Raw genomic sequence first — 57,671 nt, forward strand, 5'->3', positions numbered from 1 at the left:
TTGTAGTAACCAGTCATCTCAATACTGCATGTAAGCCTGCTGCGACTCCAGGTATTCCAGCAGCTAATGTATGGAATAGAGGAGTGGGTACAACTGTTAGTTGGCCAAGTACTTTCATTGGTGCTACTGGTGGTGGTGGTGTAGCCAGTGCGATCGCAACTACTCCTGGTGCAATTGGTTATGTGGATAGTGCTACCCGTTTAGCTAATAACCTACCTGCCGCACTTTTACGTAACAAGGCAGGTAATTACACTGCTCCTTCAACAGACGCAATTACAGACGCTCTTCTAGGTGGAACTGTCGTCAAATACGGTACTAATCCCACTAACAGGCTGATTAGAATCGATAATTTGAACGATCCAACCCGTCCAAATGCTTATCCTATTTCCACAGCAACTTATTTCCTGTTTTATGACATATACTCAGATGCTACCATAATAAATGGTATTAAAACCTTGAACACCTTGGCTTTGGGATCAGCTGCGGATACTTTCCTTACATCTCTAGGATATGCCCCTCTTCCCGCTCCCATTAAAACTGTGTCTACAGGTGTTGTGAATACTTGCGTAAATACTGTTTTAGGCCCTTCTCCTTGCAATTAGGTTATAAATTGACCTAGCAGCCTGTCGGACAATAGCTGTTAATTCTGCTTGCAGACTTTAACAGCTATCGACGGCATTGCTGAATTTAAGTATGATTTACCCACTCAAGCCTGAAAACCTGATCCCTCCTAATAAAAAGGAAGGAACTCTAAAGCCCCATTTTGGCGCTCGTATTACTGTTTTTACTAATATGCCTTCTGTCCAGGTTCGTTGGGGAAGTCCCTGTCGTCCAAAGGTGACTCGGATAAAACTTGATCCCCCGAAAAACCCGTGATTTTATAGATAAACATAAAATTAAAGTCTCCTCAAGCAAGACGGTAAGTAGCAATGATAGTATATTTTCATGGCTGCTCTAATCCTTGCTATTGATGAACAAACTATTGGATGAAACGCTGTCAATCAAAATTGCTGAAAGTATAAACAGCAGAGCTAGCACTCCGTTTGATAATGCTTACAAAGCAGCATTATCCACTGAGGGAGCAAGATATATTCAGGGATTTTTAGCTTTTGCAGGGAAACCATACAGACCGATTGAACACGGTTGGATTGAGATTGGCGACGCTTCCGATGTCCGTATTGTCGATCCCACATTACCGCACCTAAACAAAAATCCCCAAGAACTCTGGTATTTTGCAGCACAAAGGCTGACCGTTAAAAAACTGAAAGCCATCATTGAAGAATCGAAAGAAGATTATCCAGAAGATGATCCATTGCCAATCTATGGCGATCCACCTTATGAATATTACGGTGATGTCATGTTAGGTGGCCAAGACTACTTGGCAGCATATCAAGCCGCAGAGGCTAAATGCAGAGAAATCAGCGAACTCAACCCTGAGAGTAACTAAGAAGAGTGTATCAAATAATTCGTAATTCGTAATTACGAATTACGAATTACGAATTATTTAATACGATTTACCATCGCTGCCAAAGTATTCCCTATAGCCACAAATTTTGTCTCCACGTACATCAAAAGAAACTGCTACCCGATTTTTGTAAGGCTGTCCAAACAAAAGCCCCTCATCCCGAAACTCAAAGACAGCTGTCGTTTCACTGCTAGTAACACGGTCTAGACTAGTCAGGTTCAAACCAGGACTGAATGATTCAGAAACGTACTGGAAAAATTCTCTAGCTCGCTCTTTTCCCACATTCAAACCGTGGAATTTTCCCATTGGAAACCAAAGGGTAAAATCTTCTGTGAGCATATCTAACAACGGTTCCCACTCTCCTGTTGCCATCCCATGCGTCAGATTATCAAATGCCTGTTGAGCAACTTTTAAAGTATTTTCTGAATCTTGCGTCATTTTCACCCCCGACTGGATATAAACTAATACCGTGTTACTTAAAATCTCACAACTACTTTGCCACAATTCTGGCCACTGAGGAGATGTTCTACAGCGTCGGGTACAGATTCTATGCCTTGAAACTGTCTTGGATCAATGGCAACTTTGAGTTTGTCTGTGTAGAACAGGTAAAAAATGCGATCGCGTGCCTCTACCATATATTCTTTATAATGAGGCATGAGAAAGCCTCTTACAGAAGCAGCTTTCCAAAATAACTGGTGATAAATGCGTGATTGTGTAATTTGCTCTACATGATTTGCGTATTCGGAAATAAAACCAACCACTACTAAACGTCCGCGCACTGCCAAGTTTTCAACGCAAGTATCAAATACTGCTTTGCCTACACACTCAAAAATTAGATTAATCCCATTGGGGTATTCTTGTTTGAGGACTTGATTGAGGTTTTCTGTGCGATAGTTGATGATGCGATCGCACCCTAATTCCTTTAGTAAATCTGCCTTAGCCTCAGAACTACAAGTACCAATGACATGATTACCAGCTAATTTAGCCAATTGCACCGCAATATGACCGGTTCCTCCTGCTGCTGCTGTCACTAAAACCACTTCATTACTTTTCATCTCTCCTACTTGTTCCAATGCAACCAAAGCTGATACACCTGTAGGTATTAGTGTTAGCACCTCTGGCGTTGCTTCCCGCACCTTCAGGGCTAAGTTTGCATCGATAAGCTGATATTCTCGATAACCGCCACCACGCGCCGTAGTTATTACAGCATCACCTATTTGAAAATCTTTAACATTTTCACCCACAGCAACAACTTTTCCTACTGCTTCTACACCTAAATCAAAAGGAGGAATCAAGTTAACATAGGGAACATCACCACGACAAAGTAAGGTGTCAAAGCCACCGTTAACGCCAGCAAATTTGTTTTGAATTAAAAGTTCACTAGACGCAGGTTTAGGAATAGGAATTTCGACAATTTCAATGGCAGATTTAAAATCTTGATTAAGTTGCTTTGCTATTAACTTTTTGTAAGTTTTTGCGTTCATTTACCTAGATTAATTTAAGAAATATAAATGTAGTGTGCGTTCTGCTTTCAGCTAACGCACCATCAACAATCTAAAGTGCATTACACTAAGCTTATAAAGCTTTATCCCACTCTAATTGATGAGCTAAACCATACTTAATAAAATCTTCTACTTTAGCTTTATCGCTTTTACCAAAAACACCTAAGCTGTAGGGATTATCTTGCATCCGTTGTGTAACTTGCTCTTTCTCAAATCGGATAACTTCATCTCTAGGTTTATCCGGTTTAAAAAAGTCTACAACCAAGACAGTTCTATCATAATTAGTATAATTATGCGGACAGTGTGGATAACTATGATCTAAAACCAGGAATTTTCCTTCATGCCAATAAAGTTGCTCATGGCATATTTTCATAGCCACATCTCCCTCTGGCACGATTAATCCTAGATAGCCACGATTCATGTGAGGGTTGTAGTTTACATGCAGCTTGATATCCAAGCCGGGATGGAATGTACCAAAATACACATTTCTGATGATTCCATCATTGCTAAAATTAACTTTTTCTATTACTTTAGCCAAATTGGGGAAGTATTTCTCTCTTAATATAAGTGCTTTTTTTGATGCATCATCTGGCCCATAATCAGGATATTGTATTTGATGCGTCTGAATATATTTTTCAATAAACATACCTTGAAATAAAATCCCAAAAGCACTGTATTTTGCATCACCCTTGGTTTTAATCGTTTGACTTTTAGGGCCAAAAATATCATAAGTTAACTTTAACTCGTCATCAGATGCATTCTTAATAAAGCGTGTAAACTCATCTCTAATCACTTGCCAGTTATCTTCAAAACTTTTGAGAAAAGTAAAATTTTTTGGGTCTATATGATACTCATTAAAACTTTCCATTGTCTTTTCTCCTGAAGATGATTTCATAAAAAACCGTTATATAATGATGGGATTTGGTCTTCGTCCCGATTCGATGTTGGAATTCCTGACTAAACTCATTTTAGTGTGAGGTCTACTGTGTCTGAAACTGCCGTATTAGATAAAATTATCAAAAATGTGCGGGTAGTTCGTCCCCATCAGGATGTAATCGAACTACTCGATTTAGGCATTAAGGATGGAAAATTTGCTCAGATTGCCCCTAATATTAGCGCAGACACAGGTAAAGAGGTATTTGATGGCAAAAATCTGCTAGGCTTTCCTGGGGTCGTGGATGCCCACATGCACATCGGTATCTATCAACCTCTGGACAAAGATGCTGTAACTGAAACCAAAGCAGCCGCAATGGGAGGCGTGACTACCAGCTTAAATTACATCCGTACAGGGCAGTATTATCTTAACAAAGGCGGCTCCTACCGCGATTTTTTTCCAGAGGTGTTGGCGTTATCCGCAGGTAATTTTTTTGTAGATTACAGCTATCACATCGCACCTATAGCTAGCCAGCATATCGACGAAATACCTTTATTGTTTGAAGAACACGGTGTCTCTTCGTTTAAAATCTTCATGTTTTATGGCGGTTATGGGTTGCATGGTTTGTCAGACCAGCAAAACCTCTTTTTAATGATTAATAAAGAGGAACGGTACGATTTCGCCCATTTTGAATTTATTATGCGTGGTCTAACTCGCTTGATGGAAAAGCATCCAGAAGCGCGAGATACTATCAGCTTGAGTTTGCATTGCGAAGTTGCAGAAATTCTCAACGCTTATACCAAAATAGTTGAAAACGATTATACTCTTAGCGGATTACACGCTTACAGTGCAGCACGTCCACCTCATTCCGAAGGTTTAGCAATTTGCATTGCTTCTTATTTGGCGCATGAGACTAACTGTGCAAATATCAATTTGTTGCACCTGAGTTCGCGTAAAGCAATGGAAGCAGCTTTGACTATGCAAACTGCTTTTCCTCATATCAACTTTCGGCGAGAAGTTACTATCGGACATTTGTTATTAGATGTCGATACTCCCAATACAATTTGGGCAAAAGTCAACCCTCCTATTCGTCCCCGTGCCGATGTGGAATACTTATGGCAAGCAGTACTCAACAATCAAGTAGATTGGATAGTTAGCGACCACGCTTGCTGTTCTGCTGAACAGAAAAGAAGTGCTAAAGACTCGGATAATATTTGGTTAGCAAAGTCTGGTTTTGGTGGTACAGAATATTTACTTTCTGGTGTATTTAGTGAAGGTAGCAAGCGGGGTATGTTTTACAATCACATGGCTAAGTTACTATCTTGGAACCCATCGCGGCGTTTTGGTTTGTTAGAAAAAGGTGATATTGCTATTGGTTATGATGCTGACTTGGTGCTGTTAGACCCTAATGAAACCTTTGTGGTACGTGCGGCTGAGTCGGAGTCACAACAAGGTTACACACCTTTTGAAGGAGTTGAGTTAACCGGGCGGGTTAAGAGTACTTTTTTACGGGGAAATTTGATTTACAATAACGGACAGGTTTTGGGTTCTCCAACTGGGCGCTATTTAAAAAGAGCATAGAGTTTTAAACATTTGTATTGTCCAGAAACTCTATAATTACCTTTGATATTTCTTCAGGTATTTGGTTCATCATGCAAATGGTTCCATCTGGAAACTCCACAACCTTAGCATGGGGAATTGCTTGTGATAAGAAATATCGGTCTTTTGCTAGTGCTAAACCTAATTTTTGGAATTCTTCTACATCGTCAATTCCCCAGACTATCAGTGTAGGACACTTAATTGAAGTAAACCTTTGGGCGGCATCTATACAGTAATTTCCTACTGCCCAAACTGCGTACAAAGGATAGCCAAAGCATTTCAAATCATCTAAAACCCAACGATGATTTAAATCAGCAGAACCTACATATCTGGAACGGGCTAACCATCTTTCCATCAAGTGAGAACCATCCTCTTTAATGACGAAACCTTCTTGAAACCGCTTCATTAAATCTGCTTTTCCAGCTTCACCAAAACCAGCAACGTTACACAAAATTAAATTATTGACCCGTTCCGGATAAGCTGAGGCTACTTCTCCAGAAACGAAAGCGCCCGTGTGGTTACCCAGAATATTTGTTTGTTCAATACTCAACTCATCCAACAGGGCAATAACAGTTTTAGCGTAGTCCGCCACTGAATACAATTTTGGTGGTTTATCAGATTCACCAAAACCCATAAGATCCATTGCTATCACGCGGTACTTTGTTACCAAAATGGACATTAATTCACGATATTCGTCACTACTGCGGGGGTTCATATGCAGCAGTAACAAAGGCTCTCCTTCACCGCCAATCCGATAAAGAATCTGTCCATCTTCAGTGTCTAAAAAAGCTCGCTTGATTGGTTTATTCATACTACCCTGATAAATTTAGGATTTATATCAGCCTTTATTTAACTTCTTCAGCAAATTACCTTTTCTGTGCTATGTTCTGTAACCATTCAATTAGGGGTCTTAAGGTTCCTGGCAATGCTGCTTCACTCACAGTCACTATATGCTGCTTACCATTATTTTCTACTGTCAACTTATACTGAAAGCGATCGCTCTGGGGATTTGGCGAGGTAATGTGTTCAGGTAGCCTAAATAAACCAGCAGCTTCCACCAGTAGGGGAAGTGTGCTGGCTTCGTTTGGCGGGAGAGTGTCTGTATCAACGGTTGTTTTCTTGGTAATCCCAGCAAAGCCGCCTGTGCGTTCAAAGGATATCCGCATTTTTTTGCTCTTTGTTGCGCTACTTAGTTCGGAGAAATACAAACACTGGGAGATGATAGTTTTCAACTCGTAGTTTAGCAATAACAAGTAATACATCTAGTACTAATTCGTAATTCGTAATTAAGATACCTAGACAAAGGCTTGATACAGGCTATTTCTAATACTTTACTCTGTGCCTTAAACAATACATACTTGGACGATTTGATATAAAACTTAGGTGTTATTAGGAGTTAGAAACTGTGATTTTCTTAACTCCTAACTTCTAACTCCTAACTCTAAATAACTCCTACCTTTTGCCAAGCGTTTTGCACAGCTTTTTGCTCATGACTGTCATTACCGTAGAGTTCGCCAGCAACTTGAATCGTGACGTTGGCAGCTTTTTTAAAATCTGCTTTGGCACGCAAGCGATCGCGTAAACTTATGTACCATATTTTACCAACTGTTTCCCAGGCATAACCACCAATCTCAACAGCCGCTAGATAAAAGGCATGGTTAGGAATTCCTGAGTTGATATGAACCCCAGCGTTATCTTCAACACCAGTATATTTATCTTTCATGTGACCTGGTTGGGGATCTTTACCCAATACTGGGTCATTGTATGCTGTTCCCGGTGCTTTGAGCGATCGCAGGGCAACACCTTTGACAGTCGCTACTAAAAGACCTTCGCCAATGAGCCAATCTGCCTCTTGTGCAGTCTGATTTTTGCTCTTTTGTTTCACTAAGGAACCGAAGACATCAGAAAACGATTCATTCAGTGCCCCAGGTTCACCATAATACTGTAAACCTGCTTCATGCTGGGTTATACCATGAACTAGCTCATGTCCAATAACATCAATTGACTTCGTGAAGCATTGAAACATTTCTCCGTCGCCATCACCATAAACCATTTGGTCACCGTTCCAAAAGGCATTGTCATATTTAACGCCATAATGCACGGTGGAGTCTAAACGTAGTCCTTTGTCGTCAATGGAATTGCGATCGAATATCTCATAAAACAATTCATAAGTAGCACCAGCAGCATCGTAGGCTTCATTAACTGCTTCATCACTGCTGGGAGGATCTCCCTCACCACGCACTAGTGTACCAGGAAGTTGCTGGCCATATTTTGCATCGTAGATAGTGCGTCGCTTTTCACCCGGAGAAGGTGCAAATGAGACATTACCTACAACATCTCTCCGTCCACGAAGCTGTGCCGAAATATTTAATGTATGAAAAGCCCAACTACGCTGCTGGGGGTTGCCATTTACAACGACATTTTCCAGGATATGGGGCGGGATAATACAACAAATAGGGCATCTAGAGTTAAGTGGATGCTCAGACTTGAACCCGGCCGATTTCTTTTTATTTCGAGCCATCCAAGATAGTCTCCTTTTAAAATTAAATATTGGCAAACAAAGGAGCAGAAAAACGAATCCGAATCGCCTATTCCTGGTTTGTTTTCTGAAAATATTTTTCTACTCTGTATTTTCGGATAGGTCTGTGGAGGATGGATAGTACCGTCACGGGTACTTCTGATGTGGAAATATTGCATAAAAACACAAGGCAAGCTTAATGACCGCAAGTTTCAGCCAAAATCCTTGCGTGATATCATGTCCGCTTGATTCCTTATTAAACCTGAAGAACCCCACCCCGCCAAAGCTACGCTTTGTCTCCCCTCCTGCTTGCGGGGAGGGGATTAAGGGGAGCCAGTGCGGTCTTGGGGTTCACCTGCGTGGAGCATCTGGCGTGTGGGGTGCAATGACTATGGGAATCATAACTAATTATGCGAACATGATATGAGTTAGCAAAACCTCCTTTACAGACCTAATGCGTTTATATATTAATTCTGATCAAGGGAAATAATGTTATTTATTGCTGTTTTGTTACTATCAAGCTGTTAATATTATAAATACCCATTGGAGACAGGCAAATCCCAAATTCAGGCATCCAAAATCTAAAATTTTCACAGCCAGCCACCAAACACCGCCAGACCATAATACTTCCAAGGTACCGCAACTGTCTTAAATCTAGCTTTGCTCAACATTTGTAAATGAGCATCTAAGCTAGCTAGCTGGTCTTGACTAGAGTAACCTTGGGTAGTGCTGGTGCCACGTTTAGCGCGAATCTCTGTCAAACTAATTCCCTGTTGAAGTGACCATTCTTCTCGTGCCACCTTGTAAACTTCTGCTAAGGCTGGTGATTCTGGTAAAGTAGGGTCTGCATTCCAAAAACAGCCGTCTTGAGTGAGGCTAGCAGCAATTCGCCCAAATAACTTCAATTTCATCTCGTCCTGGAGATGGTGAATTGCCAAGGATGAGACACAAGCATCAAATTCGCTACCAATATCAAACTTCTCTGGATTATCTGCCCAGTCGCCAAAATCTGCTTGTGTACCAGTCCAGTGTTGTTGATATCCTGCTGCTGTGATTTTATTTTGGGCAAATTGCAGCATTCGCGGTGAGTAATCTAAGGCAATTACTTGGGCATCTGGAAAGCGGTTGAGTATCTTGAGACTGAGTTCGCCCGTACCGCAACCTAATTCTAAAATACGCCGACTTGTGGAAGGCACACAACGGGTAATTACCTCCAACATTTCATCGTATCTTGGTAACAGTTGGCGAATACCAGTGTCAAAATCAGCAGTGTTGGCAAATACCTCTCCGGGAAATACCTGTTGCATGGTGATTGGAACAAATAGACATACTAATCAATATTAATCATCCATCACTACTGAGGTACACGCTACATCAGCAGGAGCAACTTTTATTATTAAAAAATATTCACTTAATATACTTTTGACAGAATACATATATCACATTTTATGTTAGTTACCAACAAGTGATCTATTAATTTAGGCTGAAATCTCATAATCTTAAACGAAAAAGCCAACTTAACTCTTTTTTAAGATTTTTAAATATAAAATTGCTCATGTCTTGAGTTAAACTGATGTGTGTAATTAGTAACTCTAATAAATGAAAATTTTGGGTTTTCAAAAGTTACTGACGTTGGTATATTAAATACTGAACAGAAAGTTAACTAAAACAAACTAAAAGTCCACTGGCATTCTGAGTAAAACAGAGTGTAGCAAGTTTAGCGATAAAAGGTTCGAGACTAATGCTAAAAAACAGCGAACTGAAGGTTAATCAGGGCTGTAATCTTAAATGGAAGCCCGGAGATAAACTATTTATCCAGTTTTATCTGTTAGAAATTTTGCGAATTAAAACAGTTGTAACTCTATATCCATAGCATAGATATAGCAGATTCATAGTGAAGTTAATCTGCATTCAGGTTCATTTCCTATAAGTCTATACTGGAGTTAATCTAAATTAAGGTTAACTTGTTGAATTCAGGTCAACAATCCCAAAATAACGCAAGGGTTATGATGATAAATTTTTAATGGGACTAGTTGATTAGTCTTGAGGCTAGCTAAAATTAGAAGTTAGCCTATAACAGAATTTATCTAAGTACATGGACTTGTTGAGTAACATTGCAAGCCATCAATATAAATGAGCTTTTATAGTGAAAGCTTGCTTTAGAGTGCCTTTAATTTCCGGCGACTAAAAGCATCATTTGTTATTGCCATGCACTAGTGGAAATCGAAAATATTGCCTGAATTCTCACAAATTTTTCAGTTCTATCAAGGTCAACAATAATGAGTAATGTTCAAGCATCGTTTAAAGCAACAGAAGCTGAATTTCGCGTGGAAGGATACGAAAAAATTGAGTTTAGTCTTGTATACGTAAACGGCGCATTTGATATCAATAACAGAGAAATTGCAGACAGCTATGAGAAATTTGGCCGCTGTTTGACGGTGATTGATGCCAATGTCAATAGGCTATACGGTAAGCAAATAAAGTCATATTTTAAACACTATGACATTGATCTAACTGTAGTTCCCATTGTCATTACCGAGCCGACTAAAACCCTTGCAACTTTTGAAAAAATTGTTGACGCTTTTTCTGACTTTGGTTTAATTCGCAAAGAACCGGTGTTAGTAGTGGGTGGTGGTTTAATCACTGATGTAGCTGGGTTTGCGTGCGCTGCTTACCGCCGCAAGAGCAACTACATTCGCGTTCCGACAACACTGATTGGTTTGATTGATGCAGGTGTGGCGATTAAGGTTGCAGTCAACCATCGCAAGTTGAAAAATCGCTTGGGTGCATATCATGCTCCTTTGAAAGTTATCCTCGATTTCTCCTTTTTGCAAACATTACCAACGGCTCAAGTTCGTAATGGCATGGCAGAATTAGTCAAAATTGCTGTTGTTGCGAACTCTGAAGTTTTTGAAATGCTGGATGAGTATGGCGAAGAACTGCTGCATACTCACTTTGGATATGTGAATGGCACAAGTGAACTCAAAGCGATCGCTCACAAACTCAATTACAAGGCAATTAAAACTATGCTGGAGTTAGAAACTCCTAATTTGCATGAGTTAGACCTCGATCGCGTCATTGCCTACGGCCACACTTGGAGTCCTACCTTAGAATTAGCTCCGATGATACCGTTGTTTCATGGTCATGCCGTCAATATAGACATGGCTTTGTCTGCAACCATTGCTGCTAGACGTGGCTACATTACATCAGGAGAACGCGATCGCATTTTGGGCTTGATGAGTCGTGTGGGTTTATCAATCGATCATCCTTTACTAGATAGCGATTTGCTCTGGTATGCTACCCAATCTATCAGCTTAACGCGAGACGGCAAACAACGCGCAGCTATGCCCAAACCTATTGGTGAGTGCTTCTTTGTCAACGATTTCACCCGTGAAGAATTAGATGCAGCTTTAGCTGAACACAAACGTTTGTGTGCTACATACCCTCGTGGCGGAGATGGGATTGACGCTTACATAGAAACTCAAGAAGAATCCAAACTATTGGGAGTGTGAAAACATGACCAGTATTTTAGGACGAGATACCGCTAGACCGATAACCCCACACAGCATTCTGGTAGCGCAGTTACAAAAAACCCTCAGAATGGCAGAACACGCTCCTACAAAAAACCGCATTCCACGCAAAGGAAAAACTTTTATGCCATTGAATGTAATCCCCGCACCCATTCGGCGATTACAATGTTCTATAATCACCCAGGTGTTGCAGAAGCCTATTTTGGGAAAACTCCCCTAGCTGCACCTCTGGAACCTCTTGCAGATAGCAAGCCTACTTACTGGATATACAGCGTATTTCAGGTAAATGAAGTACACGGGTAGGGGCACAACATGTTGTGCCCCTACGATTATCTGTACCTCACGCCTGTTGCAATCTGCTGTATCACTAAATATGGCGATTGACTGGGATTCGCTCTGGGCAACAATTACAAACTTGGTTTGGGAGGTTAGTACGAGGTACAGATGCCATTTATCGTCTGGATGATCCTTTACCATTTTTAACTTTGCATCATTGGCAGATTACTTTACTTTTGCTACAAAATCTGGTTTTTAAAGTTATCCATATTTAGCATTTCTTGTCAATGCGTAAGTACTATATTATATTGCTCAAATCTTTTGCCCAATAATATCTAATGAATAAAAATCAAAGTTGTTTTGGGATGTCCGTAAAAACTAAGAGACGCGATTAATCACGTCTCTGCAAAAGATATCTATATAAATACATTCACAATTTTAATGGTGTTGAGTTGTCCTAATATATCTGTAACCACAATCTACTTGGTTAAGCGATCGCTCTTGCATTTATGGTGAAATAAGCTAAGGTGATTAGTTCAGCAATCAGCTGTCTTTTCACTAACCTGCATCTTCCGTAAGTTGCCAACTTGACATCAAATGCACTAAGCTAGCTCTAGCGCAAGGGGCTTCGCGCTGACTCTGTTTGGTTGGGCAAAAAATGGATTTTAGTCAGACTTTAATTGCAAAAAGTGATGCCATTCTTGATCAATGGGTAGAAGCGGTTTACCAAGATGAACAAATTGAAGCTACTAATGAACTTACTTTCAAAGCTGTACGGAATAGCTTACCCCGCGTTTTGAAAGCATTAGCAACAGTACTTTCTGAATCTGAAACCAGCGATTTGCAGACAGTAGTAGATGCAAGTTTAGAACATGGGACACTTCGCGCCGAACAGGGATTTGAACCAGCGGAAATTGCGCGAGAGTATCGTTTACTCCGGTTTGTGATTTTTTCCTTTTTAGAAGAAGATTTATTACAAGGATCTGCACAAGAGGTACTAAGGGCTGTTCGCCTGATTGATACAGTAATTGATGAAGCGATCGCCCGTTGCTTTGACAGTTATACTCAAGGAAGATTACAAGAACTTAAACAACTCCAAAGTCAGTTGCGGTTGACTAACCAAGAGCTAACTCGTTTGGTTAGCACTAATAAAGATAACCTCTCTCATTTGGCTCATGAGCTGAAGACGCCCCTGACTTCAATCATCGGTTACGCAGACTTATTTCTGCGCCAGCATCGTCAACAATCGGAACTCAAGGACACCTATGCAAATCTTGAAAGTATCGAGCGAGTTCTCAAGAATGGTAGACTTCTTGTCCGGTTAATTAACGATACTCTGGAAATTTCGCGCTATGATGCCGGACAGATGAAATTGCAGCCTACTTTAACCGATGTGCGTAGTTTAATCAACTTTGTTTTAGAGATGGTTGAGCCATTAGCGCGTGCTAAAGAATTATCCTTGGTTGTTGAATGCGAACGCGCTCCAAGTCAAGTTAACACAGATCCTCTTCGGCTTCAACAAATTCTGACAAATCTGCTGAGTAACGCAATTCGCTACACAGAATCTGGTTCAATTCATTTGAAGTGCTGCACGGTATCTCAACAGCAGTGGGCTATCTCCGTTACTGATAGTGGTATTGGTATTTCTCCAGATGCTCAAGCACAAATCTTCAATCCCTATTTTCGGGAAGTAACTGCTCCCCAAGTGCAAAGTTCTGATGGTACAGGATTAGGTTTAGCAATAGTCTCTCGATTGGTTCAGTTAATGGATGGTGAAATTAAAGTAGATTCACAGCTAGGAAAAGGATCTACATTTACTGTAATTTTGCCATTAGAAGGGATGTCTACGACGGATAATTAGTTACGATTCCTACAGTCATTGCACCCCACACGCTATCCGGCTCCACTTGGGGAGACCCCAAGACCGCACTGGCTCCCCAAAATCTCCCCTCCCCGCAAGCAGGAGGGGAGACAAAGTGTAGCTTTGGCGGGGTGGGGTTCTTGGGGTTTAGTATAAGCAACCGGACATAATATTACACTGCGTTAACGCACCCAACTGGCCCATCTACTCGTCAATTTGACCAACGCGGCGGATATTCAAAATGTCGCTCATTTTCTTAATTTGGACAAACACTTGCTCTAATTGAGAGCGATCGCGTATATCTATTCCTAAGTCCATCAATGCAGGTTGACCAGCACAGGTTTTCACCTGAGCATGGCGGACATTGATCCCTTGGTCACTCAACCGTGACAAAATATCCTTTAGCACCCCTACGCGGTCAAGAGCTTCAATTTGAACATCCACAGGATACGTGTGTGGACGACCACTATTTTCGGCGGCTGGGTTCCATCTAACTGGTACTAAGCGCTCATACTCCACAGTCTCCAGATTATTGCAGCCTTGGCGATGAATCGAAATCCCCCTACCTCGCGTCACCACACCAATAATTGGTTCGCCAGGAATCGGGGTACAACACCCAGCTAAATAATACACCAACCCCTCTACCCCAATAATTGGCGAATCACTGGCGCGGGAGATAGTTGCAGGTGCATCCCGCAAAGCTTTGGATGTAGTTGGTTCTTTGGGAATAAATGGCGACACGGTAGAAACTGGTTGTTGTCCCTTCGCCACTTCTCGCCAACGATTTAGCACTAGGTTCAACGTTACTTCTCCGTAACCCAAACCAGCAAGTAAATCGTCCACACTGTGGTAGTTACACTTTTGGGCGACAGTCTCCATCGCATCCGACTTCAGCAGGCTATCAAAACCAGTTTTACCGAGTTCCTTTTCTAACAATTCCCGTCCACGGGCGACATTTTCTTCCCGGCGCGATCGCTTGTACCATTGTTTTATCCGATATTTCGCCGCCGAACTTCTCACAAAGTTCAACCAATCCAAACTCGGATGGCAGTTCTTTTGAGTGAGAACTTCTACAATATCGCCATTGTGTAGCCGCGTTGACAAAGATACCATTCGCCCATTCACCCGCGCCCCTGAACAATGGTTTCCTACTTCCGTATGAATGCGATAAGCAAAATCTACAGTGGTGGAACCTGGGCTTAAAGGAACAACATCCCCCTTAGGGGTGAAGACATAGACATCATCTTCAAATAGATTATCTTTGACGCTATCAAGATATTCTTGTGCATCCTTGAGATCAGTTTGCCATTCGAGCAGTTGTCGCAGCCAAGTAAACTTGTCATCTGTCCCTGTCAAATGGCTAATACTAGAACCTCCAGTTTCTTTGTACTTCCAATGGGCGGCAATCCCGTACTCGGCGATATGATGCATTTCGATTGTCCGAATTTGCACCTCTAAAGGACGGCCAGTTAGTCCAATCACCCCAGTATGTAACGACTGGTAACGGTTAGGTTTTGGCAGCCCAATGTAGTCTTTAAATCTCCCAGGAATTGGGCGAAAAGCATCATGAACCACCGCCAACGCCCGATAGCATTCCTCATTGCTTTGAACAATAATCCGCAGCGCCGCCAAATCGTAAATTTCATGAAATTCCTTTTGCTGGCGGTGCATTTTTTGGTAAATGCTATAAAGGTGCTTGGGACGACCGCTAATATCCTGAAAGCGGATTCCGGCTTGCTGCAAACGCTCTTGCAACATGTTCGTAGCTTTAGCCAATTTCTCTTCTCGCGCCGTCCGTTTTTCGGAAACAAGCTCCTGCATTTGCCGAAAAGCTTCCGGTTCCAAATACTTAAAAGCCAAATCTTCAAGTTCCCATTTAATTCGCCAAATTCCCAAGCGATTGGCTAAGGGTGCAAAGATATCTCGCGTTTCCTGGGCACTGCGGCGACGGCTGGCCTCTGACATGTATTGTAAAGTTCGCATATTATGCAAACGATCTGCCAATTTCACCACAATTACCCGAATATCTTGCGCCATTGCCAAAAACATCCGCCGGAAGTTTTCGGCTTGGCTTTCGGTTTTGCTGGTGAAATTGATTTTAGAAAGCTTGGTGACACCTTCAACCAATTGCCGCACTTCTGGGCCAAAGCGTTCTTCTATTTCTTGACTTGTGACTTCTGTATCTTCAACGACATCATGAAGAAATCCAGCTGCTATCATAGCAGCACTGCCTCCCAAGTCATGCAGCAAGTCGGCTACAGCAATGGGATGAGCAATGTATGGTTCTCCCGATTTGCGGTATTGACCTTGATGCAATTGGTAAGCAAATTCAAATGCGCGACCAATTAAGACTGCATCACTATGCCTTCGGTCATCTTCCGGTGCGCCGCTACTTGTGGATGACTCCTTCAAACATTTCTTTAGCCATTCTGGAATAGCAAGATCAACTGATGAATTTATAGCTAGGCTGCTCATACAATTGGGTTTGGATAAGATTGGTAGATAAGTGAATGATAAATAAAACTGGCAGCATCAACCTAAGAAGATGCTGTCGCCCAGAGACGGGTAGAAAAAACACTGTAAGGATGATTTTCCAATTGCCGATAGCGCAGCGTCTCGTAGACAGGTACGAGCGTCCGCAGGAGCGTCCGGTAGTCATCCAGTTTGAGTTTCAAGGATCATAAAGAAAGAAAATCCATTGATGGCAAACAAAGCCTCAAATCCTGATTTGAGGCTTTTAGTGCTGATAAGTCTTTAAGAAAGTTTATTGTAGAAGAAAAATTACTTGACATTAATACTATCTTAACTAGCACTGGATGTCTTTAAACCGTGAGAAATATTTGGCACTCGTAACCTTACTAGAGCAATTACGCTCCGATGCCACAACTACCCCAATCATTGCGTCCGAATTGCGGCAGCGTGTAGCCTCGTTGCAGCAATTCTTTGGGCAGGAGATTGTACCTTTGGCTGATGAGAACTGGCGAGTGCAGTCTTATCAAACAGAAATGAGCAAACAATTGCGCTTGTTGGCAATAGATGTGATGTTTTTGCAAGGAGCGCGGCAAGCATCTACTGCACAAACGAGACTTCAAACGATTAGCGATCGCTTGACAACCCTCATTCAATACTGTGATGCCATCCTGCAACCAGAAGCGGAAGGAGAAAAATAACAATTGTTCACCTTTTTCTCTAATTTCTCCATCATCTCATTTATGACCTATGATGGAAAGTTATTTTGGCAACAAGTTGGGAATGGGGAATGGGCATGGGAGCGGCAAAAGAGCAGAGGGCAGGGAGAAGGAAAAGAGGCAGAAGGGCAGGGTGCGGGGGGCATGGGAGAAAGTTTCCCCTTTTCCCCCTGCTCCCTGCTCCCCTGCCTCTTTTCAATGCCCAATACCTTTGACGAGAAGATTCATTGTGCGGCGCATGTACGCTTCTACTGGCTCGGTTGTGGATTTGAAGATCAGTGCATAATATTTACGGCAACGCAGACAGGGCTATTGTTAGCACCTGGTGCATTAGCATCTGCGATCGTCATGGTTCTATTAGGTAAATTATCGACCAAAATCGATGCCAGAGTTTTAATAGCAATGGGCGCTGTGGGAACATCTGGAGTCATATTTCAACTAGCAGCAATTACCCCACAAACCCGCACAGATGATTTATTTTGGCCATTGGTATGGCGTGGGGCTTTTACTGTGTTGATGTTTCTCCCCTTAAGTCTGGCAACTTTAGGAGGGCTACCGAAGTAAGATATTTCTGTCGGCTCTGGTTTCTACAACCTCACCCGACAACTAGGTAATAGCGTCGGCATTGCCCTACTCACTACTCTACTTGCTCGACGAGAGGCTTTTCATCGAGCCATCCTGTTAACAAAACTTAGTCCTTATGATCCAGAAACTAATCAGCGCCTTGATGCACTCAACGGGGCACTCCCAAGTCAAGGCATGGATGCGACAACCGCTCAACAACAAGCACTAGCTTTATTAAGTCAAACTGTAGATACCCAAGCTGCTGTTTTATCTTACGCAGATTGCTTTCGAGTTGTAGGCGTGGCGTTCCTTTGCTCATTACCCTTGTTACTATTCTTAGGTAAAGGTGGTGCAGGAGCGAAAGCACCAGTCGGACACTAGTGGCGTGGCAAGACTAAATTGTTGCAAAAAAATTTGTAGGTTGGGTTGAGGAACGAAACCCAACACTCCGATCAATGTTGGGTTTCGCGTCGCTCAACCCAACCTACATCTAATGCACTATTTTAGCCTTGACACGCCACTAGGGGTAAATAGCGATCGCATCCCAATTTTAAATTCTCTGATTGCAAAACTACGTAAAAACACGGCTGACAAATTATTTTCTGCCGAAAGTCATAGAAGAAAGTTAATATAGACGGATTTATCTGGATAATAAAAGTCCCACTCAGTTTTGAGCAGGACTATGTGAAGTCTTATTGCTAAAATTAGAAATCTTTATCTTAGAAAAAGTTCATTATTGTAATAACGCTAACGCTAGTCAACATCATTAAAACGCCCATGATTATAGATTCGCCTAAGCGATTGGGGGATTTTGAAGTGTTCATTTAAGTAAAAATCCTTTTTATTAATTGTTTCTTAACCATATCAAAATCAGTGTAAATATCTATAAAAGCATTGTAAAACTTAAATTCCCTTAAAGTTTCTTAGTAATTACCGCAGTTTGTACTTACGTATTCATTTTTACTGATTATCAGTTATTCTCCTAGACTCCCCATTCCTCAGTAGTAATTCCCGAATAGAATAATTACCTGAACTCCGAGCGGAATACGCGCCTTTGTGAGTTAAAATAAATCTTAATCAAGGTAAAAATATTTGAACAGAAGATTATCATGACAGTCTCCACGGCATCTAGAAACCAAGCGATCGCTTTTGACTTAGAAAAATTAAATGAGCAATTTGAAACTGCCACTCCCAAAGAAATACTGGCATGGTCTATAGAGAATATCCCAACGGGACTGGTGCAAACAAGCGCCTTTAACGTGGATGACATGATAATTACCCATATTCTTTACAGTGAACTGAAGCATCCCGTTCCTGTGATCTTTCTCGACACTTTGCACCACTTCCCTGAAAGCCTAGAATTAGTAGCCAAAGCCATACAAATCTACAACCTGGATTTGCAAACTTTCAAAACTCCAGACGTAGACACCCGCGAAGCCTTTGAAGCCAAATATGGCGACAAACTCTGGGACAAAGATATTGCCCAATTCCACCACATTACAAAAATTGAACCACTGCTACGGGGTCTAGACGAACTCAACAGCGTCGCTTGGATTACTGGACGCCGCCGTGACCAAGCAGTAACCCGTGCGAATATGCCAATATTTGAATTAGACGGTAAAGGTCGGCTGAAAGTAAATCCTATAGCTACCTGGACACGCAAAGACAGCTGGGTTTACGTAGCTGAACACGGAGTCATCTACAACCCTCTACACGATAAAGGTTATCCCAGCATCGGCGACCAACCCATCACCACCAAAGTAGGCGAAGGCGAAGACGAACGCGCCGGACGTTGGCGGGGAAGTGATAAAACAGAATGTGGAATTCATATTTAGTCATTAGTCATTAGTCATTAGTCATTAGTCATTAGTATTAAACAAAGGACAAATGACTAAAGACTAAGGACAAATATGATTAAAATCCTCCATCTCTCCGACATCCACATGGGAAGCGGCTTCTCGCACGGACGAATTAATCCCACAACTGGATTAAATACACGATTGGAGGATTTTGTCAATACCTTATCTATATGTATTGACCGAGCGCTGACAGATACTGTTGATATGGTGATATTTGGTGGCGATGCTTTCCCGGATGCTACACCACCGCCTTATGTACAGCAAGCTTTTGCCAGCCAGTTTCGCCGTCTCATGGATGCCAATATTCCAACAGTGCTGTTGGTAGGCAACCACGACCAACATTCCCAAGGACAGGGAGGCGCAAGTTTAAATATTTACCGCACTTTGGGAGTGCCAGGATTTGTTGTCGGTGATACATTAACTACTCACTGCATCGAAACCCGCAATGGTAAAGTGCAAGTAATCACCCTCCCTTGGCTCACCCGTTCAACTCTGATGACTCGCCAAGAGACTGAAGGTTCATCTTTGGCGGAAGTCAACCAACTGTTAACGGAACGCCTGCGAGTTGTTCTAGAAGGGGAAATTCGCCGTCTTGACTCTGATGTGCCAACTATCCTTTTGGCTCACTTGATGTCTGACAATGCTACCTTGGGCGCAGAACGCTTTTTGGCGGTGGGTAAAGGCTTTACTCTACCCCTATCTTTGCTGACGCGACCTTGTTTTGATTATGTAGCCTTGGGACACGTCCACCGCCACCAAAATCTGAATAAATCCAACAACCCGCCGGTGATTTATCCAGGGAGCATTGAGCGGGTAGATTTTAGTGAAGAAAAAGAAGACAAAGGCTATGTGATGATAGAACTGGAGCGGGGGAGGGTTGAGTGGGAATTTTGTCCCTTAACAGTTCGGACTTTCCGCACCATTGAAGTGGATGTCTCGAAAGCAGATGATCCGCAAGTGTTGTTAATGAAAGCGATCGCTAAATATAATATTCAAGATGCTGTAGTGCGGCTAATTTACAAACTCCGCTCCGAACAGATGGATTTAATTGACAGTTCCTCTTTACATACTGCTTTAAGTCCCGCTCACACCTACACCATTCAAGCAGAATTATTGAGTCAATTAGCTCGCCCCCGCATTCCAGAATTGAGTGCAAGTAGCAGCATCGACCCAATGGAAGCCTTGAAAACTTACTTAAACAACCGCGAAGACCTCAAAGATATAGCAGCATCAATGCTGGATGCAGCACAGAAGTTGCTAACAGATGATGTAGAAGTTTGGCTGGAAGCAGCAACTAATGAATAGGATAGATGCCAATTATATTTTCATGTTTAACTGAGCGATCGCGATAAAATAAAGTAAAAATTTAAAGTGCCACAGCATATCTCACTTTTTCCACTTTGTGAAAAGTATGACGCAAACACTCCAAGCAAAAGAGATCAATTTACGTTACTTAATCGATAATTTTGGTATTCAGTTAGTTTTGGATGACCAATTTTTCCGCGAATGGCAAGAAGATTTATTAGAAATTACTGATTTAGATAAACAACTTTTAGATAAAGTAAAAACAGGTTATTTTAATCTTCTTAATTACCCACCTTTACTAGAAGATGTTGTGAGAATGGCAATTATAGACCCAATACTTTTTATTGGGGATTTTTATTTAGTACCCTTATATATCAAAGCTGAAAAACCAATAGAGATTACTGATGAAGATGAAGAAATTATCATCAAAGGCAAAATAGATACATTAGTTCTGAAAGACCAATTTTGGGTGATGGTTATTGAGTCAAAACAAGCAGAATATTCCATTGAAAAAGGACTTGCACAAATTTTAGCTTATATGTTAGGTAATCCTCATGCAAATCAGCCTAGTTTTGGGATGATTAGCAGCGGTGGAGAATTTATTTTTGTCAAATTAGTTAAAGGAAATCCAACTTATTATGCTTTATCAAAGGGGTTTTTAATCCGAAACCCTGGAAATGAATTGTACGACGTACTACGAATCCTGAAACGCTTGGCTCAGTTGGTGAGTGCTTAAATCTTATCGTTTCATCAGTTAGCATTACGTAATGAGAAAATGTTTGATATTTGAATAGTAGTAATTACAAAAGTAACCATAAAATGAAAAGTTGATTATTGATCTAAGGTTTTTTCAAACTTTTTTGTGACTTCTTCCCCAATATTTTCTACTTTTTTACTGATTCCTTCCCCACTGTTTTTGTACTTCTTCCTTGATTTCTTCTCCGGTCTCTTCTACTTTTTTATCAATTTTTTCTGCGGTCTCTTCTACTTTTTTATCGATTTTTTCTGCGGTTTTTTCTGCGGTTTCTTCTACTTTTTTATCGGTTTTTTCTGCGGTCTCTTCTAGTTTTTTACCGATTTCTTGTGATGATAAAGTTCTTTCTGCTTTCCTGACAATATCATTAGCTAGTCGTTCACTAAAGCCCACTAAAAAAGCAAGTGTAAAAAAGAAAAAATATTTAGCATCACTATTTTGATCACTTCCTTTGACTTGAAAAACTGGAAAGCTGATAATATTTGAGTTAATTATTGCAAAAATTAAAATACCAAATGCAGTTCCAATTAACGGTTTTGCAAAACCAACAATAATAGGAGCTGCTGAACCTCTGTAGTCTGCAATAGGAGCTGCTGAACCTCTGTAGTCTGCAATAGGAGCTGCTGAATCTCCAGAGTCTGGATCTTTGTATTGATCAAGTCTAATAAAGATACTAACTATGCTACCAAATGCTCCGGCAAATGCTACCATAATTATCAATGATGAGTTATCAAACAAAGATAATAACTTTGCTGTTATTTTGTCTTCGGTTTTTTTTAAAACCTCCTTGCTAGGAGCTTCCCCTGTAGCTATTCGCATTATTCGATATACAGAAAATGTTATAATATCAGGAGTAATAGTTAATGCAGTAGCACCCGTTAATACTAATGGTATTCCGATACTATAAACTGGAATTACCATTGCCAGACCAACAAGAACTTTTGTTGGTGTAACAAAATCACGGATAGAACGTTTAAAAAAATTTTTAATACTTCCTAAGCCAAGAAAAAATTGTCTAGTATTTAAGAAATATTCTATTTCATGTCTTAGCTCTTTAGCAATTTCTATATAATTTTCATTTTCCAAAAGAATATATAACGTATTTTTTATACAATAAAATTTTGATTCTAAACTATAAAATTCAAATGTATTTTTTATTTTTTTCCCCTTATTTTTTAAAATAAAAATCTCAATACGCTGCAAAATGGCAACTTGTTTAACAATTTCCATTTGAGTTTTATTATTTAAAGTATAATTAATACCTCTAATTTTTTCAGGTATTTCTTTCATTGTTTTAATAATATCTTCATGTAGTTTTACAAGAAGTTCCTGGCATTGTTTTTGTTCATCTGATTGAGTCATAAGTTACTCATCTCTAAAAATATAATTATAGCAGAAACAAACCATCAAAGTTGCTTGCTATTAACTTACCGTGAAAAGCCCAAAGGTTTAGCAGCCAAAGAAGGGAATGACTTACCAATTCGTTCTATAACTCAATACAGTTCAGTTAAGCATTTCTTGCTTCTCTCTGTGTTCTCTGCGCCTCTGCGGTTCGTTAAAAAAATTGACTTTCACAGAGAGTTTTAGCCTTAACTGAACCGTATTGTTCTATAACTCTCACAGGGTTAAACACAGCAAAAGCACAAAATATTTTTCAACACAAAGGGAAGTTGATGATGAAACGAGAATTTAATGTAATTATCAAACGAGATGCAGATGGCTACTTTGTTGCTTCCGTCCCAAATCTTCCTGGTTGTCATACGCAAGCCCAAACTTTAGATGAGTTAATGGAGCGTATTAGGGAAGCGATTGAACTTTGTTTAGAATTTGAGGAAGAACAGCAGGATTCACTGGACTTTGTTGGTATTCAACGAGTCGCAGTTGAGATATGAGTCAATTCCCAAGCTTCACAGGACGCGAAGTTATTGCAGCCCTTAGCAAAGTCGGTTTTGAAGTGGCTAGGATACGTGGCAGTCATCATATTATGATACATACTTAATTTATTTAATTTCAGTGCGTTGAAACGCACTTTAGCTATGAGCAATCAATTTATTGCAGGGCGGGAAAGCAACGCAAAACCAGGATTTTCGGAATGGGAGGTTTAACCCGAAAGTAAATTGACCAACAGTATCCTTTTAGGAGAGAGATTTAAAGAGAGATTTTCCAGATGACCTGAATTTTCATCTTCTAAATGGCGTTCTCCAACAAGATTCTAAAACCCTTTGATGAATTATCCGATATCGGTTAGGATAATCCATCAATTAGAGGAAAAACTTCAAGCACGCTTAATCGCGCTGCAACATGAAAATCACTCAAATATAAATTTGGGCAGATTTTATAGGAGTTTGCTACTCTTCTACTATCAATTGTTGTTTTTCTTCTAGCCAGAGGAAATTTTTGACTCAGTAAATAAAGTTATCGAGCCTTGAATAAGCTATTTTTTACAGGTAAATCTTTTCGTTTTATGGCTTTTGTCCTACCGCTAATTACCTGGTGGGGATACAAAGAAGTACAAAATCAAATTGTACAGCCGCAAGCAGTTGTAGTGTTGGGTGGTTCAACGAGACGTTTAGAGCGAGAGAAGTTTACGGCTGAATTTGTCCGCCAGCATCCAAATATACCAATTTGGATTACTGGGGGTAGTCCACCTAGTTTCACCCAACGAGTGTTTACCAAAGCTGGTGTTGATCCCAAACGTTTACACTTGGACTATGAAGCCGTAGATACAGTTACTAATTTTACTACGTTGGTGGATGATTTGCAAGCTCGTGGCATCAAGAGCGTTTATTTGATTACCTCAGATTTCCACATGCGTCGGGCTTGTGTCATCGGCGAAATTATTTTGGGTAGTCGAGGTATTTATTTAAAACCAGTGCCCGTTCCTTCAGAAAAACCCCCTGAATCTATCGAAAAATCTATCCGCGATGGAGCTAGAGCAATACTTTGGATAGCAACTGGTTATACTGGTGTGAATGTAGTTAAAAATAAACGGTAAATTATCAGTGGTAATTTGCATGATCTTGGCTTAACTTAATACAGGTAAATTAAGACAATTAATGCTAGTAATCGTGATATTAACTAAGTAATAATAGGCACATGAAACTACATTATCCAAAAACTAGCGCAACACCAAGCCTCAAAGAACACAATATAAAAATCAATTAACAATTTTTGCTCATTTGGTTGCTTGGTAAATACTTTGTGTCCATCAAAGTTTCAAGCGGCGGCTTGGGTAACTCGAATTTATCTGTGTAGTTCAGGGAAAAAAACGCCCCAACTTATCTCACAATTTGATACCCTAGCTTAAACAGATTTAAGAAAAATTAAAGCGTGGAAATTCAACTTGGGCGGGGAAAAACAGCTCGCAGAGCTTACGGAATAGATGAAATTGCTCTAGTCCCTGGTAACAGAACACTAGACCCCAGTTTGGCAGATACTAAGTGGCGTATTGGCAATATTGAGCGAGAAATCCCGATAATTGCCAGTGCGATGGATGGTGTAGTAGATGTTCGCATGGCTGTACGTTTGTCACAGTTAGGAGCATTAGGTGTCCTCAATTTAGAAGGTATTCACACTCGCTATGCTGACCCAGAGCCAATATTAGATCGGATTGCCTCTGTAGGGAAAGATGAATTTGTTGCCCTGATGCAAGAACTCTATGCCGAACCAATAAAGCCAGAATTAATTGAACAACGTATTCAGGAAATTAAACAACAAGGTGGCATTGCGGCGGTAAGTGCAACTCCGGCAGGTGCAAGTAAATACGGCGAGGCGGTGGCAAAAGCTGGGGCAGATTTATTTTTTGTACAGGCTACGGTAGTTTCTACTGCACATCTGTCACCAGAGTCTTTAGTACCACTTGATTTAGCAGAATTTTGCCGTTCCATGCCTATCCCCGTGGTGTTGGGGAATTGTGTAACTTACGAAGTCACTTTGAATTTGTTGAAAGCTGGCGCGGCTGGGGTACTGGTGGGAATTGGGCCTGGTGCTGCTTGTACGTCCCGTGGCGTGTTGGGCGTGGGTGTACCACAAGCGACTGCGATCGCAGATTGTGCAGCAGCACGAGATGATTACTACAAGGAAACTGGTAACTATATCCCCATTATTGCTGATGGTGGTTTAATCACCGGTGGCGACATTTGTAAATGCATCGCCTGCGGTGCCGATGGTGTAATGATTGGTTCTCCCTTTGCCAGAGCCGCAGAAGCCCCAGGACGAGGTTATCATTGGGGCATGGCGACTCCCAGCCCAGTGTTGCCCCGTGGCACCCGGATTCGCGTTGCCACCACCGGTAGCCTAGAGCAAATACTCGTTGGGCCAGCAGGACTAGATGATGGCACTCACAATCTTTTAGGAGCCTTAAAGACCAGCATGGGCACTTTAGGAGCCAAAAATATTAAAGAAATGCAGCAAGTGGAAGTTGTGATTGCGCCTTCTTTATTAACTGAGGGTAAAGTTTACCAAAAAGCTCAACAATTGGGTATGGGGAAATAGAATTGGGGCATGGGGCATGGGGCATGGGGCATGGGGCATGGGGCATGGGGCATGGGGCATGGGGCATGGGGATGAGGGGGATGAGGGGGATGAGGGGGATGAGGGAGTGATGGGAGAATTCCCAATTCCCAATTCCCAATTCCCAATTCCCAATTCCCAATTCCCAATGCCCAATGCCCAATGCCCAATGCCCAATGCCCAATGCCCAATGCCCACTCCCCATTTCTTGAAAAAATTTTTCCAGCCCCTTAAACAATTGCTGGAAAAATTCGATATGTCGCCTACAATAGAGATAGCGGAGACGAATGTTTCCGTTCACTCCTCACACCACACTCCGCCCGGACTACTGTTCGGGCGGTTCCTTATGTTTATAAATAAATTCTAGAGCTTCTTTGCAAATGTACATCCTCGGACTTCTAAGCTGAGGTTTTTGCTATGGTAGAATTTTCACCAAGCTCAGATATTATTGGCGAAGGTTTTAGGCATGTCAACAGCCGCGCAAGTTACCGATTCTAGTTTCAAGCAAGAAGTACTCGACAGCGATGTACCCGTTTTAGTTGACTTTTGGGCACCCTGGTGCGGACCATGCCGTATGGTAGCTCCTGTTGTCGATGAAATCTCCGAACAGTACAAAGGTCAAATTAAGGTCGTCAAAGTCAACACGGATGAAAATCCTCAAGTTGCTAGTCAGTACGGCATCCGCAGCATTCCCACATTAATGATTTTTAAGGATGGACAGAAAGTGGATATGGTAGTCGGCGCTGTGCCTAAAACTACATTAGCTTCCACTCTCGAAAAGTATCTTTGAAACTCAATTGGCAATAAACTCATCTTGAGTTATCCTTCTTGTTCTAACTTTAGGTTAATTTTTATAAACAAGTTTGAGAGGCGCGAATTTCTCGTTTCTCAAACTTATTTACATTTGTATACAGTTTCAGAATATTTTTTAGGAGTTTTCTAGCTCAAAAACAACTCCCTAATTCCCGTACTACCAATTTCCACCGCTAGCGCCGCCAACAAAAAACCCAACAGTTGAGTCACAATCACTCCACCTTCTGCACCAATCCACTGGTCAATCAGATTTGCTAAACGCAAAATTAACCAAGTGACAAACATCGCTCCTAAGATACCTACCACGACAGCAATATGCGGACTCTGTGATTTCGACATCAACAACATCACCGTCGTCAAAGTCCCCGGCCCAGCTAGCAGTGGTAAAGCTAGTGGAGTAATTGCAACATCGCGGCCTTCTTCAATAATCGGCTGATCTAATTCTCCCCGCAGCATTTGCAAAGCAATTAACAGTAACAATAGTCCTCCTGCTACTCGCAAAGAGCCGATACTGATTTCTAAGTAATTTAAAATTATTTGCCCTGCAAAGGCAAATAGCAAAAGAACTACGATCGCAATGACAATTGCTTTATCTATAACTTTGTTTCTTTGGTCTGGCATCATGCCCTTAGTCAAAACTAAAACAATCGGTATATTGCCCACAGCATCCGCCAAGACAAACACAGCGATAAATGTTTGAATGAGAATAGGAATATCCACAGTAGACAGTTTTTATCAAGGTTTGATCACAACCTAATCTTTATCTTGTTGAATTTGCTATAACCCAGAGGAAGATTAAGATCAGCAATAAAACCAGTCCGTTAAAGAAAATCTTGGCTGACGCATTTCTAATTAAGTTCCATAGATGTTGAAGTAGCGATATATTTTGATAATCTCTTTTCCATAAATCAACTGTTCGTTGTTGAATCTATGAAGTCTTATTTAGCCGCCGCTATTCAATTGACCAGTGTGCCCGATTTACAAAAAAATTTGGCACAGGCAGAAGAATTAATAGAGCTTGCCGTGCGTCAAGGTGCTGAATTGGTAGGTTTGCCAGAAAACTTTTCCTATATGGGAGAAGAAAAAGCCAAACTCGCGCAAGGTGATGCGATCGCTCTTGAAAGTGAAAAATTTCTGAAAAAAATGGCTCAACGCTTTCAAATTACGATCTTGGGCGGCAGCTTTCCAGTTCCGGTAGACAATACAGGCAAAGTTTATAACACCACTCTACTCATTGACCCAAACGGTCAAGAACTTGCCCGCTACTACAAAGTACACTTATTTGATGTTAATGTCCCCGATGGCAATACCTATCGGGAATCCAGCACGGTTGTGGCTGGTACGCAACTACCACCTGTCCATTTTTCAGAAAAACTTGGTAATTTAGGGCTTTCCATTTGTTATGATGTCCGCTTCCCTGAACTGTACCGTCATCTAGCAGATAAGGGAGCCGATATTATCTTTATTCCCGCCGCCTTTACCGCCTTTACAGGCAAAGACCACTGGCAAGTACTACTACAAGCCAGAGCCATCGAAAACACCGCGTACGTCATTGCTCCTGCCCAAACAGGCAATAACTATGCCCGTCGTCTAACCCACGGGCACGCCGTTATTATCGACCCTTGGGGCGTAATTTTAGCCGATGCTGGGGAAAAACCGGGAATTGCGATCGCAGAAATCAAGCCCACTAGGCTCGAACAAGTCCGTCGTCAAATGCCCTCTTTACAACATCGGGTCTTCTAGGGATTGGGGACACGGAGAGCAATGCCCAATGCCCCATGCCCAGCCCTTATGAATATAGGGCTTCTCGAATGGAAGCAATATACTTTGACCTCACTTCCATTCCTCTCTCCTAAAAGGAGAGAGGCTTTGAATTTTGCTCCCCTTCCCTTGCAGGGAAGGGGCTGGGGGTTAGGTCTGTATTCCATGCAATTGAGAACTGCTATAAAACAAAAAACCGGGTGATTACCCGGTTTCTGACAACATTCAAATCCTCAGTTTTTTAAGAGCATAGCAGGACTATGCCGCTATTTATTAGTTGTCAAAATTAAACTTTAGCAGCTGACTTGGTAACAACGTTGAGTTCACCCTTAGCATACTTAGCAGCAAAATCTTCCAAAGAAATTTGCTTAATCTTGCTTGCGTTGCCAGCAGTACCAAATTGCTGATAGCGTTCAGCACAAACCTTCTGCATATATGTAATAGAAGGCTTGAGGAAGTGACGGGGGTCAAATTCCTCTGGTTTTTTAGCCAAAGCTTCACGTACAGCAGCAGTAATAGCCAAACGGTTGTCGGTGTCAATATTTACTTTACGTACACCGCTCTTGATCCCTTTTTGGATTTCTTCTACAGGTACACCGTAGGTTTCAGGAATTGCACCACCATACTGGTTAATCAGTGCAAGCAAATCTTCAGGTACAGAAGAAGAACCGTGCATTACCAAGTGGGTGTTAGGCAGACGGCGGTGAATTTCTTCAATGCGGCTGATTGCCAAAATTTCCCCAGTCGGCTTGCGGGTAAACTTGTAAGCACCGTGGCTTGTGCCAATGGCAACAGCCAAAGCATCTACTTGGGTTGCTTCTACGAAGTCAACAGCTTCATCGGGGTCAGTTAACAGTTGTGAGTGGTCGAGTGTACCTTCAAAGCCGTGACCATCTTCAGCTTCACCAGCACCAGTTTCTAGAGAACCCAAACAACCGAGTTCACCTTCAACGCTGACACCCAAAGCATGAGCTACATTTACAACTTCGCGGGTAACACTAACGTTGTACTCGAAGCTAGCGGGAGTTTTCGCATCAGCTTCTAAAGAACCATCCATCATCACGCTGGTGAAGTTGTTCTTAATTGCTGAGTAGCAGGTAGCAGGCGCATTACCATGATCTTGGTGCATGACAATGGGAATGTGAGGATAGGTTTCTACGGCTGCCAAAATCAGGTGGCGGAGAAAGTTTTCTCCTGCATAATTACGAGCGCCGCGTGAAGCTTGCAAAATTACGGGGCTATCTGTCTCGACAGCAGCCTTCAGGATCGCCTGAATCTGCTCCAAATTGTTAACGTTGAAAGCTGGGATGCCGTAACCGTTTTCAGCTGCGTGATCCAACAGCAGCCGCAGTGGTACAAGCGCCATAGATAGTCCTCCTAATGTGGTTGTCAGCTAGTCGGTCTGAGAGAAGCGTACTTATTACGCTAAATCTTAAGAGTTTTTTCAACTTATAGGAAATTATAACTAGTGTCGTGTATCTATGTTGAAAAAGTTTACGCCATCGTTACTATAAATATGCTCTCTACTGCTGTACTATGCCCCATAATTGCTCTGTGTTGCTGTACATTTAGTTACCCTACAGTTACTAGCTCTGGTAGCCCACTATCCAAAATGGTCATCTCAAAGCGATCGCGCCCTGGCTCTAAATAATTTTATCAACAAGCGATCGCTTCAACTTAAACCCACTAACTTCTGACAAATGTTATGAGGGTATTTTCCCCTGACTATTGCATTTGGGATTAGATTATGCATACTACGGAATTAGTTGTATCTTACCATAAAGGGGCGATCGCACTGACTGCAATTAAAAAGAGTGATCGCCCTGACAATTAACAAGGTGCGTTGGTGGGCGAATGATGTGCGATCGCTTTTACTGTAAATTGGTTCTCATGGCGATCGCTAACATCATCAAATCTACTAGCGAACCGCGACGAAACCAGCTTGCTCAATTGCTTTTTGTCCCTGGTCAGTTAATAAAAGTTTGCTATATGCATCTCCAATCTGCTGCTCCCGACCTTTATTCTGCTTAATAATCACAAACAAGTTAGCAATCATGGGATAGCTGCCATCTTTAATAGCTTGAGTATTTAGCTGATTGCGCTGACCTAGACACTGCTCAGGTGACACCAGAGGTTCGCGGTAGGGGGGAATTAGCTGACCAGAAGTGCTACCCAATGGCAAAGCCTTCACACTACATTGAGGTAATACTGAACGGGCAGAAGCGTAATAGACACTACCAGGAGTTTTACTGAGTTGGCGCACTGCCTCTGTAGTAGAGTAGACATACTGCACATTAGAGCCTAGCGTTTGCCCCTTCAAGTTGCTGTTGCTAGGGAATATTACTGTATCTGCGTCCTCTGGTCGTTGAGACAAAGGTGTGATGGCTAGGTTTGGCCCACCTACTTGATTCCAGTTAGTAATTTTTCCCAAATAAATTTGCTGCAATTGGTCAACAGTTAAACCAGGCACATTGAGTGATGGGTTGACTACCACTGCTATCCCATCCATACCCACCTGACGTTCCTCAAGGGTGAAGCCTCGCTCTTTTGCCATAGCTTGTTCTTCATCTGTGAGGGGACGGGAAGACTGAGCAAAGTCGAGTTTCCCATCAAGCAACATCCGAATACCGGAGCTAGAACCAGGGCTACCATTAACAGGGTTTACGTAGCGTAATTGTAATTCAGGGCGATCGCTCTGGATCTGAGCATCTACCAATTGCCGGATAGATGCCCAAGCTGTACTGCCTCCGTAGTTAAATGAGGCATTGGGGACATCAGTAACTGTCTGAAAAGTTGATGTAGTACTAGAGGGGCTGTTTAAATTTTGATTAGAGGAATTAACGCTGTTGCGGGACAATAAATTCGGCTTCAGTAACCACCAAAGCAGTCCGCCAATAACCATAAGTGTCAGCACTTTCCCAATAATCAACCCTCTAATAAAGAGGCCAATTTCACCGTGAATTAAAGCTTTTTTTTGATTTGTATTGTCCATATTTTTAAATGTTGTTTATTCTATTTATCCTACAGGAATCTATAAATATTTAGGTTAAAAGCAAATCGGGAATAAGCCAGTTAATAGTGAATTTTATGATTGCTGCTAAATGATTAATTCTTTCTAATATATTAAGGCTCAATTTCCTCTTTGGTAGTCTTTGCAATGGTGGAATTGCTTTTATAGACTCCTCTGTTAGCTGCTGATTTAGCTACTAGGCGATTGACTTTAATATTAGCAAACCGTGGCTCAACAAATTTTTCTATAAAATTATTTAATTGAGTAGGTTGCTTTGGAGGTGATGTACCTGTATTAATAAACGTATAGATTAAAACTAGTACTATCAAACTAGTGGTAGCACCAAGCCCTATTCCCAACAGCAAAAGAAAGTTTCTATAAGTTAGCAAATAAGTATCATCAGTGTTTTGGTTTATCCCAGTAGATTGTGATAACTGTGACAATCCCAGATCAGAATTAAGTGCTTGCAAAGCTTCTGCGGCAGATTGGTAACGCTGGTTGTAGCGATCGCGAACCATTGTATCCAAAACATTTGCAAAAGCGTCGCTTACCTGTACTTTATCACGCCAGATAACTTCTCCAGTATTAGGATCTTCTTGTAGTTGTTCAGGTATTAAACCTGTCAAAGCTTGAATGCCAATCATCCCTACTGCATAAATATCGCTGCAAAGTTGTGGCTTTCCCTTAGCCTGTTCGCTTGGCATATAGCCAGGAGTCCCAACAGAAATTGTTAAGCCTGCTCCTAAAGCACCAATTTTCTTAATACTCCCAAAGTCAATTAGCACAATCTTCTGATCGGAGTACCGCCGCATTAAATTTTGGGGCTTAATATCCCGGTGAATAATGTTATTTTGGTGGACGAAGGACAGCACTTCCAGGATGTCTTTTAATAAATTTAAGACTGCATTCTCGCTAAGACGGTGACCTGGTACAATTTCTTGAGTCAATGCATGACCGTCAATAAATTCTTGAACTAAATAGAAATCCCCATCTTCATTAAAATGGGCAAATAGTCTAGGAATTTGGTCGTGGTCGTTGCCTAGCTGGTATAAAACTTCCGCTTCCCGATCAAATAGGCTTTTAGCGATAGGTAGAACAGCAGGATTGGTATCTTTTGGGTGGAAATGTTTGACGACACAATGCGGTCGTCCTGGTAAATCTAGGTCTACGGCTAAGTAGGTATCACCAGATCCCCCGCTTCCTAAGTGTTTGACAATCTCAAAGCGATTCCGAAGTGTTTTTCTGGCGAGAGAGTATTCATGTCTTTTACGTCTAGCACCTGATAACAAGTAAGTATTACCAGATCCTCCGCTTTCCAGCAGTTTGACTGTCTCAAAGCGACTCCGGAGTTTTTTTCTAACTAGAGGGTTCTGGCTCATGTGGCGTATACTACTCGTTAATTTACTGACCATTCAGAGCTTGGGTGAGGTTATGAATACCTGCCGTTAGATTTGTTGGTATTTGAGGCAGTCAGCTTCTCAGGCGACCGATGCTTTTGAGCAGTTTTATGGTTAGCCGCATGATTGGTTTATTTCATACCTTATATGGGTATCTTAATATAAAAATTTATTTTTGTAATAGTTCTATAATTTTATCATTTAAGTAAATTTAACACTAGACCACAGTAGTTATAACTGCCGATAGATGACAACATTCAGGAGTCAGGAGATTTATTTTAAGTCTTGGGTCTGATTGCTGATAAAACCTAGAACAGTGGCATTTAAAGGCATCAGTATCCTTACGTGTCCACCAGAATTCTGTTACCAGATTTTAGTTATTACTAACGGCGATCGCTTCGTCATATCAACGTTAATTAGACAAAACTAAAAAAACAGGTAAGTTCTTGAGGTAAATACTGAGTGATGGTTTTGGAGACAAACAAGTGTTAGTTGTCAATAACTCACATATCAACTTACAGTATATTAACTAGTTATTCAATAGTTTCTATAAAACATCCAACTTTTCCAACCTTTCCCACGTTTTACTCGCGCCTGTATCACTTGCAATAAATCAGTTGCATTTAGCAAAACTCATACTGGAAAAAGTTTATGCTGGTTTTAATATATTTTGTGTAACTCTTGCTAGGTAAAGAATAAAAAATGAAGTCGGAAGTCGGAAGTCGGAAGTATTAACAGGTCGCCCACAAGGGGCGAGGTTTTTACCTTCCCCATGAAACAAGGATTATTTCGCGCCACTTGCGGGCGAGGTTTTGAACCTCACTTTTTATATAAAACTGTTTTATAAAATTCTAGAAACAGTCCTAATTTGATAGATAAAATAATGTGACATCAGGGCAGTTAGCTGGAATGGCAGCATTCTATTAATTAAAAAAGCCCCCTAGTGGGGGCCTGTTAAGTTGTCCGCGTGGAATGAACAACTAATAATTAATACTCACAGTAGATACAGTAATCCGAACAAAATAATCCAAATCACGTCAACGAAGTGCCAGTAGATTTCGGCTGCTTCAATGCCAAAGTGCTTTTCGTTACTGTAATGACCCGGAACGCGCGATCGCCACAACACAGCAACAATTGCCAAAACGCCGATAGTAACGTGCAATCCGTGGAAACCAGTCAAAACGTAAAATGCACTGGCAAATAAATTGGTAGTTAAACCAAATTCTAAATGGGTATATTCATATACTTGACCCACCAAGAAGATAGCACCCATTGCAGCAGTAATTGCTAACCAGATTCGCGCACCCCGCGCATCGTTCTTTTTGATAGCAGTGTCAGCATTGTGCATGACAAAACTGCTAGAAATTAGATTGATGGTGTTGACTCCAGGTAACAATAGTTCTAACTCTGGGGTACCTGCTGGGGGCCATGCAGGTAAGGTAGCACGGAAAGCCAAATAGGCTCCGAACAACCCCATAAAAATCATCCCTTCAGCAATCAGGAAGACAATTAGCCCAAACAGACGATGGTCTGGATGTTCTTCGTGATGAGCGACGGACGCTTCCGCCGCGTGATGATGATTTAGTTCGGTTTTAGCTGGGTCAATAGTTTGACTTTGCATGAATTTTGATAAGTGGGGAATGGGGAATGGGGAGTGGGGACGCGATTAATCGCGTCTGTACAGGAGTTAGGAGTAGAGACGCGATTAATCGCGTCTGTACAGGAGTTAGGAGTTGTCATAACTCATCATTCATAACTCATAACTCTTCACTCCTAACTCTATTTACGGTCTTCGGGATTAGCAGCAACCGCCGGGTCGGGTTCTGCTCTTAACACTGAGTTCGGCCCGCCAGATAAGACTGGATTGGGATCAGACAAAGGTACACCTTCGTCAGCCTTTTCCAAACCGTAATCGTAGGGGCCCGTAGCCAGCACTGGGGTTTGATCAAAATTCTCGATCGCTGGCGGTGAGGTAGTCATCCACTCTAAGGTCAGTGCCCTCCAGGGATTATTACTAGCTTTCTCACCGTATAACCAACTCCAAATCGCATTGATGATGAAGGGGAATGTCGAAACTGCTAGTATGTAAGCGCCATAAGTGCAGATTTCGTTGAGAAAGGTAAATTTGGGGTCATATTGGGCGATACGACGGTTCATGCCCATTAATCCCAGCTTGTGCATAGGTAAGAAGGTCATATTTAGACCAACTATTGTTAAGGCAAAGTGAACCTTACCCCAAAATTCGTTCACCATCCGTCCCGTCATTTTCGGGAACCAGTGGTAAATCGCCGCATAAATGCCGAGAACACTACCACCAAACAAGACGTAGTGCAAGTGTGCCACCACAAAATATGTGTCGTGAACGTGAATATCAAAGGGCACTGCTGCCAACATCACGCCACTGATCCCGCCAATCACAAAGGTGCCGACAAAACCGATGGCGAACAGCATGGCGCTGTTAAGCTGGATTTTTCCGCCCCACATTGTTGCTAACCAGCTGAAAATTTTAATTCCCGTGGGTACGGCAATGATCATGGTGGTGATCATAAAGAACATCCGCAACCAACCGGGGATACCGCTGGTAAACATGTGGTGCGCCCAAACGATTAGCCCCAAAAAGCTAATGGCAAGAGACGAATAAGCTATCGCTTTATAGCCAAAAATCGGCTTGCGGGAATGCACCGGGATAATCTCTGAAATTGCGCCAAAGAAGGGCAAAATCATGATATAAACCGCTGGGTGGGAGTAAAACCAGAACATGTGCTGATATACCACTGGGTCGCCACCGCCAGTCGGGTTAAAAAATGTTGTCCCGGCAATTAAGTCAAAAGAAAGCAGAATTAGACCTGCTGCTAACACTGGCGTAGATACCAAAGTCAGTGCCGAGGTAGCAAACATCGCCCAGCAGAACAAGGGCATTTGGTGAACCCCCATACCAGGGATACGCATCTTGAGCAACGTGACGAGGAAATTGATTGCCCCTAAAATCGATGATGTACCTAGTAGGAGGACGCTCATAATCCAAATTCCCTCACCTACTTGACCTGTTACCAAGCTCAGGGGAGGGTAGGAAGTCCAACCCGCATCTGGCGCATCGCCTACCACTAAACTGGTGATCAACAATAAACCCGCAGGGGGAATCATCCAAAAGGCAACAGCATTCAAGCGCGGAAATGCCATATCCTTTGCCCCAATCATTAAGGGGATGAGGAAGTTAGCAAAACCCGCACCAGCTGGCACGATCCACAAGAAAATCATGATCGTGGCGTGCAGCGTAAATAAGCTGTTGTAGACTTCAGGGGTGACAAAATCGACTTCTGGGGTTCGCAGTTCTGTACGAACCAAGTCAGCCATCACCCCACCGATACAGTAAAAAATGAATGTAGTGACTAGGTATTGAATCCCAATCACCTTATGGTCGGTGTTGAAACTAAAGTAGTCTTGCCATTTTCTGATCCCTGGCTCCTCAACAAGAGCAGGGGCGTTGGCAGTTTCTTGCACTTGAGCTTGGGTCATAGTCGTTAGTTATCTTTTGTCATTTGTCCTTTATCAGTTGTCCTTTGTCATTTGTCATTTATTTAGACCAATGACTAATGACTAATGACTAATGACCAATGACTAATGGTGAACTTGATGGAGGATTTCTGGCTTAATTCCCATGTCCTTGGTATAAGGAGCGAGAAATTCATTTGGGGATAGATTCGCAGGGTTAACAGCAACGGCTTGATTTAGTGTTTCTTTGCTGGCAACTAGCTGTTCTTGCACCCATTTGTCAAAGGCTTCTTCTGGCTCAACGACTACTGTTGCTCTCATTGCACCGTGGTAGGGGCCACAAAGTTCAGCACAGATTAGGGCATAATCTCCTGCTTTTTTGGGGGTAAAGCGAATCTCGCTTTGCCTACCAGGGATCGCATCTTGTTTCAGGCGGAACTCTGGCACCCAAAAGGCGTGGATGACATCGTTGGCTGTCATATTGATTTCCACTTCCCGCCCAATGGGGACGTGCATTTCACCTGTAGTTATACCAGTTTCAGGATAGGTGAAAAGCCAAGCATATTGTAGACCTGTGACATTGACCTGTAATCCTGCTGGTTTACCTGCTTTATCAGGAGTTCCCCCAATTGTCGGAGCAACACTACCGACACCAGGAGCATTCCGCAGTTGGGGAATTTGGTCAGCATTACGAACTTCTGCGGTAGCTGGGTCTTGCATTGCCTCATCAGATTTTTCTTGATTGAGGTTGGGTTCGGTGCTGGGAGGAGTATCGCTTAAAGTTGCGGCCATCGCACTTCCAGGCATTGCCATTGACTCCTGACTCATCGGCGCTTGATGGATAGCATGGGGATCAAAGCCACCGATTTCGTTGTAGACATCAAAGCTGTAAACAGAAATACCGATAACGATAATTGCTGGGATCGCCGTCCAGAGAATTTCTAGAGGTACATTGCCCTCAACTGGTGGGCCGTCTTCATTGTCACCTGCACGCCGACGGTATTTAAATGCAGAGTAAATTAAAATACCTTCTACGAGCAGGAATATACCTGTAGAAACGATCATCATCGCGTTGAACAGACCATCCACTAATACGGCTTCATCCGTGGCTGCTGCTGGCAACAGACCGTGATTTTGACCGTACCAAAGGCTGACTAGCGTTAGCACGATGCCAATCAGTAATGTCCAGATTGAACTTGGAATCTTCACGGCTTACTTAATTGAATTTACTACGTTATCTTAAAGCTGCTCACTTACTAAGGTAGTCTAGGCTGGAAGGCATGGAGTACAAAGGTCTGAAATTTTTATTAATTTTTTTAACTATTTTACTAATTTTGGGTACAAGGTGACTATCGGGAGGCAGAAGGCAGGAGGCAGGGGGCAGAAGCTAGGAGTAACCCAGATACATTTAAAAGTATGGGATTTAACCACTGGGTTTTATACCCAAAACTAAAGTTTTCATTCATAATTATTTCCTCCTGCCTTCTCCTAAAATCAGTGGAAAAATTTAAGGAAAAATTTAGGATGCTTAAATTAATTGTGATTAATCAATTTTTCACATCTTGAAAAATACCTAAAGCTTCAGGTAAAACCTTTCTGGAGTGATTCAAAGTATAAGTGAGTGCTAATCTATAAACCCTTAGCCTATACGCTAGGGTGGAGATAGGACACTAAAAGAAAATTGAAAATTTTAACAGATCCACCAAGAGCGGGCAGAAGGTATCCTTCATGAGCGAATTTGTCCTACAACAACAAAATGAAGCGGCGCTTCAGCAGCAAAAACCCAAGGAAATGATTCGTCGCTTGGTGTGGAAAATATGCATAGCCACCTTAATTTTGATGGCAATAGGCAGCGCCACCCGCGTGATGAATGCTGGACTTGCTTGCCCAGACTGGCCCTTATGCTATGGCGAATTGGTACCAGCCAAGCAAATGAATCTCCAAGTGTTTTTGGAGTGGTTTCACAGATTGGATGCAGCTTTAATTGGTGTAAGCGCGATCGCACTCTTCGGTTTGTCCTGGTGGCATCGTCGTCTCTTACCCAAATGGCTGCCTTGGGCATCAACATTCGCCCTGTTTTTAATTGTCTTCCAAGGCATCTTGGGGGGACTTACCGTTACCGAACTGTTGCGGTTTGATATCGTTACCGCCCACTTAGGAACGGCGCTGTTATTTTTTAGCACCCTCCTGATTATCGGCACAGCACTCACGCCCTATCAGGGGAATGGAACCGTTGGTAAGTTGCCTTGGATAGGTTTAACTGCCGCTATTCTGGTTTACCTGCAAAGTCTACTAGGTGCTTTGGTAGGCTCTCGCTGGGCACTACACCAATGCCTCGGCGGTTCTCAACTTTGTACTGTAATGTACAGCCATATTGCTGGTTTGGTGCCGCCTTCCTTGGCAATCTTGGCAATGGTATTTATCTGTTGGCGGACACCAGCACTACATCCAGCCTTGCGGCGACTGGCAAATATAGCTGGTGGGTTGTTAACCTTACAAATCTTGTTGGGATTCGCCACTTTCAAATTACACCTCCAAGTCGAGCCTCTCACCGTCTCTCACCAAGCTATAGGAGCTACTTTGCTGGGTACTTTGGTGGTTTTCACAGTTCTCGCCCTGCGTGACTCAGTGAGTGCTGATTCACATTCAGTGAGTGCTGAGTCACGTTAGCGGATAGCTAAGGTTTAGCCCGTGCTGAGTGCTGAGTAGGCAGTGGGCGAGATGAGGGAACAGGGGGAGCAGGGAAAGAATTCCTAACTCCTAACTCCTAACTTCTAACTCAGCACTCAGCACTCAGCACTCAGCACTCAGCACTGATGATGCGACCCACGCAGGTGCAGAAAATCTGTGTTTTCATTTGCCTGAAAGAGCCACCTTGAGCGGGGGCTGCATATAAGTTGTTGAAAAATAAGGAACCAGAGCCAAAATGATTGAGACTAATGTCTCTCGCCACCACCAAACATTTTTACAGGTAATTCAAAGTTACTACCAGCTAACCAAGCCTCGGATTATTCCGTTGCTTTTGATTACCACGGCTGGGAGTATGTGGATTGCTGCTAAGGGAGAAGTAAACCCATTGCTGTTGCTAGTAACTCTCACTGGTGGCACTTTGGCTGCTGCAAGCGCCCAGACAATTAACTGTGTCTATGACCGGGATATTGATTATGACATGGAGCGGACGCGCCATCGTCCGATGCCATCCGGTAAGGTTCAGCCGCGTGATGCTCTAATTTTTGCGATCGCACTGGCGACGATTTCCTTTACACTCCTAGCAGTATTTGCCAACCTGTTAGCCGCCCTGCTAGCTTTCTCTGGCATCGTCTTTTATATTTTGGTTTATACCCACTGGCTAAAACGCCACAGCACCCAGAATATTGTCATTGGTGGGGCTGCTGGGGCAATTCCGGCGTTAGTGGGTTGGGCTGCTGTCACAGGCACTTTAAGTTGGTCAGCATGGTTAATTTTTGCCATCGTCTTTTTGTGGACACCACCCCATTTCTGGGCTTTAGCTCTGATGATTCGGGATGATTACGCAAAGGTAGGGATACCAATGCTACCTGTGATTGAAGGTGATACGGCAACCGTGAAGCAGATTTGGTACTACACGCTGGTAACAGTATTTGCAACCGTGTTATTGGTTTATCCCTTGGGCGCAAGTGGTATTCTTTATGGTGCGATCGCTGTAATTCTGGGAGGATTATTTATCCACAAATCTTGGCGTTTGTTGCAAAATCCAGAGGATCGCGCTGTAGCTAAAGAGTTGTTTCTCTTTTCCATCTCCTACATGATGCTGTTGTGTCTGGGGATGGTAGTTGATAGTCTTCCCGTTACCCATAATCTAATTAGTGCGGTGAGCAACCAGCTGCATCTCATAATCGGCTAATTCTTAGCTGGGGATTTAAGCCAAAAGAAATCGGGTTTGGGAAAAACCCGGTTTCTCAAAGATGCGACGCCGATAGCGTAGCGGTAGCGAGTCCGCGTACTCCTTCGGAGAAGCAAGCTACGCGCAGCGTCTCGTAGAGAGCGTCATAGCCCGCCGTAAGCATCGCACTTGTTATACTACTTCTAAAGTTTTAGACTCATAAATACAAAATATTGAGGACTACTGATTATTCCGACAGCAGAACAAACTCTACAGTGCTTTCTTGTTTGCCGAAGATTAACTATGATGTATCGACCTGTTTATCTAGTCCGTTTAGATGAACGCACAGGCGAAATAGTCATCATAGCTGGTGAAGAAACCGAGATAGCGATTCAGCGTGATGGGAAATGGACATTTAAAATATGAAACCAAATTTTCATGAAATGAGCCTCAAAGAATTACGAGTTTACGTGCTGGCTCATCAAGACGATAATGAAGCTTTCTATGCTTACATGGATAAGTCAAAGACAGAAGGAAATTGGGTAACAATGCCACCTTTGAATTCAATGGATGACTTTGATAATTATCCTGAGTTTATTGATAAAATTGTTAAAGATGGTGAAGGTCGAGTATAAGCTTTAAATAATCAAGCGATCGCGTTGGTAAAAGGGCGCGATCGCATATCAACATTTCCATTCAGACTCAGGAATTTTCGCCCCTTGAAAGATACTCCGTAATGTACCGATAGGTAAAGTGCGCCCTCGATGTTCAGGGACAATTACTTGTAGTCCCAGGTCTTCACTTCTCCATTTGCGGTGGCTACCTTTTTGAGAAATCAATTGAAATCCATATTGTCTCAGGATAGTTTCAACTTCTCTAGATGTCATGCGCCGGATACGGTCGCTCATGAGACAATAATCTCTCGTGCGATCGCACCAGGGGCTAACTCAATTGATTCCGGCTGTAAATACAATTGAATTGCTTCTTTAATATTTTCCAAAGCTTCTTCTTCAGTTTCTCCTGCTGAAGTACAGCCAGGTAATTCTGGACACCATACAGCCCAATCGCCTGTTTCTAGGTCTGATTCAAGAATCACGCGCCATTTCATAGCTAATCCTCTGGGATGTAATTATTGTAAATTAGGAACAGCGATGTCTACGACGGGCTATGACGCTCGATAGCGCAGCGTAAAGCCTTCGGCATGGCTTCGCTTAGAGCGACGCAGGAGCGTCTGACTCGCTACCGCAACTCTTGGAGACGCACTCGCGTTCGCTATCGGCGTCGCATCTATAAAACTTAAAATCCAAAACTGAAAATTTTTAATACCTTATTCTTTAAGTAAGATTCTTCGCGGACGATTTTCTTCATTAGGAAAATGGCAGTGAACAGCATCACAAATCATTTCCCGTAGTGTTTCTATATCCTCAGCCTGAGTAAAAATTGACTCGGTTAGAGCTACTGCTGTATAACCACCATCTGGATCATCTTCAACGATAAATACAATTTCAGTCATAGCTAATCTTTCCATAACTACTAAATTTTACAATCTACAAGACCTGACAAGACAGAAAAAATCCCCCAAGCGCCAGAATAACTAAAAATCAACTTCTTCCCTCTCCATCCCAGAAAGTGGTAAATGCTCCTTCTGGGGAATTTCTACTAAATAGTAGTTCAGAATCTTCTTTCCAGCAATTGTTTAGACGCCCTCTCGTGCGATCGCAAATACCAATTAGCGATAATCTAGCTAATCTTTTAGACACGATGATACGCTACTTCCCCAAAAATCGCTACAAGTCTGCAACAGAAGCACTGGAGTCTGTACGTTCTCTCACAGGCACAGTGATCATAAATCCAACACCAACACCAACACCAACCCCAACACCAACTCCAATACCAACCCCAACTCCAACATCAACTCCTACCCCTACTCCAGAACCAATACAATATGCTGGTTTTTTTACAAGATTTGTTGCAGATATTATTGATAAAACAATTTTAATTATCGCTAGTTTTAGCTTTGATTTTATTACCAATGGAGCGGCTAATAATGATGAATTTTGGGGACGTTTGTTAGCATATTACATCATTCTTGGCTTTGTATATTCTACGGTAATGGAAAGTTCACCAACCCAAGGAACACTAGGTAAAATTATCCTGGGAATTGCCGTGACAGACAACGATGGAAATCGTTTAACTTTTGAACAATCTGCTAAAAGATATTTTTGTAAATTACTTTCATATCTAACTATTTTTATTGGATTTTTCATGGCTGGCTTTACCAGTAAAAAACAAACAATTCATGATATGGCATCAGGTTCGTTAGTTATTAGGAAACGGTGATATGTCTACAAGCCGCTATGCAAGTTTTGGCAAGAGATTTGTTGCAATTTTCAGTGATGGAATTTTACTACAATTGTTGTTTTTCATCGCTTTTGGACAAGCACTCAGCCAAATAGATAACCCAAAAGCAATTCTGTACTATGTTTTTACAACACTCTTTGCCTGGGCTTACTTTGCGTCTATGGAAAGCTCTTTAATTCAGGGGACATTTGGCAAAAGATTACTAGGAATTATTGTTACAGATATTGATGGGAATAAAATATCCTTTGCTAGAGCTACAGCTAGATATTTTAGTAAATCATTTTTTGTTCTCATTTGGATAGTTGCTGGCTTAATAGCAGTCATGGCAGCAAGTACAGAAAATCAAAATTCTCCTTATTTAGTTTTAGCTGGATTACTATTTATTATTGGATTACTTATCCTGTTTATTGGCTACCTGATGGCGGCATTCACACCACAAAAACAAGCTCTGCATGATATTATTGCCAGATGCTTAGTTGTTAATGGTAGCGGTCAATCTGTAACTATTCCCTGGAAACCTCTCATTGGATTAGCAATAGCAGCAATTTTAGCGGGAAGAGTCATAGCACAAATTCCTGGAGGCGACAAAGCAATAACACCACCCCCTGATCTCGATTCTACAATTACCCCTAGCTCTTCTCCAACACCCACTAATATCACATCTAGCGATTGTGCTTCAAAAACTAATAACATTTTTGGATTAGAACTGACTGAAGCTAACACAGATATAAACGGCAATTGGAAATTAGAGTTTGCTGGTGGAGTCATTCAACATGTGGGATATCTCTCAATGAAAGACTCTTCAGGAATTATGGTAGTTCAGTTGCCTAATGACCAAGGTGGTACTGAAACTATCAGGCAAAATATGAAACTTTGTTCGTCTGCCAAGGGTTTAGTTCTCTTGGGAGAAAATCCTATTGATGTTGATACGAATCAGACTAGCCCTACCTATGCACCTGATAATTTTATCATTGCAAGAGGAGTAAATGGAGAGATATTCCGCAACTATTCGAGACATAGCAACAATAATGTAGTGGAATCTCCAGTTGAAAGAAAATTTCTGGGATATTCTTCTATTGGCATTGAGATGGCTGAACTCAATTCAGAAGTTCGAGTTCAAGCAGTAGAAAATAATTCCAACGCCCAAAAGGCTGGTCTGCAACCAGGAGATATTATTCTGAGTATCGATGGAAAACAAGTTAACCGTGTTAGTGAGGTACAAGAGCTTATTAAATCTTCACTTCTTGATTCTACTTTAAACTTTGAAATTGACCGAAACGGTCAGAATAATTCTTTGAGCGTTACAGCAGGATGTTGTGTTCCACCAGAGCAACCTTGAAGGAAAATTCAGAATTCAAAATTCAGAATTCAGAATTATCAAGAGGTAAGGGACTGACAAATAAAAAATATCCAATTATTGATTGAAAATATTTAATAAAATGTGTCTGAAAACCCAGTTATTTATCAGTCATATCATGTCCGGCAAAATAACCATAATTCTCGTTTTACCCCTCCCCAACCCTCCCCGATGCCTTGGGGAGGGTGCCGTAAGGCGGGTGAGGTGATTTTATTATGGGTAATTAAGCGGACATGATATCAGTTGACACATTCATTCTGAGTCTGAATTCTGAATTCTGACTTCTGACTCCTGAATTCTGAATTCTGATTTGCTAGCGTAGTGATATAAGGTTTATCGCTCCCCAGGAAGCGCCTGGAAGCAAAAGGATTAATATGGCTCATTTAAATCAGCGTCGTCCCCAAAATGTCAACGGCGATTTTTATGTAGATACTACCTGTATTGATTGTGATACCTGTCGCTGGATGGCTCCTGAAGTATTTTATGATGTTGATGACCAATCGGCTGTTTATCATCAACCAACCAATGAGGCGGAAAGATTAGCAGCGCTTGAAGCACTTTTAGCTTGTCCTACCAGTTCTATTGGCACAGTTGAGAAACCAAAAGATATCAAAGTTGCTCAACAACAGTTTCCAATATTAGTAGCGGAAAATGTTTACCACTGCGGCTATCATTCTGAAAAATCTTACGGTGCTGCTAGCTATTTAATTCAACTTCCAGAAGGTAACATTTTGGTGGATTCTCCCCGGTTTACGCCGCCTTTAGTCAAGCGTTTAGAAGAACTGGGGCCAATTCGTTATATGTACCTAACTCATAAAGATGATGTGGCAGATCATCAAAAGTTTGCCGAGCATTTTCAGTGCGATCGCATTCTCCATACCGATGATATTACTGCCGATACTCGCAATGTAGAAATACAGCTAACTGGTTCTGAAGCATTTACTTTGACTCCAGATTTATTAATTATCCCAGTTCCCGGTCACACTAAAGGACAAACTGTCCTACTTTATAAAAATAAGTTTCTGTTCACTGGCGACCATCTCGCTTGGTCAGAAAGTTTGCACCAACTGACTGCATTCCACGGTGCTTGCTGGTATTCTTGGTCAAAACAGACTAAATCAATGCGTAATTTGGCTAATTACTCTTTTGAGTGGGTGCTACCAGGTCATGGGCGAAGGTTTCATGCTGATAAGGAAACCATGCGCCAGCAGATGCACAAGTGTATTGAGTTGATGGAATCTTTGAATTGACGTTAAATAACTGACAATTCAGGTCAAAGTGAAACTGTCACACTCACCGACATCCCGCCCAGAACTGAAGTTCCGGGCTGATAGCGAAAGTCCACTAAGCGTGGACTGAATTGATCATTTAGTCCACTAAGCGTGGACTTCAGCTATGAGACTCGGAATTCATTCCGAGGCGGGATAGAAACGCAGTGAGAGATTTATTAATAAAGATATGGCTGTGGGCTTGTGTGTACACCGTAGCTTTTTAGTAGAGAGATTTAGAGAGGTCAAACTTTATTGCATACAAACCAGCGATCGCTATAACCTGAGTTTTAGCACCCTTTTAACCAAACACGGATTATGAAAAAGCTGATCAACAAGCCGGAAGACTTTGTGCGGGAAAGTCTAGAAGGTATGGCGGCGGCTCATTGCGATTTAATTAAACTGAATTATGATCCCGCTTTTGTCTATCGAGCCGATGCACCTATACAGGGGAAAGTAGCAATTATTTCTGGTGGTGGCAGTGGACATGAACCAATGCACGCTGGCTTTGTGGGCAGAGGAATGCTTGATGCAGCTTGTCCTGGTGAGGTTTTCACTTCACCTACTCCTGACCAAATGCTAGAAGCAGCCAAGCAAGTAGATGGAGGCTCAGGTATCCTTTATATCGTCAAAAATTACAGTGGCGATGTCATGAACTTTGAGATGGCAACGGAGTTAGCCCGTAGTGAAGGCATTCGATCGCTAAATATTTTGATTGATGACGATGTAGCAGTGAAAGATAGTCTCTATACCCAAGGACGGCGGGGTGTGGGAACAACAATACTGGCGGAAAAAATTTGTGGTGCGGCGGCTGAGGCTGGGTATGATTTGCCACAAATAGCAAATTTATGTCGCAGAGTAAATTTGAATGGGCGGAGTATGGGAATTGCTCTAACATCTTGTACAGTCCCCGCTAATGGAACACCGACATTTGAATTGAGCGATCGCCAAATCGAATTAGGTATTGGTATTCACGGTGAACCAGGAATAGAACGTACAGATATCAAAGCAGTAGATGAGATTACCGAAATTTTGACGCGATCGCTCATTGAAGATGCACCATACAGCCGCACACTGCGCGAGTGGGATGAAGAAAAAGGAGAATGGGAAGATGTAGAACTAACAAATCTCCCATTTGCCAAAGGCGATCGCTTATTAGCTTTCGTCAATAGTATGGGTGGAACTCCGGTTTCTGAACTGTATATTGTTTACCGCAAACTCGCCCAAATCTGCGAACAGCAAGGATTGCAAATTGTGCGAAACTTGATAGGCCCTTACATTACATCTCTAGAAATGCAAGGTTGCTCCATTACCCTGCTGAAATTAGATGATGAGATGATCCGCCTATGGGATGCACCAGTAAAAACACCAAGTTGGCGCTGGGGAATTTAACTAATTCGTAATTTGTAATTCGTAATTCGTAATTAAAGATAGTTTCAGACTGTATATTTAGATAACTACACCAAACAAAGCCATGTATAGAGAGAGCATCCCAAATGTCTAAAAGCATAGGCTGTCATTGTGAACGTGATGACAATCTATCATCTTGAAAAATTTACTTACATTGGGATGCTCTCTGTATAGATGAGGAAAACTTAAACCCTAAAATTACGAATTACGTTAGCGTAGCGGTAGCGAGGAACGAGCGTCATTACGAATTACGAATTATGTTGAGTCAGCCGCAGATATTACAATGGTTGCAGGCTTTTGCAACTGAGATAGAGCAGAATAAAGCATATTTGACAGAATTAGATGCTGCGATCGGAGATGCTGACCACGGTATCAATATGGATCGCGGCTTCAAAAAGGTAAGCGTTCAGTTACCAACTCTTACAGACAAGGACATCAGCAACATTCTCAAAACTGTCAGTATGACCTTGATTTCTTCCATTGGCGGTGCTAGTGGCCCTCTTTATGGCACTTGGTTTTTACGAGCCAGTACAGCAGTAGTTGGTAAGCAAGAATTAACAGAACAAGATGTGTTAGGGCTACTCCAAGCAGGCTTAGACGGCGTACTGCAACGTGGCAAAGCGCAGCTAGGAGACAAAACAATGGTGGATGTGTTATCTCCGGCTGTAGACGCTTTTGGGCAAGCTGTAGGAGAAAGTAAGGGAACGCTAGAAGCTTTGCAACAGGCTGTAGCAGCAGCCCAAAAAGGGTTGCAAGAAACTATACCAATGCAGGCGAGAAAGGGACGGGCTAGCTACCTGGGGGAACGGAGTATCGGACATCCAGATCCGGGAGGGACTTCTGCTTATTTGATGTTGAAGAGTTTGTTAGGTGTATTGGAAACTATTTGAGATTCAGAAGTTGAAGCAGATTTTGAAGCTTTAAATTATTCCAACTCAAAGCTACTGAAGTTTCAATAGTTAAATCTCCTTGTTTAAGGTTATATCATGTCCGCATAATTGGTTATGCTAACCACAGTCATTACACCCCACCCCCAACCCCTCCCCGCAAACAGGAGGGGAGACAAAGCGACGATTGTCGGGGTGGGGTTCTTCGGGTTTAATAGGCAATTAAGCGGACATGATATTAGTCATCAAAGCAGAACCATTTTCAAGACTATCGAAAAGGTCATCTAAAAGCTGCAATTGATTTCGAGGAAGAGTATAGTAAATCTTATTCAAACTTATCTAATTATCTGATTGACAGCAGATATACTCTGGATGCGCCATTTACCTCGTTCTCGAATCAAATCATATTCAACTCGCAAATCCTCGTTAGAAGACTTTTGAAGCTGACCATTTTCATATAACTGCTTTGCTTCCTTAACCGTAGCATTGACTACGGCACGATCTGCAAATAAATCACTTTCCTCTACAGAGTCTATCTTCAGACTATGGTCGTACTTGTAGTATTGGTTTTCTAACTTATACTTTTGAGCAGTCTGCCGCGATTGAGACAAAACTGAACCAGTTAAAATCTGCTCTAAATTATTAATTTCATGATTCGGCCCGAAAGCTTCAGCTTTGGTTAATAACCAAGTCCGAATAACTTCCTCTGCTGTTGCATTTGTTAGAGGGCCTTCTGCTAATTCTGGTTTACTATTTGGATCAGGAATAGATATTGGTGGTTGATTTATCTGGATAAACAACTCTGAACCACGCACAGTTGATGTAGGAAAAAAGAGATTTTTTAACCATCCAAAAGTTGTTGTGGCTACCACCCAGAGAACTAATAGACTCACCAAAGAAATAAACACTCTCCATACCAGCCGTGTTTTCCCTTCTATGGTGTTAGCAAAAGTTCGCCGCCGTCGGGGACGACGAGAATGAGGACGATTATCTGGTATACGCTCTCGGCTAGCAGATGGAGTAGGTTTTCTCCGTCGGCGCTTTTGGTTATGGCCGGGTGCAGCAGTCTTACCTGAACCATTATTTAAATGCTGATTAGTGCCTCTGCTCATCCGTTCGGCAGCAGGAACCTCTGATTTTACACTCTCAGATGAATTCCATATTGGTGGTGATAAATTTGAATATTCGGGTGTTTCTGGCAAATCTACCTCAGGTGTTCTGCTGTGATTAAATTGCCCTGGAGTCCTAGCTGAATTGTTAGGGAAAGGAGAATTCTTTGTCTTCGGCTGGGGAAAATATTGGGGATTAATTACAGCCCATTCATTAGTTGTTTCTGCATCCGTTGGCAGTGCTTCTAAATAAGCTTGCACCTGTTGGTTAGCAAAGTAATCTTTTAGAAAAGCTTGCTGGTTTGCTAAATCTCGAAAATGGGGAAATACTTCGTGTTGTAACCACTGTTCTGCATAGAGACACAGCCCCGGTAACAAATCTGGAGAGTCTTGAGATTTTTCCCGAATAAAAGCTAAAGCTTCGTACTCCTGACTAAGTTCTAAAACACGAGTTGCTTCTTCAGTTTGTCCCAAGAGTAATGCACATAGCGACTGTTCTAAATGTACATCTTGGCGCTTGCCCAGACGGATGAGCATTTGCCTTGCTTGACGAATTAAAGCAGGTTGCCGTTGAGCAAATCCGCGTGCTATCAAGGCATAAACAGCTAAGTAAGTGGCAACAGCAGAAGGACGTTTGCTTTGGGCTTCAAAGAACTTGTGCTGTTCTGCAACTGTTAAGTGGTTGCGTAACTGCTGGATAAATCGCAGAAAGTCATCTATATTTAAACCAGATTCATCATTGTTCGTGCCATCAATGCCACCACGATCTTCTAAGAGGTTTTGCAATAATTCTAAACCTTGGTGTCGTTCGGCAGTCTTTTCTTGAGGTAGTGCCAACAACTCCAAAATTCGATATGGTCGCAATTTGTAAAGATCCGCCTGAATTTCTGCCTGAACGCTTACGAACAACCCTTCGCGTACTAGCAGTTCTTGACCAGTTTCTAGGGATATGGCGGCATTTTCGTAGTGACCTTGCTGCCACTGTTCACGACCTAATTCTAGACAAGCAAGGGCAACAGTGAGAACAACATCTGGATGTTCAGCGCTTTGGTATATTTCTTCGTCTGCTAAATTATTACTTTTTCTTACACTTTTAGCACCATTTTTATTTATCAGGTATGGACGACCTAGTTTCAATACAAGCTCGTATTCGCCCAACTCTTGCAAAATTAATAAAGCGCCAACTAATTCGTCTTGGCTAATTTCGATGCCCAGACTCTGGGTATCAATACCCCTTTTGGTGCTTTCGGGACGATTTTCCTTTGCTACTGCGGCAGCAGCAAGGTTATCAGGGTCATAGGCGTGGGCAAGATACAGATGATCGTAGGTACTGCGTTGTTTTGGATCTGATAAAACCACGTAAGCTTCTTCTATGAGTTGTTTACGAGAAGAAATTGCTGCCTGAGAATACTCACGTCGAGGCAATTGTACAATGCGATCGCTGTATGCCTGCCGCAATTGTTCATCACTTGCCGCCAACGGTAGTCCTAAAATTCGGTAGTAATCTAGCGGAATTCGCACAGCCTACTTCCCCTGCACCGTGATCAACATAATTCACCTAGAGCGTTCCAGGCCTGTAAAACCGTGCCATAACAATGCCGTATAGAATTTACTCTACAAGTGTATTTTGCAACAACTTGTTTTGTACCTTCCCGAAATTTTGAGTCACATTCTAGTACTAATTTTTTGCTTTCGCCTAGAAAGCCTCAATTGTTTGTCTTAATTTTTAGTATTTTTGTTTAACACAACTATTATCAGCCTTCGATAGCACAAACCACAACTACCGCTTTTAATCACGGCATAATTGTTGTGGTTGCAAGAATCTATTGATGATTGATTTTTTTGGGACTTTCCCCACTACGAGGTAACAAAAATACCACTATTGCGAGTTGGGCCTGATAACTTGAGAAAAAATAATATCATAATTTACCTTTAATTACAATTACCTATTTGGGTATATAGATTTTTGCCTCCTTTTTTTTAAATTGTTAATGGATATGCAGAAAGCAGTCTATCTTGATTGCTAGCCTATAAAGGGGAATTAGTGAGAGAGAAAAACCCAAAGCGGCAGATGTTGCCGTTAGAGTCAAATCCTCACAGGGTATGGGCTGAAAAGTTAAAAATCAAAAATTAAAAATTCACCTATTCCCTAAGACCCTTTTTTGGTGCATAAATAAAGTTTGATTGTTGAGTCTTGCAAACGCTAGCCTGTTAAAAGCTGAGGTGTTATCAGACCAACTTATTTAAGACCGTAACTTTAACTTGTACAACAGGGATACTCAAAAATAATGGTTCAAGAGCGTACTTTACCCACTTTTAATCCTGCTACTACGCACATTACTAAAGAAGAAGGGTTACGGTTGTATGAGGACATGGTGTTAGGGCGCTTGTTTGAAGACAAGTGCGCTGAAATGTATTACAGGGGCAAAATGTTTGGTTTTGTCCATTTGTACAACGGTCAAGAAGCCGTTTGCAGTGGTGTTGTGCAGTCAATGCGACCGGGTGAAGATTACGTTTGTAGTACTTACCGCGACCACGTTCATGCTCTCAGTGCCGGTGTACCAGCAAAAGAGGTAATGGCAGAATTATTTGGCAAAGCCACAGGTTGCAGCAAAGGACGCGGTGGTTCCATGCACATGTTTTCTGCCAAACATCGCTTGCTAGGTGGCTATGCTTTTGTGGCTGAGGGAATTCCTGTAGCAGCTGGAGCGGCTTTTCAAAGCAAATACCGCCGCGAAGTGCTGGGAGATAAAAATGCTGACCAAGTGACAGCTTGCTTTTTTGGCGACGGTGCAGCTAACAACGGTCAGTTTTTCGAGACGCTAAATATGGCAGCCTTATGGAAACTGCCAATTCTTTTTGTAGTCGAAAATAATAAGTGGGCCATTGGTATGTCTCACGAACGAGCCACCTCCCAGCCAGAGATTTATAAAAAAGCCAGTGTATTTAACATGGTGGGCGTGGAAGTAGATGGCATGGATGTACTAGCAGTCCGAGCCGTGGCTCAAGAAGCTGTAGCCCGTGCCCGCGCAGGTGAAGGCCCAACATTAATTGAGGCGCTTACCTACCGCTTCCGGGGTCACTCCTTGGCAGACCCAGATGAAATGCGAAGCAAAGCGGAGAAAGAATTTTGGTTCGCCCGTGACCCAATTAAGAAGTTGGCAGCTTATTTGCTGGAGCAAAACCTGGCGGATGAGGGAGAAATCAAAGCAATTGATTGTAAAATTCAGGATGTAATCGACGAAGCAGTTAAATTCGCCGAAAGCAGCCCCGAACCAGACCCTAGCGAGTTATATCGTTTCGTGTTTGCAGAAGACGAGTAACAAAGTTAGGAGTTAGGAGTTAGGAGTTAGGAATTGTTAACTTCTAACTTACAATTTCTAACTCCTAACTATCCCTATACCCAGGACTAAAATTTGTGTTTAGCATTGCAGTTCAACAGCAACAGTACAAGACCTATATTCTTTCCGACGAAGGCGCTGGTTCTCAATTAGAAGTCGTACCAGAACGCGGTGGTATCATTACCCGTTGGCGCATTCAAGGGCAAGAAATTTTCTACCTGGACACTGAACGCTTTACTCATCCTGAGTTGAGTGTCAGAGGTGGGAATCCTATTTTGTTTCCTATTTGTGGCAATCTACCAGATAATACCTACACTCACAACGGGCAACAATATACTCTCAAACAACACGGTTTTGCCCGGGAATTGCCGTGGAAAGCAACAGAACAGAAAACTGGAGATAAAGCTAGTCTCACTGTCGTTCTTGATAGCAATGAGCAAACTAAGGCAGTTTATCCTTTTGATTTTCAGCTGGCTTTCACCTACGAACTTCAGGGTAATACCCTAGAAGTTCGCCAGCAGTATAAAAACTTGTCATCCACCCCAATGCCTTTTTCGGCTGGTTTCCATCCCTACTTTCTGTGTGGTGATAAAACTCAGCTAGAGCTGGAAATTCCCTCTAAGCACTATCAAGACAATCAAACTAAGGAAATCCACTCTTTTGACGGCAATCTTGACTTTAGCCGTGATGAAATTGATTTTGCCTTTGGACAGCTAACGAGTCAATCGGCCACTGCCATAGATGGCAGCCGGAAGTTAAAACTCACTTTGGATTATGATGATTTCTCTACCTACCTGGTATTTTGGACAGTCAAAGGCAAAGAGTTCTACTGTCTAGAACCGTGGAGTGCCACCCGTAACTCTCTTAATACTGGTGATAACCTGACTGTGTTAGCACCAGGAGCTAGCCACACAGCATCTGTAAGGTTGACTGCTAATTTTTTCTAAACCCCTTTACAAATCTACAGATGTATATGCTATGATTGCAAAGTTGCGAAATACAGCGAAAGGGTCGCTAACTCAACGGTAGAGTACTCGGCTTTTAACCGATTAGTTCCGGGTTCGAATCCCGGGCGACCCATTTGGAAAAGAATTCGGGAGTCAGACTATCTTCGCCTCTGCGTGAGATTTTTATCCTATTAATTCTCCCGCATTGGGGACTTCCAAGAAATAAATTACCCAAATAAACGAACCACTCCAGACACAGAGAACACAGAGGAATGAGGAGGAGAGAGCTTTTTCGTTAATTTTTGAGTATTTTTTATTTGGAAGTCCCTTGCTACACTAATACCATTTCTTTGTGAGGCTGCGCCAAACCCTTTTAACTTCTTTCTTTCTTTCTTTCTTTCTTTGTGTCCTTTGCGTCCTTTGCGGTTCGTTTCTCTTTCTTTTTTCTTGTACTTAAATATGGTTTAGCGCATCTTCATACAGAATTGGTATAAGGAATAAGAATTAAATAACATACAATTTATGTCCTTGGCTTACCTCACCCTCAATCCCTCTCCGATATATTGGAGAGGGAAGCTAGATACAGGATTAAGTTTTGCGTTTTATTTAATACACGTTCCTAAGTTTTTCTAAATTTTCACGAACAGCCACACTACGAATATGATTAACACCCCAAACTCGTTCACAAATATCTAAAGCTTGCAAATAAAGCGGTTCTGCTTCATCATAACGTCCAGTTTCACGATAAATTTCTGCCAGATTATTGAGACTTTCGGCAACATTGGGATGATTTTCTCCCAATAGGTGCTTATCAAGTTCTAAGGCTTTTATACATAACGGTTCCGCTTCATTGTAACGCCCCTGCTCTCTGTACATATAACCAAGAGCATAGATAGTATCTGCTAAAAGCGGATGCGCCTTTTGCAATAGACGTTGCTTGAGTTCCAACGATTCCAAAAACAAAGATTCAGCTTGATCGTAGCGTCCTTGAGCGCGGTATATCAATCCTAAATTGTGCAAATCTGTTGCAACATCAGGATTATCTTCTCCCAGAAATCGCTTATCTAGCTCTATTGCTTGTTGCGACAACGGTTCAGCTTCAGTATATCGTCCTTGATGATAATAAAGTAGCGCTAAATTATTCAGTATAAAAGTGAAAGAAAGATGATTTTCGCCAACCAAACGTTTTTCGAGTTCTAATGATTGCAGATACAGAGGTTCTGCTTCTTCATAACGTCCTTGTTCATCATATAATAATGCCAAATTATTGAGACTGGCGACAACATCGGCATGATTTTCTCCTAATAGGCGTTTCCTCAGTTCCAAAGCTTCTTGATATAAAAGTTCCGCTTTAGTATATTGTCCAGTAGATTTGTAGAGTCCCGCCAAATTATTCAGGCTAGTAGCAAAAGAAGGATGGTTCTCTCCTAGTAGGCGTTTCCTCAGTTCTAAGGCTTGTTGATATAATGGTTCGGCTTCGCTGTAGTTTCCTGTTGCACGATATATTCCTGCTAAATTGTCGAGGCTAGTAGCTAAATCTATCTGCAAACCTGATTCATTTTGTAGCTCAATCGCCTTACGCCAATACTTTATTGCTAGTTCTTGTTCTTCTTGATAATTTTGAGACTCACCCCGCTCTAATCTGCTGCGGTAAATATCACCTAATCTTGAGTATAAAGTAGCCAAACTGCGGTCTTTAGTTCCCTGTTCCTGTTCTACTTTCTCAATTAACCCTTGTAAATCTTGGATGGGCAAGAAAAAGGAGTTATCTTCATTAGTATCTGTGCTGGCTAATTCTGTGTCTCTAAAAACAAAACGTATATGTTCTAATTCTTTACCAGGAATAGCATTCGTCTTTTTAGATTCAAACCGAAATACACCGTTGCGCCAACTCCAAAAATCAGGGGCTTTTTTAATCAGGTTGACTAAAATTTGGTTAGTTACCCAAAGCACAATCGCAAAAGGAAACTCGCGCAATCCTTCCCTTGTCCACTGTAAGTAACCAAAAAATTTCTCCTGTTCCGATTGCTCATTGCCCAATCTGAGAAAATAAAGTTGTTCAGCACCCGTCACAGTAATCACCGCCAGGTTCTGCTGACGAAGATATTCTTCTTGTTGTAGCAGTTGGTTAAGAGCAGCTTTTAGGCTTGGTTCCTGACGTGCTAAAGTCACTCGATATGCACGGAAAGCGGGTTGTAGTTCAGCTTCATATTGGGCAATAATCTCATCACGAAAGCTAGCATCATCGCAAACTGCAATCAGTAAATTTAATCCCCGTTTTTGAGCTTCAATAGAAACAATTAAATCATCATACGCATCTTGATTTTCTCCCTGATCAAATAATTCTTCATTTAACATTAATAGCTCCCTGTCTCTTCAAGCTTTCGATAATAATGGGATGAACATCGTACCAAGTTTCATCGGTGCGATATTCTAGAACATACAGCCCATGTAGCAAATCCAAAAACTCTGCTTGTTTAGGGTCATTGGGCATAAATTGTTCATAAACACTCTGCAAAATATCTGTATCAACTTTTCCTAAACGTATAGAAAAGTCATTGCGGATTTTATTGATTGCTTGAAGGAGAATTTTATCATCAATAATAACTTCGGCTGTGGGATTTCGCCGGATCATTCGCAAACAAATGCGGCAACATTCCTTAGAAATCCGAATTAACTCTCGCAATACGCCACCACTGTAAATCACAATTTTTTCAGCAGTTTCTGCCGTGATTAAGTCACTGGAAATTCGCTTTTGTAAAACTTCACCGAGAATCTTTGTTGCTTCCGGGCGAGGTTGAGCATTCGGGAAGCGATTTTTACCTTTATCAAAAATTTTTAAGACAGGCATTGCCACAACTTGATCGTTGGTTTCAGTGGCAATTATTGTGCTGATAAATGTTTCCCGAAGTACTGCGATCGGGATAGTATATATAATTTGAAAGTTAGGTTGACAAAGAGCTTTAATGTTATCTCGATAAATTTCGTTAACTCTGCCTAAATCCAGTTTATCTAAATCATCAATAATTACTAAAACGTTTTGTTTAGTTGCAGCTTGAATTAAAGCAGCTATTTCGTTAATTCTGGCAACTAAATCTGATAACTTGCGTTCAAACTCTTGCTTGATTTCATCTCGAACGCTTGCATCAGCTTTTAATTTAGAGCTAATCAATTTTAAGAGGTCAAAACCGATACTAACTTCTGCTTGCAAATTTGATTCTTCAGTGCGAGTGCGGGTAGCAAACCACTTATAAAGAGCTTCTTTAGTGGATTGAGGGATATCAACTTGGCGTGCTTCTGCTTCTGTCATTAAATTAACTGCGATCGCAAACAGTATATTAATATGATTAACAGCCGACATTTCAATTTTGTCAGCAATAGAAAACAGAACTACAAAATATTTATCTTGAATTTGTCGGCTAAACTCAGCTAACAAAGTAGACTTACCACATCCCCGATGTCCTGTAAAGACAATTTTGCCATCTCCATTCGGACTATCTTCCACTAATTGGTTCAGGTCTGCAATCAAATCATCACCATATTCGACTCGAAATCTTTCCATTTCGTTCCGTTCCATCAACGGAAACAGTTCGAGATTGCTGTATGCTTCTTGAAAGGAGTTTAATAAGTCTTCAGACATTGGATAGTGCCGTAAACGTGCTAACTATTCATATAATGGCTCATGATTTTTGAAGCACAAGTTCAGGCAATCTCTAGAATAGAGTATGCCTACATAACTTCTCAAATTCCGTTAATAAATAACTACTAAGTGAGTGGTATGTTATGTCTTAAAAAGAGATGCCCTAATTCCCAAATTTCAACCTATCAATAAGTAACAGAGGTCAATAATCAATCAGACTGAATGATAGATTATACATTTGATAATTCAGACTGAATGATAGATTATACAGATAACATCCTGAAAGCTACCTAACACATAAATAAAATAAAATTTTCAGTTATAAAAATAAATTTTTAGTGTGCTTCGTCTCATCCCCCTCTAGCCGAAATGGCTACGGTGTACACACAAGTCTGAAATAGATGATTAACCAGGGTTTTATTCCACCCTAACCCTCCCCTTATAAAGCAATACGCTTGGGTTAAGGCTAAAACCCTTTGTGAAATCAAATTTTTTAACGAACCACAGAGGCGCAGAGAACACAGAGAGAAGGAAAAAATGCTTAACTGAACTGTATTGCCTTATAAAGGGGAGGGAACTAGATTTCTTTTCTTGTTTCCCCCCTTTACAAGCTACGGTGTACACACAAGTGCTGTCCACATAGGTTTCAACTTTTTTACCCACATTTTGTCAAAGTTAAACTGTCACACTTACCGACATCCCGCCCAGAACTAAAGTTCAGGGCTAATAGCTGAAGTCCACGCTTTGTGGACTAAATTGATCGTTGAGTCCACAAAGCGTGGACTTCAGCTATGAGACTCGGAATTCATTCCGAGGCGGGATAGAAACGCAGTGCGAGATTTTTTAATAAAGATGACAAGACTTGTGTGTACACCGTAGCCTTTACAAGGGGGGATTAAGGGGGGTAATTTGACTTGTGTATACACCGTAGCAATGCATCGGGGGGATTAAGGGGGGTAATTCGACTTGTGTGTACACCGTAGCCCCGAAAGGTCGAGAGGCTTTGATTCTTGCTCCCCTTCCCTTGCAGGGAAGGGGCTGGGGGTTAAGTTTGAAAGTTTGAACAACTTTCATCAAACCAGCTTTTGCGACTTCAAAACCAGCTTTTGCGACTTCAAAACCAGCTTTTGCGACTTCAAAACCAGCTTTTGCGACTTCTAAACTAGCTTTTGTGACTTCTAAACTAGCTTTTGTGACTTCTAAACTAGC

General features: G+C 41.8%; 56 protein-coding genes, 1 tRNA gene and 1 pseudogene (2 of these 58 cut by a window edge). 33 read left to right on the forward strand and 25 right to left on the reverse strand.

What is annotated here, in order from left to right:
- Both LC586_RS14145 and LC586_RS14150 read left to right on the forward strand, forming a co-directional pair.
- On the forward strand, nucleotides 1-602 hold the 3' portion of the coding sequence (locus LC586_RS14145) for a substrate-binding domain-containing protein (protein WP_229485424.1). The gene continues 214 nt to the left of window position 1, outside the view; 602 of the gene's 816 nt are visible here — the last part of the coding sequence; its start codon lies off the left edge, out of view; it ends in the stop codon at nucleotides 600-602.
- 368 nt (nucleotides 603-970) lie between these two features.
- Nucleotides 971-1,447 (forward strand): hypothetical protein, encoded by a 477-nt coding sequence (locus LC586_RS14150; protein ID WP_229485425.1) that lies wholly within the window; start codon nucleotides 971-973, stop codon nucleotides 1,445-1,447.
- A gap of 57 nt (nucleotides 1,448-1,504) precedes the next feature.
- On the opposite strand, the gene LC586_RS14155 is transcribed toward LC586_RS14150, so the two are convergent.
- From LC586_RS14155 to LC586_RS14165, 3 genes are all read right to left on the reverse strand, one after another.
- On the reverse strand, nucleotides 1,505-1,903 hold the full coding sequence (locus tag LC586_RS14155; RefSeq protein ID WP_229485426.1) for a nuclear transport factor 2 family protein: 399 nt from the start codon (nucleotides 1,901-1,903) through the stop codon (nucleotides 1,505-1,507).
- 38 nt (nucleotides 1,904-1,941) lie between these two features.
- Nucleotides 1,942-2,949, reverse strand: a complete 1,008-nt coding sequence (locus LC586_RS14160; RefSeq protein ID WP_229485427.1) for a zinc-binding dehydrogenase — start codon at nucleotides 2,947-2,949, stop codon at nucleotides 1,942-1,944.
- 91 nt (nucleotides 2,950-3,040) lie between these two features.
- Nucleotides 3,041-3,835, reverse strand: coding sequence for an aspartyl/asparaginyl beta-hydroxylase domain-containing protein (locus LC586_RS14165; protein WP_229485478.1), 795 nt, complete (start codon nucleotides 3,833-3,835; stop codon nucleotides 3,041-3,043).
- Nucleotides 3,836-3,952: 117 nt separating this feature from the next.
- Between LC586_RS14165 and LC586_RS14170 the strand changes: the two genes are divergently transcribed.
- Nucleotides 3,953-5,422: an amidohydrolase family protein gene (locus tag LC586_RS14170; protein ID WP_229485428.1), complete on the forward strand. Its 1,470-nt coding sequence runs from the start codon at nucleotides 3,953-3,955 to the stop codon at nucleotides 5,420-5,422.
- 4 nt (nucleotides 5,423-5,426) lie between these two features.
- Here the strand turns inward: LC586_RS14170 and LC586_RS14175 are convergent, their stop codons facing one another.
- The 4 genes from LC586_RS14175 to LC586_RS14190 all read right to left on the reverse strand — a co-directional run bounded on the left by LC586_RS14175 (nucleotide 5,427) and on the right by LC586_RS14190 (nucleotide 9,265).
- Entirely contained in the window at nucleotides 5,427-6,251 is an 825-nt protein-coding gene (locus LC586_RS14175; protein WP_229485429.1) for an alpha/beta fold hydrolase, read from the reverse strand.
- Between the two features lie 55 nt (nucleotides 6,252-6,306).
- Nucleotides 6,307-6,606, reverse strand: a complete 300-nt coding sequence (locus tag LC586_RS14180) for a protealysin inhibitor emfourin (RefSeq protein ID WP_229485430.1) — start codon at nucleotides 6,604-6,606, stop codon at nucleotides 6,307-6,309.
- Nucleotides 6,607-6,881: 275 nt separating this feature from the next.
- Complete coding sequence (locus tag LC586_RS14185) at nucleotides 6,882-7,961, reverse strand: M4 family metallopeptidase (RefSeq protein ID WP_229485431.1); 1,080 nt, start codon at nucleotides 7,959-7,961, stop codon at nucleotides 6,882-6,884.
- Nucleotides 7,962-8,548: 587 nt separating this feature from the next.
- A complete protein-coding gene (locus tag LC586_RS14190) occupies nucleotides 8,549-9,265 on the reverse strand; it encodes a class I SAM-dependent methyltransferase (RefSeq protein ID WP_229485432.1) in 717 nt (238 codons plus the stop codon).
- Between the two features lie 972 nt (nucleotides 9,266-10,237).
- Between LC586_RS14190 and LC586_RS14195 the strand changes: the two genes are divergently transcribed.
- From LC586_RS14195 to LC586_RS14210, 4 genes and pseudogenes are all read left to right on the forward strand, one after another.
- Entirely contained in the window at nucleotides 10,238-11,470 is a 1,233-nt protein-coding gene (locus LC586_RS14195; RefSeq protein ID WP_229485433.1) for a sedoheptulose 7-phosphate cyclase, read from the forward strand.
- Nucleotides 11,471-11,474: 4 nt separating this feature from the next.
- Nucleotides 11,475-11,708, forward strand: coding sequence for a hypothetical protein (locus LC586_RS42620; RefSeq protein WP_438822900.1), 234 nt, complete (start codon nucleotides 11,475-11,477; stop codon nucleotides 11,706-11,708).
- A pseudogene (locus LC586_RS14205) lies at nucleotides 11,612-12,039 on the forward strand (hypothetical protein); the annotation flags it as partial. The gene LC586_RS42620 and the pseudogene LC586_RS14205, both read left to right, overlap by 97 nt.
- Before the next feature lie 383 nt (nucleotides 12,040-12,422).
- Complete coding sequence (locus tag LC586_RS14210; RefSeq protein WP_229485434.1) at nucleotides 12,423-13,625, forward strand: sensor histidine kinase; 1,203 nt, start codon at nucleotides 12,423-12,425, stop codon at nucleotides 13,623-13,625.
- Nucleotides 13,626-13,829: 204 nt separating this feature from the next.
- On the opposite strand, the gene LC586_RS14215 is transcribed toward LC586_RS14210, so the two are convergent.
- Entirely contained in the window at nucleotides 13,830-16,100 is a 2,271-nt protein-coding gene (locus LC586_RS14215) for a RelA/SpoT family protein (RefSeq protein WP_229485435.1), read from the reverse strand.
- Between the two features lie 62 nt (nucleotides 16,101-16,162).
- Complete coding sequence (locus LC586_RS14220; protein WP_229485436.1) at nucleotides 16,163-16,300, reverse strand: hypothetical protein; 138 nt, start codon at nucleotides 16,298-16,300, stop codon at nucleotides 16,163-16,165.
- Between the two features lie 141 nt (nucleotides 16,301-16,441).
- On the opposite strand from LC586_RS14220, the gene patD reads away from it, so the two are divergent.
- The 7 genes from patD to LC586_RS14255 all read left to right on the forward strand — a co-directional run bounded on the left by patD (nucleotide 16,442) and on the right by LC586_RS14255 (nucleotide 21,277).
- The gene (gene patD / locus LC586_RS14225; protein ID WP_229485437.1) at nucleotides 16,442-16,795 is read left to right on the forward strand and encodes a heterocyst frequency control protein PatD; all 354 of its coding nucleotides are present in this window, start codon (nucleotides 16,442-16,444) and stop codon (nucleotides 16,793-16,795) included.
- Nucleotides 16,796-16,837: 42 nt separating this feature from the next.
- On the forward strand, nucleotides 16,838-17,377 hold the full coding sequence (locus LC586_RS14230) for an MFS transporter (RefSeq protein ID WP_229485438.1): 540 nt from the start codon (nucleotides 16,838-16,840) through the stop codon (nucleotides 17,375-17,377).
- Between the two features lie 195 nt (nucleotides 17,378-17,572).
- Nucleotides 17,573-17,758: a hypothetical protein gene (locus LC586_RS14235; RefSeq protein WP_229485439.1), complete on the forward strand. Its 186-nt coding sequence runs from the start codon at nucleotides 17,573-17,575 to the stop codon at nucleotides 17,756-17,758.
- A gap of 112 nt (nucleotides 17,759-17,870) precedes the next feature.
- Nucleotides 17,871-18,011, forward strand: coding sequence for a hypothetical protein (locus LC586_RS14240; RefSeq protein WP_229485440.1), 141 nt, complete (start codon nucleotides 17,871-17,873; stop codon nucleotides 18,009-18,011).
- 475 nt (nucleotides 18,012-18,486) lie between these two features.
- Nucleotides 18,487-19,212 (forward strand): phosphoadenosine phosphosulfate reductase, encoded by a 726-nt coding sequence (gene cysH, locus LC586_RS14245; protein WP_229485441.1) that lies wholly within the window; start codon nucleotides 18,487-18,489, stop codon nucleotides 19,210-19,212.
- Nucleotides 19,213-19,287: 75 nt separating this feature from the next.
- Nucleotides 19,288-20,541: an exonuclease subunit SbcD gene (gene sbcD / locus LC586_RS14250; protein WP_229485442.1), complete on the forward strand. Its 1,254-nt coding sequence runs from the start codon at nucleotides 19,288-19,290 to the stop codon at nucleotides 20,539-20,541.
- Nucleotides 20,542-20,647: 106 nt separating this feature from the next.
- Entirely contained in the window at nucleotides 20,648-21,277 is a 630-nt protein-coding gene (locus LC586_RS14255; RefSeq protein WP_229485443.1) for a type I restriction enzyme HsdR N-terminal domain-containing protein, read from the forward strand.
- Between the two features lie 156 nt (nucleotides 21,278-21,433).
- Here LC586_RS14255 and LC586_RS14260 read toward each other — a convergent pair whose 3' ends face one another.
- Nucleotides 21,434-22,657, reverse strand: a complete 1,224-nt coding sequence (locus tag LC586_RS14260; RefSeq protein ID WP_229485444.1) for a hypothetical protein — start codon at nucleotides 22,655-22,657, stop codon at nucleotides 21,434-21,436.
- 311 nt (nucleotides 22,658-22,968) lie between these two features.
- Between LC586_RS14260 and LC586_RS14265 the strand changes: the two genes are divergently transcribed.
- From LC586_RS14265 to LC586_RS14280, 4 genes are all read left to right on the forward strand, one after another.
- Nucleotides 22,969-23,187, forward strand: a complete 219-nt coding sequence (locus LC586_RS14265; protein WP_229485445.1) for a type II toxin-antitoxin system HicB family antitoxin — start codon at nucleotides 22,969-22,971, stop codon at nucleotides 23,185-23,187.
- On the forward strand, nucleotides 23,184-23,294 hold the full coding sequence (locus LC586_RS14270) for a type II toxin-antitoxin system HicA family toxin (protein WP_229485446.1): 111 nt from the start codon (nucleotides 23,184-23,186) through the stop codon (nucleotides 23,292-23,294). Before LC586_RS14265 ends, LC586_RS14270 begins: the two co-directional genes overlap by 4 nt.
- A gap of 465 nt (nucleotides 23,295-23,759) precedes the next feature.
- Entirely contained in the window at nucleotides 23,760-24,290 is a 531-nt protein-coding gene (locus LC586_RS14275; protein ID WP_229485447.1) for a YdcF family protein, read from the forward strand.
- Nucleotides 24,291-24,625: 335 nt separating this feature from the next.
- Nucleotides 24,626-25,789 carry a GuaB3 family IMP dehydrogenase-related protein gene (locus tag LC586_RS14280; RefSeq protein WP_100898834.1) on the forward strand — a complete coding sequence of 388 codons (1,164 nt, stop codon included), beginning with the start codon at nucleotides 24,626-24,628 and terminating at the stop codon, nucleotides 25,787-25,789.
- Here LC586_RS14280 and LC586_RS14285 read toward each other — a convergent pair.
- Nucleotides 25,736-26,005, reverse strand: coding sequence for a hypothetical protein (locus LC586_RS14285; protein WP_229485448.1), 270 nt, complete (start codon nucleotides 26,003-26,005; stop codon nucleotides 25,736-25,738). The genes LC586_RS14280 and LC586_RS14285 overlap by 54 nt on opposite strands.
- A gap of 268 nt (nucleotides 26,006-26,273) precedes the next feature.
- On the opposite strand from LC586_RS14285, the gene trxA reads away from it, so the two are divergent.
- The gene (gene trxA / locus LC586_RS14290) at nucleotides 26,274-26,597 is read left to right on the forward strand and encodes a thioredoxin (protein WP_196522884.1); all 324 of its coding nucleotides are present in this window, start codon (nucleotides 26,274-26,276) and stop codon (nucleotides 26,595-26,597) included.
- Nucleotides 26,598-26,746: 149 nt separating this feature from the next.
- Here trxA and LC586_RS14295 read toward each other — a convergent pair whose 3' ends face one another.
- Complete coding sequence (locus LC586_RS14295) at nucleotides 26,747-27,340, reverse strand: MarC family protein (protein WP_229485449.1); 594 nt, start codon at nucleotides 27,338-27,340, stop codon at nucleotides 26,747-26,749.
- A gap of 210 nt (nucleotides 27,341-27,550) precedes the next feature.
- Here LC586_RS14295 and LC586_RS14300 point away from each other — a divergent pair, with 210 nt between their 5' ends.
- Entirely contained in the window at nucleotides 27,551-28,363 is an 813-nt protein-coding gene (locus LC586_RS14300) for a carbon-nitrogen hydrolase family protein (protein ID WP_229485450.1), read from the forward strand.
- Nucleotides 28,364-28,667: 304 nt separating this feature from the next.
- Here LC586_RS14300 and fba read toward each other — a convergent pair whose 3' ends face one another.
- A complete protein-coding gene (gene fba / locus LC586_RS14305; protein WP_229485451.1) occupies nucleotides 28,668-29,747 on the reverse strand; it encodes a class II fructose-bisphosphate aldolase in 1,080 nt (359 codons plus the stop codon).
- A 181-nt stretch (nucleotides 29,748-29,928) separates the two neighbouring features.
- Between fba and LC586_RS14310 the strand changes: the two genes are divergently transcribed.
- A complete protein-coding gene (locus LC586_RS14310) occupies nucleotides 29,929-30,078 on the forward strand; it encodes a hypothetical protein (RefSeq protein WP_229485452.1) in 150 nt (49 codons plus the stop codon).
- A gap of 221 nt (nucleotides 30,079-30,299) precedes the next feature.
- On the opposite strand, the gene LC586_RS14315 is transcribed toward LC586_RS14310, so the two are convergent.
- The 5 genes from LC586_RS14315 to LC586_RS14335 all read right to left on the reverse strand — a co-directional run bounded on the left by LC586_RS14315 (nucleotide 30,300) and on the right by LC586_RS14335 (nucleotide 37,489).
- Nucleotides 30,300-31,373 (reverse strand): PstS family phosphate ABC transporter substrate-binding protein, encoded by a 1,074-nt coding sequence (locus LC586_RS14315; protein WP_229485453.1) that lies wholly within the window; start codon nucleotides 31,371-31,373, stop codon nucleotides 30,300-30,302.
- A gap of 131 nt (nucleotides 31,374-31,504) precedes the next feature.
- Nucleotides 31,505-32,770, reverse strand: coding sequence for a serine/threonine-protein kinase (locus tag LC586_RS14320; protein ID WP_229485454.1), 1,266 nt, complete (start codon nucleotides 32,768-32,770; stop codon nucleotides 31,505-31,507).
- 1,012 nt (nucleotides 32,771-33,782) lie between these two features.
- Nucleotides 33,783-34,409: a cytochrome c oxidase subunit 3 gene (locus tag LC586_RS14325; protein WP_229485455.1), complete on the reverse strand. Its 627-nt coding sequence runs from the start codon at nucleotides 34,407-34,409 to the stop codon at nucleotides 33,783-33,785.
- Nucleotides 34,410-34,567: 158 nt separating this feature from the next.
- Entirely contained in the window at nucleotides 34,568-36,304 is a 1,737-nt protein-coding gene (gene ctaD, locus LC586_RS14330; RefSeq protein ID WP_229485456.1) for a cytochrome c oxidase subunit I, read from the reverse strand.
- A 102-nt stretch (nucleotides 36,305-36,406) separates the two neighbouring features.
- Nucleotides 36,407-37,489 (reverse strand): cytochrome c oxidase subunit II, encoded by a 1,083-nt coding sequence (locus LC586_RS14335; RefSeq protein ID WP_229485457.1) that lies wholly within the window; start codon nucleotides 37,487-37,489, stop codon nucleotides 36,407-36,409.
- A gap of 519 nt (nucleotides 37,490-38,008) precedes the next feature.
- Here LC586_RS14335 and LC586_RS14340 point away from each other — a divergent pair.
- The 4 genes from LC586_RS14340 to LC586_RS14350 all read left to right on the forward strand — a co-directional run bounded on the left by LC586_RS14340 (nucleotide 38,009) and on the right by LC586_RS14350 (nucleotide 40,777).
- On the forward strand, nucleotides 38,009-38,950 hold the full coding sequence (locus tag LC586_RS14340) for a COX15/CtaA family protein (RefSeq protein ID WP_229485458.1): 942 nt from the start codon (nucleotides 38,009-38,011) through the stop codon (nucleotides 38,948-38,950).
- A gap of 256 nt (nucleotides 38,951-39,206) precedes the next feature.
- Nucleotides 39,207-40,163 carry a heme o synthase gene (locus LC586_RS14345; protein WP_229485459.1) on the forward strand — a complete coding sequence of 319 codons (957 nt, stop codon included), beginning with the start codon at nucleotides 39,207-39,209 and terminating at the stop codon, nucleotides 40,161-40,163.
- A gap of 228 nt (nucleotides 40,164-40,391) precedes the next feature.
- Entirely contained in the window at nucleotides 40,392-40,568 is a 177-nt protein-coding gene (locus LC586_RS40620; protein WP_438822902.1) for a DUF6888 family protein, read from the forward strand.
- Nucleotides 40,565-40,777 (forward strand): DUF6887 family protein, encoded by a 213-nt coding sequence (locus LC586_RS14350; protein ID WP_229485460.1) that lies wholly within the window; start codon nucleotides 40,565-40,567, stop codon nucleotides 40,775-40,777. The genes LC586_RS40620 and LC586_RS14350 overlap by 4 nt, the downstream gene beginning before the upstream one ends.
- Nucleotides 40,778-40,825: 48 nt before the next feature.
- Here LC586_RS14350 and LC586_RS14355 read toward each other — a convergent pair whose 3' ends face one another.
- From LC586_RS14355 to LC586_RS14365, 3 genes are all read right to left on the reverse strand, one after another.
- Complete coding sequence (locus LC586_RS14355) at nucleotides 40,826-41,050, reverse strand: type II toxin-antitoxin system HicA family toxin (protein ID WP_229485461.1); 225 nt, start codon at nucleotides 41,048-41,050, stop codon at nucleotides 40,826-40,828.
- Nucleotides 41,047-41,250: a type II toxin-antitoxin system HicB family antitoxin gene (locus LC586_RS14360; protein WP_229485462.1), complete on the reverse strand. Its 204-nt coding sequence runs from the start codon at nucleotides 41,248-41,250 to the stop codon at nucleotides 41,047-41,049. The genes LC586_RS14355 and LC586_RS14360 overlap by 4 nt, the downstream gene beginning before the upstream one ends.
- A 219-nt stretch (nucleotides 41,251-41,469) precedes the next feature.
- Complete coding sequence (locus LC586_RS14365; RefSeq protein ID WP_229485463.1) at nucleotides 41,470-41,655, reverse strand: 2-oxoisovalerate dehydrogenase E1 subunit beta; 186 nt, start codon at nucleotides 41,653-41,655, stop codon at nucleotides 41,470-41,472.
- 116 nt (nucleotides 41,656-41,771) lie between these two features.
- Between LC586_RS14365 and LC586_RS14370 the strand changes: the two genes are divergently transcribed.
- From LC586_RS14370 to dhaL, 5 genes are all read left to right on the forward strand, one after another.
- Nucleotides 41,772-42,482 (forward strand): RDD family protein, encoded by a 711-nt coding sequence (locus tag LC586_RS14370; RefSeq protein WP_229485464.1) that lies wholly within the window; start codon nucleotides 41,772-41,774, stop codon nucleotides 42,480-42,482.
- A 1-nt stretch (nucleotide 42,483) separates the two neighbouring features.
- A complete protein-coding gene (locus LC586_RS14375; RefSeq protein ID WP_229485465.1) occupies nucleotides 42,484-43,842 on the forward strand; it encodes an RDD family protein in 1,359 nt (452 codons plus the stop codon).
- Nucleotides 43,843-44,234: 392 nt separating this feature from the next.
- Nucleotides 44,235-45,110, forward strand: coding sequence for an MBL fold metallo-hydrolase (locus LC586_RS14380; RefSeq protein ID WP_229485466.1), 876 nt, complete (start codon nucleotides 44,235-44,237; stop codon nucleotides 45,108-45,110).
- 336 nt (nucleotides 45,111-45,446) lie between these two features.
- Nucleotides 45,447-46,520: a dihydroxyacetone kinase subunit DhaK gene (gene dhaK, locus LC586_RS14385; RefSeq protein WP_229485467.1), complete on the forward strand. Its 1,074-nt coding sequence runs from the start codon at nucleotides 45,447-45,449 to the stop codon at nucleotides 46,518-46,520.
- Nucleotides 46,521-46,795: 275 nt separating this feature from the next.
- On the forward strand, nucleotides 46,796-47,428 hold the full coding sequence (dhaL, locus tag LC586_RS14390; protein ID WP_229485468.1) for a dihydroxyacetone kinase subunit DhaL: 633 nt from the start codon (nucleotides 46,796-46,798) through the stop codon (nucleotides 47,426-47,428).
- A gap of 332 nt (nucleotides 47,429-47,760) precedes the next feature.
- On the opposite strand, the gene LC586_RS14395 is transcribed toward dhaL, so the two are convergent.
- The gene (locus tag LC586_RS14395) at nucleotides 47,761-50,055 is read right to left on the reverse strand and encodes an IMS domain-containing protein (RefSeq protein ID WP_229485469.1); all 2,295 of its coding nucleotides are present in this window, start codon (nucleotides 50,053-50,055) and stop codon (nucleotides 47,761-47,763) included.
- Nucleotides 50,056-50,822: 767 nt separating this feature from the next.
- Between LC586_RS14395 and pdhA the strand changes: the two genes are divergently transcribed.
- The 3 genes from pdhA (at nucleotide 50,823) to LC586_RS14410 (ending at nucleotide 52,955) form a co-directional block, all read left to right on the forward strand.
- A complete protein-coding gene (gene pdhA / locus LC586_RS14400; protein WP_229485470.1) occupies nucleotides 50,823-51,857 on the forward strand; it encodes a pyruvate dehydrogenase (acetyl-transferring) E1 component subunit alpha in 1,035 nt (344 codons plus the stop codon).
- Between the two features lie 95 nt (nucleotides 51,858-51,952).
- Nucleotides 51,953-52,822, forward strand: a complete 870-nt coding sequence (locus LC586_RS14405; RefSeq protein WP_229485471.1) for an aldose epimerase family protein — start codon at nucleotides 51,953-51,955, stop codon at nucleotides 52,820-52,822.
- A 61-nt stretch (nucleotides 52,823-52,883) separates the two neighbouring features.
- Nucleotides 52,884-52,955 (forward strand) — tRNA-Lys (locus tag LC586_RS14410).
- A 473-nt stretch (nucleotides 52,956-53,428) separates the two neighbouring features.
- Here the strand turns inward: LC586_RS14410 and LC586_RS14415 are convergent.
- The 3 genes from LC586_RS14415 to LC586_RS14425 all read right to left on the reverse strand — a co-directional run.
- The gene (locus LC586_RS14415; RefSeq protein ID WP_229485472.1) at nucleotides 53,429-55,180 is read right to left on the reverse strand and encodes a tetratricopeptide repeat protein; all 1,752 of its coding nucleotides are present in this window, start codon (nucleotides 55,178-55,180) and stop codon (nucleotides 53,429-53,431) included.
- Complete coding sequence (locus tag LC586_RS14420) at nucleotides 55,170-56,462, reverse strand: ATP-binding protein (RefSeq protein ID WP_229485473.1); 1,293 nt, start codon at nucleotides 56,460-56,462, stop codon at nucleotides 55,170-55,172. Before LC586_RS14420 ends, LC586_RS14415 begins: the two co-directional genes overlap by 11 nt.
- 882 nt (nucleotides 56,463-57,344) lie before the next feature.
- Nucleotides 57,345-57,671: the 3' portion of a hypothetical protein gene (locus LC586_RS14425; RefSeq protein ID WP_229485474.1), read on the reverse strand. The gene runs 75 nt beyond the window's last position; only the last 327 of its 402 coding nucleotides appear in the window; its start codon lies beyond the right edge, outside the window — the gene reads right to left on this strand; the stop codon is at nucleotides 57,345-57,347.

It is taken from the genome of Nostoc favosum CHAB5714 (assembly GCF_020829495.1).
Classification (GTDB): domain Bacteria; phylum Cyanobacteriota; class Cyanobacteriia; order Cyanobacteriales; family Nostocaceae; genus Nostoc; species Nostoc favosum.

Coding starts and splice junctions, on each gene's coding strand:
- LC586_RS14150 (WP_229485425.1), top strand. CDS start 971: ATGAACAAACTATTGGATGAAACGCTGTCAATCAAAATTGCTGAAAGT.
- LC586_RS14155 (WP_229485426.1), bottom strand. CDS start 1,903: ATGACGCAAGATTCAGAAAATACTTTAAAAGTTGCTCAACAGGCATTT.
- LC586_RS14160 (WP_229485427.1), bottom strand. CDS start 2,949: ATGAACGCAAAAACTTACAAAAAGTTAATAGCAAAGCAACTTAATCAA.
- LC586_RS14165 (WP_229485478.1), bottom strand. CDS start 3,835: ATGGAAAGTTTTAATGAGTATCATATAGACCCAAAAAATTTTACTTTT.
- LC586_RS14175 (WP_229485429.1), bottom strand. CDS start 6,251: ATGAATAAACCAATCAAGCGAGCTTTTTTAGACACTGAAGATGGACAG.
- LC586_RS14180 (WP_229485430.1), bottom strand. CDS start 6,606: ATGCGGATATCCTTTGAACGCACAGGCGGCTTTGCTGGGATTACCAAG.
- LC586_RS14185 (WP_229485431.1), bottom strand. CDS start 7,961: ATGGCTCGAAATAAAAAGAAATCGGCCGGGTTCAAGTCTGAGCATCCA.
- LC586_RS14190 (WP_229485432.1), bottom strand. CDS start 9,265: ATGCAACAGGTATTTCCCGGAGAGGTATTTGCCAACACTGCTGATTTT.
- LC586_RS14195 (WP_229485433.1), top strand. CDS start 10,238: ATGAGTAATGTTCAAGCATCGTTTAAAGCAACAGAAGCTGAATTTCGC.
- LC586_RS42620 (WP_438822900.1), top strand. CDS start 11,475: ATGACCAGTATTTTAGGACGAGATACCGCTAGACCGATAACCCCACAC.
- LC586_RS14210 (WP_229485434.1), top strand. CDS start 12,423: ATGGATTTTAGTCAGACTTTAATTGCAAAAAGTGATGCCATTCTTGAT.
- LC586_RS14215 (WP_229485435.1), bottom strand. CDS start 16,100: ATGAGCAGCCTAGCTATAAATTCATCAGTTGATCTTGCTATTCCAGAA.
- patD (WP_229485437.1), top strand. CDS start 16,442: ATGTCTTTAAACCGTGAGAAATATTTGGCACTCGTAACCTTACTAGAG.
- LC586_RS14230 (WP_229485438.1), top strand. CDS start 16,838: ATGACCTATGATGGAAAGTTATTTTGGCAACAAGTTGGGAATGGGGAA.
- LC586_RS14235 (WP_229485439.1), top strand. CDS start 17,573: ATGGATGCGACAACCGCTCAACAACAAGCACTAGCTTTATTAAGTCAA.
- LC586_RS14240 (WP_229485440.1), top strand. CDS start 17,871: ATGCACTATTTTAGCCTTGACACGCCACTAGGGGTAAATAGCGATCGC.
- cysH (WP_229485441.1), top strand. CDS start 18,487: ATGACAGTCTCCACGGCATCTAGAAACCAAGCGATCGCTTTTGACTTA.
- sbcD (WP_229485442.1), top strand. CDS start 19,288: ATGATTAAAATCCTCCATCTCTCCGACATCCACATGGGAAGCGGCTTC.
- LC586_RS14255 (WP_229485443.1), top strand. CDS start 20,648: ATGACGCAAACACTCCAAGCAAAAGAGATCAATTTACGTTACTTAATC.
- LC586_RS14260 (WP_229485444.1), bottom strand. CDS start 22,657: ATGACTCAATCAGATGAACAAAAACAATGCCAGGAACTTCTTGTAAAA.
- LC586_RS14265 (WP_229485445.1), top strand. CDS start 22,969: ATGATGAAACGAGAATTTAATGTAATTATCAAACGAGATGCAGATGGC.
- LC586_RS14270 (WP_229485446.1), top strand. CDS start 23,184: ATGAGTCAATTCCCAAGCTTCACAGGACGCGAAGTTATTGCAGCCCTT.
- LC586_RS14275 (WP_229485447.1), top strand. CDS start 23,760: ATGGCTTTTGTCCTACCGCTAATTACCTGGTGGGGATACAAAGAAGTA.
- trxA (WP_196522884.1), top strand. CDS start 26,274: ATGTCAACAGCCGCGCAAGTTACCGATTCTAGTTTCAAGCAAGAAGTA.
- LC586_RS14300 (WP_229485450.1), top strand. CDS start 27,551: ATGAAGTCTTATTTAGCCGCCGCTATTCAATTGACCAGTGTGCCCGAT.
- fba (WP_229485451.1), bottom strand. CDS start 29,747: ATGGCGCTTGTACCACTGCGGCTGCTGTTGGATCACGCAGCTGAAAAC.
- LC586_RS14315 (WP_229485453.1), bottom strand. CDS start 31,373: ATGGACAATACAAATCAAAAAAAAGCTTTAATTCACGGTGAAATTGGC.
- LC586_RS14320 (WP_229485454.1), bottom strand. CDS start 32,770: ATGAGCCAGAACCCTCTAGTTAGAAAAAAACTCCGGAGTCGCTTTGAG.
- LC586_RS14325 (WP_229485455.1), bottom strand. CDS start 34,409: ATGCAAAGTCAAACTATTGACCCAGCTAAAACCGAACTAAATCATCAT.
- ctaD (WP_229485456.1), bottom strand. CDS start 36,304: ATGACCCAAGCTCAAGTGCAAGAAACTGCCAACGCCCCTGCTCTTGTT.
- LC586_RS14340 (WP_229485458.1), top strand. CDS start 38,009: ATGAGCGAATTTGTCCTACAACAACAAAATGAAGCGGCGCTTCAGCAG.
- LC586_RS14345 (WP_229485459.1), top strand. CDS start 39,207: ATGATTGAGACTAATGTCTCTCGCCACCACCAAACATTTTTACAGGTA.
- LC586_RS14350 (WP_229485460.1), top strand. CDS start 40,565: ATGAAACCAAATTTTCATGAAATGAGCCTCAAAGAATTACGAGTTTAC.
- LC586_RS14355 (WP_229485461.1), bottom strand. CDS start 41,050: ATGAGCGACCGTATCCGGCGCATGACATCTAGAGAAGTTGAAACTATC.
- LC586_RS14360 (WP_229485462.1), bottom strand. CDS start 41,250: ATGAAATGGCGCGTGATTCTTGAATCAGACCTAGAAACAGGCGATTGG.
- LC586_RS14365 (WP_229485463.1), bottom strand. CDS start 41,655: ATGACTGAAATTGTATTTATCGTTGAAGATGATCCAGATGGTGGTTAT.
- LC586_RS14375 (WP_229485465.1), top strand. CDS start 42,484: ATGTCTACAAGCCGCTATGCAAGTTTTGGCAAGAGATTTGTTGCAATT.
- LC586_RS14380 (WP_229485466.1), top strand. CDS start 44,235: ATGGCTCATTTAAATCAGCGTCGTCCCCAAAATGTCAACGGCGATTTT.
- dhaK (WP_229485467.1), top strand. CDS start 45,447: ATGAAAAAGCTGATCAACAAGCCGGAAGACTTTGTGCGGGAAAGTCTA.
- dhaL (WP_229485468.1), top strand. CDS start 46,796: ATGTTGAGTCAGCCGCAGATATTACAATGGTTGCAGGCTTTTGCAACT.
- pdhA (WP_229485470.1), top strand. CDS start 50,823: ATGGTTCAAGAGCGTACTTTACCCACTTTTAATCCTGCTACTACGCAC.
- LC586_RS14415 (WP_229485472.1), bottom strand. CDS start 55,180: ATGTTAAATGAAGAATTATTTGATCAGGGAGAAAATCAAGATGCGTAT.
- LC586_RS14420 (WP_229485473.1), bottom strand. CDS start 56,462: ATGTCTGAAGACTTATTAAACTCCTTTCAAGAAGCATACAGCAATCTC.